The sequence below is a fragment of the Belnapia sp. genome (genome assembly GCF_059504005.1).
This window is the reverse complement of the sequence record NZ_JCACHU010000167.1, coordinates 1-53555: the sequence shown is the minus strand read 5'-3', so window position 1 is coordinate 53555 and position 53555 is coordinate 1. Positions and strand designations below refer to the sequence as shown.

The window sequence follows — 53555 nt, the reverse complement described above, 5'->3', positions numbered from 1 at the left end:
GGTGACCGACCTCGACCTGGGGCCGGGGGATGACGGCCTCGTCCTGGCGGGGAAGGCGCGGCTGAAACGGCCGGGGCTGCTGGTCGTCTACGAGACCGGCAGCCCGGAACTCTTCGGCGCCCATGCCTTCTCCGACTGGGAGCGGGTCTTCCACAAGCCCTTCGACCCGATGGCGCTGACCCGGACCGTGCTCGCGCTCGACCGCGCGGGGCGGACGGCGCGGCGGCGTCAGCGCTCCTCGGCGGCCAGGATGGTGGCGTCCAACCTGTAGCCGTTGTGGTCGGTGAGGACGAGGCGCGGCCGGGCCGGGTCCGCCTCGATCTTCTGGCGCAGGCGGTAGATATGCGTCTCCAGGGTGTGGGTGGAGACGGCGCTGCTGTAGTTCCAGACCTCCTGCAGCAGCACCGGCCGCGGCACGGTCTTGCCGCCGGCCCGGTAGAGAAGCTTCAGGATCGCGCATTCCTTGTCGGTCAGGCGAAGCCGGCGGTTGCGCGCTGGCTCCTGCAGCAGGCGCTGGCTCGGGCGGAAGACATAAGGGCCGATGAGGAAGCTCGCATCCTCGGTGTTGTCGTAGACGCGGAGTTGGGCCCGGAGGCGGGCCAGCAGCTCCGGCAGGCGGAAGGGCTTGGCGAGGTAATCGTTGGCGCCGGCATCGAGGCCACGGACAACGTCCTGCTCGTCATCGGCGCCGGTCAGCATGATGACGGGCATGTGCCGGCCGGCGCGGCGGAGCTTGGCGCAGAAGTCCCGCCCATCCGCATCGGGCAGGCCGACATCGAGCAGGATCGCGTCGTAGCGGGCATCGGCACGGGCAAGCTTGGCCTCGGCCTCGGCCACGCTCTCGGCCTCGTCGGCGCTGAACCCGCCGTCGAGCAGGATCTGCTCGGCCAGCGTGGCGCGCAGCGCGGCGTCGTCCTCGACGATAAGGATCTGGCGCAGGGCGGACATGTAGGTCTCCCGGGAGGGAAGGAGCTCGGGCACGGCAGGCTGCCCGCAGTACCCATCTAACGGTTGAGAGGCGCTTGCTCCAATCACCCAAACGCGAGTTTTGTCTTTTATTTAAGAAATCTTGAGGTTGTATACGACGGGATGAGACATCTCGTGGCCTGGCGGGGACGCCATGACGGCGCCGAATGGCCCGGGCGGTGACGGGCCGGGCGCGTCAGGGCGCCCGCAGCCTCTCCAGGGCGGCGCGCAGCGCGGGCGGGATGGCGGCGGCGCGGCGCGTCGTGCGGTCGAGTACCACCATGACCGAGAGCGCGGCCGCATGGCAGGCCTCGCCGGCGAAGAGGCCCTGTTGCAGCGCGAAGCTGCTGCCGCCGATGCGGGCGACGACGGTGCCGATCCGCACGCGGCCGGGGTAGTGCAGCTCGCGCAGGTAGTCGATCTCGACGCGGGCCAGGGCGATCGCCACCTCCCGCGCCGCGGGCGGCCCGGCGATCTCGGTCAGGAGCTCCCCCCGCCCGGCCTCGAACAGGGCGCCGAAGGCGCCGTTGTTGATGTGGCCGTTGAGGTCGGTATCGGCGATCCGCAGCTTCTCCTCCGTCCAGGCGGGGAAGCGCTCGGGGCCGGGCGGGGTGGGCCTCACTTCCCCTTCTCGGCCTCGTAGCGGGCCTTGTTCCCGGCATCGGGCGGGTAGAGGCCGGGCAGGGATTCGCCGGCCTCGACCTTGCCGATGATCCAGGCCTCGAGCCGCTCCTGCTCCTCGCCGGTCGCGGCGACCTCCTCGACGAAGGCCGCGGGGATGCAGACGGCGCCGTCATCGTCGGCGACGATCACGTCGCCCGGGAAGACGGCGACGCCGCCGCAGCCCACCGGCTCCTCCCAGTCGACGAAGGTGAGGCCGGCGACCGAGGGCGGCGCCGCGCCGCCGGAGCAGAAGACGGGCAGGCCGGTGCCGATGACGCCCGCCACGTCGCGCACCGCGCCATCCGTGACGAGGGCGGTGACGCCGCGCTTGACGAGCCGGGCGCAGAGGATGTCGCCGAAGATGCCGGCATCGGTGACGCCCCTCGCATCGGCGACGACGATGCAGCCTTCCGGCATCGCCTCGATGGCGGCGCGCGTCGACTTCGGCGAGGACCAGCTCTCCGGCGTCGCCAGGTCCTCGCGGGCGGGGATGAAGCGGAGGGTGAAGGCGGGGCCGACGAAGCGCTGGCCCTTGGCCGCCGGGGTGAAGGGCGGCGTGCCGCGGAGCCAGATGTTGCGCAGCCCCCGCTTCAGCAGGACGGTGGTGATGGTGGCGGTGGTGATCCGCTCCAGCCTGGCGCGGGTGGCGGGGTCGAGGGCCATGGGCTTGCTCCTTCTGCGGCGCATCGGCTTAGAGCAAACGCCGCCCCGGCGAAATCGCCGGCGCGCCGGGGCGCGCCGGTGCGGGGGGCCGAACCTTCGCCTGGCCGGGCCGTTGAGGCACCGGTTTCATTCCTCGATCGACAAGGGGGCGACATGTCGGAGTTCGAAACACGGCCGGCCGGGTTCGAGAGCCATTGGGACGCGGACTGGTTCAAGACCAAAGCGGAGGAATGCCGGCGCCTGGCCGAGCTGCTCGCCGAGCATCCGCAGCGGGCCTCCCTGCTGGCCCTGGCCGAGGATTTCGGCAAGCAGTCGGACCATGCCCGGCAGCTGGCGGCGATGGCGGTGGCGAATCGGCGGTGAGCGCGGCTCAACCGGGGCCGGGGCCGGGGACCAGCGGCGCCGGCGCGTAGCGGGCGACGAGCGGGGCCAGGGCCTCCGGCGTGCCGGTCTTGTCGTCGCCCGCCCAGTGGACCGAGACGACGCGCGCCTCGCCGCGGCGCAGGCAGCCCTCGGCATCGAGGCCGAGCGAGCGGTCGAGATAGAAGCCCTCCCCGGTATAGCCGGGCGCCGCCTCGTGCAGCGGCAGCAGGCGGAAGCCGACGAGGTGGCAGGCAAGGTTCATCAGCGGCTGGTCGAAGCCGTGCGGCCCGCGGACGCGGCGGTAGAGCGCGTCATGCTCGCGGATCAGCGCCATCACGGCCGCTGAGGCGAAGCCGCGGCGGAGCATGGCGTAGTTGCCGGCGGAGAAGAGCGGGGCGCCGGGGAAGCGCCCGGCCATCTCGGGCCGCGCCTCGGCGGCATAGACCCAGTCGCTGCTGGTCGCCCAGTAGACCAGGTCGGCATCCGCCGCGGCGAGGCGGGCGAGCAGCGGGGCCAGCGGGGCCGTCACCAGCTGGTCGCAGTCGAGGTAGAGATAGGGCGCGCCGGGCGCGTCCAGCGCGGCGAGCTTGCGCAGGTTGCGGCGGCGCGGCGGCAGGCCGGGGAAGCACTGGTCGGCGAAGGCGTCGATGGCGGCGTAGTCGGCCTCCACCATGCGGAAGCCGTACTCGGCGCGGAGGTCGGCGATGCGGTCGAGCCGGTCGCCATAGGGGATGCAGAGCAGGGGCACCTCCGGCGCCTGGTCGCGCAGGCTGGCCAGGAAGCTGCGCGCCCAGCCGGCATAGGCGTCGTCGGCCATGAAGGCGACCGGCATCTCAGCCATGGCGCAGGGCGGCGAGCGCGGCCTCCACGATCTGCTCCGGCGGCGGGGCGACGGAGAGGATGACGGTGCGGTCGTCCGGCGCCGGCGGCTCCAGCGTGGCGAATTGGCTGGCCATGAGGCTCGGCGGCATGAAGTGGCCCGGCCGCTCCGCCTGGCGGGCGCCAATCAGCGCCGGGTCGCCCGCCAGAAACAGGAGGCGGACGGCGGGGCGGCCCGCCAGCAGGCGGTCGCGATAGGCCTGCTTCAGCGCGGAGCAGGTGGCGACGCCGCCTAGCGGCCCGCGCTCGTCGAGCCAGGCGCCGATGGCGTCCAGCCAGGGCCAGCGGTCCTCGTCCGTCAGCGGCTCGCCGCGGCTCATCTTGGCGATGTTGGCGGGCGGGTGGAAGCTGTCGGCATCGGCGAAGGGCACGCCGAGCCGCTCCGCGAGAAGGCTGCCGACCGTGCTCTTGCCGGCGCCGGAGACGCCCATCACCAGGACGAGCGGGGTCATTTCTTCGGCTGTTCCAGATGGCCACCGAAGCCCTTGCGCTGGGCGGAGAGGACCTTGCCGCTGAAGCGCGCCTCGTCGCGGCTGGTGAAGCGGGCATAGAGCGCGGCGGAGAGGACAGGGGCGGCGACCGCCGTCTCCAAGGCGGCCTGGACGGTCCAGCGCCCTTCGCCGCTGTCGGAGACATGGCCGGAGAAGCCCTCCAGCGCCGGGTCCCCGGCGAGCGCCTGGGCCGTCAGGTCGAGCAGCCAGGAGGCGACGACGCTGCCGCGGCGCCAGGCCTCGGTGATCTCGGCGATGTTGAGGGTGAAGCGCTGGTCCTCGGGCAGGGCGTCGCTGTCGGCATGCTTCAGGATGTCGAGGCCCTCGGCGAAGGCCTGCATCATGCCGTACTCGATGCCGTTGTGGATCATCTTGGTGAAGTGGCCGGCGCCGTTCGGCCCGGCATGGACATAGCCCTGCTCTGGCCGCGGGTCGCCGGCATAGCCCGGCGTCGGCGGGGCGGAGGCCTTGCCAGGGGCAAGGGCGGCGAGGATGGGGTCGAGCCGGCGGACCACCTCGTCCTCGCCGCCGATCATCATCGAATAGCCGCGCTCCAGGCCCCAGACGCCGCCGGAGGTGCCGATGTCGAGGAAATGCATCCCCTTGGCCCGCAGCGCGGTGCCGCGGCGGACGCTGTCCTTCCACATGGAGTTGCCGCCATCGATCAGCACGTCGCCGGGCGAGAGCAGACCGGCGAGGGTCTCGACCGCCTGCTCGGTCGGGGCGCCGTTCGGCAGCATGATCCAGATGGCGCGCGGGGCATCGAGGGCGGCGACCATGGCCTCGAGGCTGTCCACGGCGCGGGCGCCCTCCTTGGCGAGGATGGCGCCGGGAGCGGGGTCGCGGTCATAGGCCACGCAGTCATGGCCGGCGCGAAGCAGGCGCCGCACGATGTTGCCGCCCATGCGGCCGAGGCCGACCATGCCGAGTTGCATCCGTCCACACTCCCCAAAACAAGATCGGGGAGAAGGTATTCTCCCCGAACCTCTCATCTATTTCTTTGAGTCCGCCAATTAGCCAAATCGAGCCAAGGTGAACTCCGGCGGGACCTCGCCGCGGCCGAGCACCGCATCGGCCGTCATCTTGCCGGCAATGGGGGCCAGGGTGTAGCCGTTGCTGGTGACGGCATGGAAGAGGCCGGGCACCCCGGGCACCTCGCCCAGCAGGGGCGCGCGGTCGACCTCCACCGCGAGGCCGGTCCAGGCGCGGATGGCTTGCATGCCAGCCAAGCCCGGCAGGACGCGGCCGGCGACCCAGAGATTGCCCTCGATGGAGCGGCGCAGGTTGCGCGGGGCGCCGCGGCCGTCGAGCAGGCCGGGCCAGCCGCCGCCGACCAGCACATGGCCGCCATCCCCCTGCTTCAGCGAGAGATGCCGCCCGGCATGGGCGACGAGATGGCGCATCACCGGCGCCACGCCCTCGGTGGCGATCACCTGCTGGACGGAGCCGATCACCGGAAGGGCGAGGCCGAGCATGGCGGCGATCCGCCCGGCATGGGCGCCGGCGCAATTCACCACCCGCCCGGCGCGGATGGCGCCGCCTGCCGCCTGCACGGCGAAGCCGCCCCCCTCGCGGGCGATGGCCTGCACCTCCACCCCCTCCCGCAGCCGGGCGCCGGCCGTAGCGGCCAGGCGGCGGAGGGCGAGGGTGCCGCGCAGGGGGTCGATCTGCCCCTCGCCCGGGGCGAAGCCGGCGCCGATGAAATGCGGGCCGAGATAGGGGGCGAGGCTCATCAGCTCATTGGCGCCGAGCAGGTGGCTCTCGATCCCCCGCGCCCGCTCGGCCCCGACCTTGGCGCGGAGCCAGCGGAACTGCTCCTCCGTCTCGGCCAGCATCAGCCCGCCCTCGGTGCGGATGCCAAGCCCCTCCCCCGCCGCCTCGGCGATCTCGCGCCAGAGGGCGATGCTTCGCGGGCCGAGCGGCAGGCGGTCGAGCGCCGGGCCGGTCTCCTGCTCGCCGTCGAAGTCATAGGTGAGGAGCTGGACATGGAGACTGCCGGCATTGGCGGTGCTGGCGGCCATGCCGGCCTCGCCGCGCTCCACCAGCAGCACGTCCGTGCCCTCGCGGGCGAGGTACATCGCCGTCGAGAGGCCGAGGGCGCCGCCGCCGATCACCAGCACGTCGCAGGCCTCGGCCAGCGGCGCGGCGGGGCGGGCGGTCCACTGATTGTAATGCGGCAGCGGGAAGCTGGGCCAGTCGCCGCCCTCGGGCAGTTCCAGCATCAGCGCGGCGGCGGGGACGGGCTTCACCGGGGCGCGCGGGGCGGCAAAGCCGGCCTCCTCGGCGACGCCGCAGAGCCGGGCGACGGAGGTGGAGCACATGCGCCCCTGGCAGCGGCCCATGCCGGCGCGCGTCGCCTTCTTCAGCCCGGCCAATGAGCGGAAGCCGGCGGCCTGCTCGGCGCGGAGGCGGCCGGCCGTTACCTCCTCGCAGCGGCAGAGGATGGTCTCGTCCGGCAGCGCGGCGATGTCGTGGGGCGGGGCGGCGAAGAGGCGCCAGAGCCCGGCCTGGAAGGCGAGCGCCCGGCGCAGCGCCGCCCGCGCCGGCGCGGCATCGGCGGCGGAGAGGCCGAGATCGGCGGCGGCGGCCAGCCCGGCAAGGCGCCCGCGGGCCAGCGCGATGCGGGCCCCGCCGATCGCCGCCCCGTCGCCGACTGCGAAGACCGGTGCGAGGGAGGTGCGCCCATCCTCCGCCGTCACCGTCTCCAGCCGCTCGCCGGTGAAGCGGTGCTCGGCGCCGAGCGCGCGGGCGAGGCCGGTTTCCGGCTGGAAGCCTAGGTTGAGGGCGCAGGCATCGGCCTCGATGCGGCGCTCGCCCTCGGGCGTCCGCAGGTGGAGAGCGGCAAAGCGCCCTTCGCCCTCGCAGGCGAGGATGGTGGAGCCCCAGAGCACGGGCACACCGGCCCGGCGCAGGCGCCGGAGGTAGCGGAGCCCGTCCCAGGCGAGGTCGGGCGAGGCGCGGAGGATGCGAGCGGCGTCGCGCCACTGGGAGAGGCCGGGACGCGGGGCGGCCTCGGCGACGGCCACGACCTCCGCCCCGCCGTCCAGCAATTCGCAGGCGAGCTGCAGGTTCAGCGGGCCGTTGCCGGCGATGACGATCCGCCGCCCGGGGGAGACGCGGTTGGCCCGCGCCAGGGTCTGCATCCCGCCGGTGGTCATCACGCCGGGCAGGGTCCAGCCGGGGACGGGCACGGGGCGCTCATGCGCGCCGGCAGCGAGGATCAGGCGCCGCGGGCGGAAGGTGACGGCGGCGCCGTCGACCAGCGCGCCGATCTCGTCCGGGGCGAAGCCGCCCCAGACGGTGGCGCCGGTCAGGATCTCGGCGCCGGCGGCCTGGGCGAGGGCGCGCAGCGTCTCGCCCTTGCGGAATTGGGCATCGGGCGCGGCATGGCTGTGCGAGACGGCGAGCGGCTTTAGGTACTGGCCGCCGGCTTCGCCGCGCTCATCCAATACCAGGACGCGGGCGCCGGCCTCGGCGGCGGCGCGGGCGGCGGAGAGGCCGGCGGGGCCGGCGCCGATGACCAGCACGTCGCACTCCCGCTCCGGGATCGCTTCGGGCGCGGCGGCAAGCGGTGCGGGTGCGGCGGGCGGCGCGCCGCCCACTGCCATGCCATCCTGCACTTTGGTCAGGCAGGCGCGTTGGCCCGGCCTGCCGTCCACCGTCACCAAGCAATCGAAGCAGGCGCCCATGCCGCAATGGAGGCCGCGCGGGGCTCCGCTCGGCGTCTCCCGGTAGGCAAGGATGCCGGCGGCGGAGAGGGTGGCGGCGATGGTCTCGCCCGGCAGCGCCTCGAGCGCCTCGCCATCGAAGGTGATGCGAATGGGCGCGGCGGCAGGCCGGATATCGGGATGGGTGAGGCGCATGCGCTTGCCGGCTCGGGCCAGTTCCTGTTCAGTCCGGCATCATCGCATGCAGGATCGAGGGGGCAAGCAGCATGGCCGGGCCGTTCCGTGGGACCTACACGGTCCTCATCACCCCGTTCACCGCCGATGGCACGGCCGTCGACCTCAAGGCGCTGGAGCGGCTGGTGGAATTCCAGATCGCCGAGGGGATCGACGGGCTGATCCCGCTCGGCTCCACCGGCGAGTTCCTGAGCGTGAGCCGCGAGGAGCGGACGGCGATCACCGAGACGGTGGTGCAGACGGCGGCTGGCCGCGTGCCGGTGCTGGTCGGCACCGGCGCCGAGGACACGCGGGAGGTGGTGGCGCTGTCGCGCGAGGCGGAGGCGCTCGGCGCGGATGGGGTGATGATCATCCCGCCCTTCTACGCGGTGCCGACGGAGGACGAGCTCTTCCACCACTACAAGACCGTCGCCGATGCGATCGGCATCCCCATCATGGTCTACAACAACCCGGCGACGGCGAATGTCGACCTGCTGCCCGCGACGCTCGCCCGGCTCTCGACCATCCCCAACTGCCGCTACGTCAAGGAGAGCACGCTGGAGGTGACGCGGGTGCGCGACATCATCGCGCTTTGCGGCGACCGGATGGAGGTTTTTGCGGGTGTGCTCGGCTATGAGAGCGCCTGGCTCGGCGCCATCGGCTGGGTCGCGGTGTGCAGCAACCTCGTTCCCCGCCTGTCGCGCGACATGTTCGCCGCCGCGGCCTTCGAGGCGGACCGGGACAAGGCGCTGCCGCTCTACCGCAAGCTGGCGCCGCTGCTGCCCCGGGTCGGCGGGCCGCGCTACGTCTCCGGCACCAAGGCGGGCTTCCGGCTGATGGGGATGGAGATGGGCGACCCGCGCCCGCCGCGCCTGCCGCTGCCGGAGCGGGACGTTCCGGTCCTGGCCTCGATCTTGCAAGCGATGGGCGCGATGCCGGCCGCCCGTGCGGCCGCGGAATAGGAGTGCCCTGATGCTTCGCCGTTCCCTGCTCGGCGCCGCCTGCGCCGCCGTCAGCCTGCCTGCCTTCGGCCAACCTGCTTCTGGGCAGAGCTGCGCGCCGAAAGTCGCCGATGGCGAGCTGGTGAAGGCGCGGACGCTCACCCTCTCCACCAACCCGACGCTGCCGCCGATGCAATTCGTCAACAGCCAGGGCCAGCTCGTCGGCATGCGGGTGGAGCTGGGGGCGGAGATCGCGAAGCGGCTCTGCCTCGGCGTCGAGCATGTGCGCGTCGAATTCGCCGCGATGATCCCGGGCCTCGCGGCGCGGCGCTGGGACATGATCAACACGGGCATGTTCTACACGGAGGAACGCGCCAAGCTCATGTACCTCGTCCGCTACGAGGAGCAGGCGATCAGCGTCAGCGTGCCGCGCGGCAACCCCCGGAAGGTCGCCCGCATCGAGGACATGGCGGGGCTGACGGTCGGCGTGGAGCAGGGCGGCTTCGAGTTCCGCCGCACCCAGGACATCGCCAAGGCGCTGGAGGAGAAGGGCCTGAAGCCGATCACCATCCGGCCCTTCGACAATTTCGCCGTCTCCTTCCAGGCGCTGCGGGTCGGGCAGCTCGACGCGGCGATCTCCATCGACAGCACCGGCAAGGAATACGAGGAGCGCGGCGACTTCACCCGCGCCATCAGCGGGCTCTACGGCACGCCGATCAATTTCGGCTTCCGCAGCAAGACGCTGGCCACCGCCGTTGCCGGCGTGCTGACGGAGATGCGGGCCGACGGGTCGCTCAAGGCGCTGTTCGACCGCTACGGCGTCAAGGAATACGAGGGCGCCTTCGAGGTGGTCGGTCCCGCGTGACGTGACGGCCTGGCGCTGGGACGGGTTCCTCGACTACCTCTTCAATGCCTATCTGCTCGAGGGCGCGGCGATCTCCGTCGCGCTCACCGCGGCCTCGCTGTTCTGCGGGCTGTTGATCGGGCTCGGCATCGCCGTCATGCGGCTGGCCTCCAGCCGGGTCCTCAGGGGCATCGCGCAGTTCTACTGCTGGATCTTCCGCGGCACGCCGCTGCTGGTGCAGCTGCTCGTCATCTATACCGGGCTGCCGCTCCTCGGCCTGCGCTTCTCGGTCTGGGAGGCGGCGCTGCTCGGCCTCTCGCTCAACGAGGCGGCCTATCTCGCCGAGATCCTCCGCGCCGGCATCCTCTCCGTGCCGAAGGGGCAGCGGGAGGCGGCGCTGGCGCTCGGGCTGCACCGGCGGCAGGTGTTCCGGCTGGTGACCTGGCCGCAGGCGCTGCGCCTCGTCATCCCGCCGCTCGGCAACAGCGTGAACGGGCTGCTGAAGACCACCTCCGTCGCCAGCGTCATCTCGGTCGACGAGCTGCTTCGGCGGACGCAGATCCTGATCCAGGAGCGCTTCCTCGTGCTCGAGCTCTTCGCGGTCGCGGCGCTCTACTACCTCGTCCTCACCACGCTCTGGGAGGTGGTGCAGCGCCGGCTGGAGCGGCGCTACGGCCGCGGCTACGGGCAGGAGGCGGCGGACCGGCGCTGACGAACTTCCTACCGACCGTGATCGGCGCCGGGCTTGCAACCGCGGGTGGCAGGGCGGCACTGTCCCGCCGAACCGATGCCGGAGTCCCGATGCGGCCCCTCCTCCTCGCGGCCCTGCTGGCCCTCGCCGGGCCGGCCCTCGCCCAGCCAACGCCCCCCGCGCAGCGCGAGGCCGTGGTCGCCAACGACACGGACCGCATGATGATGGAGCTCTACCTCTTCCGCCCCGGCGGCGAGGATGGGGCGGACCGCCTCGGCAGCGGCGTGCTGCCGCCGCGGGCGACGCTGCGCGTGCCGCTCGGCCGCATGCGGGAGTGCAGCATCGAGGCGCGCGCCGTCTTCGAAGGCGGCGACGAGATGCGCCGGCGCGCCGACATCTGCCGCAACCCGCGCATCGCCTTCGCCGATACCGGGCCGGCGCGCGACGTGACCGTGGCCAACCAGTCCGACCGGGCCCTGCGCGAACTCTACCTGGCGCCCACCGGCAACCGCCCCGGCCGGGCGCGGGACTGGGGCGCCGACCGGCTCGGCAGCGGCACCGTCGCGGCCGGCGAGGAGTTCCGCCTCCGCCTGCGCAACACCACGGCCTGCAGCTTCGACGTACGCGCCGTCTATGACAATGACGAGGAGGAGGTGCGCGAGCGGCAGGACATCTGCCGCACTCCGCGCCTCGCCTTCGGCGATGCCAGCATCCCGATGCGGGAGGTGACGGTGGCCAATCGCGGCCGCCGGGTGCTGCGTGAGCTCTACGCCCGCGCCGATGGGCGCGAGGGCTGGGGCGCCGACCGGCTGGGCGCCGAGACTGTGGAGCCGCGCGGCGAATTCCGCCTCCGCCTGCGGGGGCGGGAATGCCGCTTCGACCTGCGCGCCGTCTTCGAGGACAACCGGGAGGAGGTGCAGCGCGGCCTCGACCTCTGCACGCAGCGGACGGCCGGCTTCGGCATGCCGGTGATCGCCGAGGGCGGTGCACGGCGGTTGACGCTGGTGAACGGCTTCAGCCGCACGGTGCGCGAGGCCTATCTCTCGCCCGCCGACGAGGACGACTGGGGCGAGGATGCCCTCGGCGACCAGGTCATCGCCCCGGGCGGGCGCCAGACGGTGACGCTGGAGGGCGGCTGCCAGGCCGACCTCCGCATCGTCTTCGACAATGACGCGGCGGAGGAGCGGCGCGACATCGATGTCTGCGCGCTCGGCACCATCGCGCTCCGCCCGGGCTGGACGGTGGATGAGCTGACCGCGCCCGCGCCGGCGGCGAAGGATCCGCAGCCGGGCAGCATCCGCCTGCGCAATGCCGGCGGCCTGCCGGTGGTGGAGCTTTATGCCGACCCGCCGGGCAGCAAGCGCGGCGAGGACCGGCTCGGCCATACCGTGCTCGGCGCCGGGGAGGCGATGGACTTCGCCCCGCCCGGCGGGCCGGACGACTGCCAAGCGGACCTGGTGGCGGTGTTCCGCGACGGGCGGGAGCTCGCCCTGCCCGGCACCGATCTCTGCGCCGGGCGCGAGGTGGTGCTGCAATGAGGCGCCTGCTTCTCCTCGCCCTCCTGCTGGCGCCCGGCCTCGCCGCCGCGCAGCCTGTGCCGGAGGCGCTGCAGGGCGCCTGGTTCCAGGGCGACTGCGCCCGGCCGGATGCGCTGCTCCACCTCACCCATCGCGCCGCGGCGCGGGTGCCGCGCGACGGGGCCGGGAGGCTGCTCCGCTTCCAGGCGATGCGGCAGCAGGAGGGCTGGCTGATCGGCACCGGGCGCGGGGCCCAGGCGCCGCGGCTGATGCTGCGCGCCGCCGGCGATGCGCTGGAGACGGCCGAGCCGGATGCCAAGGCGCGCGAGGACCGGCTGCCGGGCGATGCCCCCCTCGCCCGCTGGCACCGCTGCGGCACGGTGCCGCCGGAGGTGGCGCTGCTGCATGGCGAGGGCGTCGCGGTGATGGCGGCGCTCGAGCATGTCGAGGCGGCCTGCGGCGGGGCGGATGGCGCGGCCTGCTTCGCCGCCGTGGTGAAGCAGGCCGATGTCTCGGGCGATAGCCGGCTGGCGCGGGCGGAGCTGGCGCGGCTCGCCCGCGGCGCCGCCTGGCTGGTCGCGGTGCAGGAGGGGGTGACGGGCGACAAGCTCGCCGGCGCCGTCGCGGCCGGGGCGCTGGCCGGGCAGCTCGCGGCGCAGCTCACGGTCGAGAGCCTCGACTATGACGGCGACGGGCGGCTCTCCGCCGAGGAGCTGGCGCAGGACCGCGGCCGCTTCGGCATGGCGCGGGGCAATGCCGAGGGACGGCCGCTGCACAGCGAGGCGGCGGGGCCGGGGCTCGAGGCGCTGCGCGGGCTGCTCAGCGGCCTCAGCCTGTTGAAGTAGCTCAGCGGGCTGGCGAGAATTCCATCGCCCGCGTCTGCTCGGAGAGCTGCGGCGTGTAGCTGATGCCCTTGCGCATCGCCCAGATATTGACCTGGTGGTGGATCGGGATCACCGCCAGTTCCTGCTGGAAGCCGATGCGGATGGCCTCGAAATAGAGCTTCTCGCGGGCTTCCTGGTCGATGGTCGTCAGCGCGCGGTCGACCAGGCGGTCGAGCGAGGGGTTGCTGTAGTGGCTCGGGCGGAGGCGGGTGCCGCGGCCGCGCTCCGGCTCCGGCGTCGCCAGCATCAGCGAGAGATGCGTGTCCGGCTCGCCGGTCGAGGTGCTCCAGCCGGTCAGCGCGATGCTGTGCTCGTCGCGCACGCCGCCGGCGGTGAAGAAGACGCTGGCCGGGGCAGTCGCCACCTGGGTGCGGACGCCGATGCGGGCCCACATCTGGGCGATAGCCTGGGCAATGGCGTCGTCATTCACGTAGCGGTCGTTCGGGCCGCTCAGGGTGATGTTGAAGCCGTCCGCATAGCCGGCCTCGGCCAGCAGGCGCTTCGCCCTGTCCGGCTCGTAGGCAGGGACGGGGATTCCAGGGTCGTAGCCCATGCCGCCCTCCGGCATCGCCTGGCCGGTGGGCTTCGAATAGCCCTCCATGATCTGGCGCTGGATGCCCTCCCGGTTGATGGCGACGGAGAGCGCCTGGCGCACCCGCACGTCGCGCATCGGGTTGGGGATCGGCTTGCCGTCGCGGTCGGTCACCAGCGGCGAGACGGGCCGGTTGGCATCGACATAGAGGTAGATCAGACGCAGGCCGGGGCGGGAGGCGACGGTGAGGCGGTTGTCGCGCGAGATGCGGGCGACGTCCCGCGTGGGGACGGTGTCGATGGCGTCCACATCGCCCGATTGCAGCGCGGCGACGCGGGCGCTGTCATTGGTGATCATCCGGTAGGTGACGCGGTCCCAGGGCTGGGCCCGGCCCCAGTAGTCCGGGTTGCGGGCGAAGACGGCGCGGTCGCCGAGCGCGAGCGAGACGAGGCGGTAGGGGCCGGTGCCAATCGCAGCCTTGCCGCTGTTGTAGTCGGCGGTGCTCATCCCCTCGCCCTGCTTCCGGCCGATGATCGAGAAGGACATCATCATCTGCGGGATGAGCGGGATGGGCTCGGCCGTATGCATGCGGATGGTGAAGGGGTCGACCACCTCGAGCCGTGTCACCGGGCGGATGTATTGGCCCATGGAGGTCGGGCTGTTCGGCACGTTCGGCGCGCGCGCGAAGGTGTAGACCACGTCGTCCGCGGTGAAGGGCGTGCCGTCCTGCCAGCGGACGCCCTCGCGCAGCTTGAACTCCCAGGTGCGCTCGTCGACCACGCGCCAGGAGGTGGCGAGGCCGGGCACCGGGCGCTGGTCGGCATCCGGGTGCACCAGCCGGTCGAAGACATGCCAGGTGAGCGCATGATTCGGCGAAAGGTCGAAGAAATGCGGGTCCATCGAGGTGAAGGCACCGCCCACCGCGATGGTGATGTCGGCGGCCCTTGCCGGCATGGTCAAGGCCATGGCCGCGATGGCCCAACGCGCGCTCCGTCGCATCACTTGTCTCCCTTGTGCCGTCCCTGGTCCGCAGCGTGGCGGATCAATGGGCCGGCATGCAAGGGGCGTGCTAACCCCGGTAGTACAGCATCACGGTATGGGTCGCCTCGGCGAACATCAGCCAGCGCTCGATCAGCAGCCCGCCGATGGCGAGGATGGCGCCGAGGGTCAGCGCCAGCGTGGCCGGCGTACCGCCGAGCAGGACCGCCAGGAGGGCCAGCAGCACCGGCAGGGCGAAGCCCGCGCCCTGCGTGATGAGGCGAAGCTTCGCCGCGTGCTTGCGGGCGATGCGGAAGCCCATCTCGCGCAGCAGGTAGTTCTGCTCGGTATGCGGCGGGTCGAGCTGGCGGACCTTGCCGATGAAGCCGAGCGTCGTCGCGCTCTCGATGGTGGCGATGGGCGGGGCGCTGTCGATCGCCTGCCAATAGGCGCGCTTCAGCACGAGCGCGCCGGCGCCCGTCAGCACGGCGAGCAGCGCCGGGACCCAGCCACTGCCGGCGAAGGCGGCCAACATCGCCAGCAGCACCGCGCCGCTGAAGGCGGAAAGCGCCAGATAGCCGGGCACCACGAGCGGGTGGTGCCACTGGCGGATCGGCTTCAGCGAGGCGTAGATCATCCCCGTGCAATAGACCGTCGCTGCGGCCCCGGCCGCGGCCAGCAAGCCGGCGACGAGGGCAAGCGCCGGGGCATCGATCCAGAAGGCGAGGCCGAGCAGCAGCGCCGGGATGTAGGTGAGGATCGCCGCCACGCCCTCGCGCGACAGCCAGGAGGAGCGCCACTGCGAGACGGCGCGCCAGACACGCTGCGGGTTGCCGAGATGCAGCGTCGAGGAGAGCAGGCCGGCGGTGATCAGCAGGAGCGCGAGCGCCAGGGCGACCAGCCCCTGGCCGGAGACGAGGCCGAGCGGGCGCAGCAGGCCAAGCCAGAAGAGCAGCCCGTAGCCGGCGCCGGAGGCGGTGGTGAAGAAGACAATGGACGGCGCCGGGTTCATGCCTGACTTCCCGATTCAGCCCTGCGCGCCTGCGGTGCTCCGGCCATCGGGTCGCGGGTGAGGACCTTGTCCATCCAGCGCAGCAGCGGGTTCTTGATGTCCATCGGCGTCGGCGCGGCCTCCTCCGGCGCCGCGGCGGCACTGCTGCGGTTGCGCGGTGGCAGGTAGCTGTTGACCGGGTTGTAGCCGAGCTCCGGCATCAGCGGCTGGCCGCCGCGCTCGGCGACGAGCTTGCTGACCTCGCTCTCCGGGTCGCCCAGGTCGCCGAAATGCCGGGCGCTGGTCGGGCAGGTCAGCACGCAGGCGGGCTGGCGCTGCGCCTCGGGGATGTTGGTGTTGTAGATTCGGTCGATGCAGAGGGTGCACTTCTTCATCACCCCCTCATCCTCGTCCATCTCGCGCGCGCCATAGGGGCAGGCCCAGGCGCAAAGGCCGCAGCCAATGCAGAGGTCGTGGTCGACGAGGACGATGCCGTCCTCGATGCGCTTGTAGGAGGCACCGGTCGGGCAGACGGTGACGCAGTCCGGCGTCTCGCAATGGAGGCAACTGCGGGGGAAGTTGACGGTGCGCCCCCGCTCCCCCTCGCCCGCCTCGTAGCTGTGGACGCGGTTGAACCAGACGCCCTCGGCGCCGGCCGAGTAGGGCTTCGAATCCGGCAGCGGGCCGCTATGGCCGGAGGCGTTCCACTCCTTGCAGTTGGTGGCGCAGGCCTGGCAGCCGACGCAGGTGTCGAGGTCGATGACGAGGCCAAGCTTCTTCTGGCCTGGGGTGATCTCGGGCAGGCAGGTCACGGCGTTGCCTTCGTCGAATAGCGGAGGATGTCGGGACGGGCCGGCATGTGCGGCGGCAAGGCGGGTGCGGCCGGGTGCGGGCTGGTGATCTCCTCCTCGCCCGGCGCGCATTTCGCCACCGAGACGCGGAGGTCGTACCAGGCGGCCTGGCCCGTCACCGGGTCGGCATTCGCCTGGCGGAAGCCGCCCTGGGCCGGCAGCCACTCGCTGATGACATGGTTGAGCAGGAAGCCGCGTGTCGATTCCGGGCTGCCCTCGTCGAGGTTCCAGGCGCCGGCGCGCTTGCCGATGGCATTCCAGGTCCAGACCGTGTCGAGGTTCACGCCCTCCATCAGCGAGACCTGGCATTTCAGCCGCCCGGCGCGGCTCTCCACCCAGACCCAGTCATCCTGGACGAGGCCGAGAGCGGCGGCCCGGCTGCGAGCCATGTAGAGCTTGTTGGCGCCGATGATCTGCCGCAGCCAAGCATTCATCGAGCCCCAGGAATGGTACATCGCCATCGGCCGCTGGGTGATGGCGGAGAGGTCGAAGCGGCCGAGATCCTGGCCCTCATGCTCGAGCGCCGGGTACCAGAAGGGCAGCGGGTCGCAATAGGTGCGGATGCGCTCGCGGAGGCGGTCCGGCGGCTGCTTGGCGCCATGGCCCTCGGCGGCGAGGCGGAATTTCTGCAGGGGCTCGGACCAGAGTTGGAGCACGATCTGCTCCGACTTGCCCATCAGCCCCATCGCCTTCGACTGCTCGAGATAGGCCTTGTTGGCGTGCTTGTAGAAGCCCTGCTCCGGCGGCAGGTGGTCGCGCCAGAAGCAGCCATTCTCGATGTAGCGCTGGAGCTGGTTCGGGTTCGGCTCGCCGACGCCCTTCTTGCCGCCGTCGAGCCCGCGGAAGCCGGCGAGCGGGCCGACGCCCGGCATCCGCTCATGGTTGGTGATGTAGTCGGGGTAGTCCTTGAATTTTGGCGAGCCGTCCGGCCTGGTAAAGGCCGGCAGGCCGAGCCGCGCGCCGAGCTCGATCAGCACGTCCTGGAAGGGGCGCACGTCGCGGTCCGGCTTGATGACGGGCTGGCGGATGGCATCGCCCGCGCCATGCGCGCTGCCGATCGGCCGGTCGAGGATGGAGATGCAGTCCCAGCGCTCGAGATAGGTCGTGTCGGGCAGGATCAGGTCGGCATAGGGCACCGTCTCGGAGAAATAGGCGTCCGAGTAGATGACATGCGGGATGGTGTAGCTGCCATCCGGCTGCGTCTCGGTGAGGATGCGGATGACCTCGCCCGGGTTCATCGCGCTGTTCCAGGCCATGTTGGCCATGAACATGAAGAGCGTGTCGATCTTGTACGGGTCGCCCGCGCCGGCATTGCCGATGACGGTGTGCATCATCCCGTGCAGCGAGAGCGGCGCGTCCCAGGAGAAGGCCTTGTCGATGCGGATCGGGTTGCCGTCGTCATCGACGAGCAGGTCGTCCGGCCCGTGCGGGAAGGAGAGGATGTTGCCGGCGAGCGGCGTATTCGGCTTGGCACCCTTGCCGGCCGGGCCGGGGCCCGGCGGGATCGGCCGCGGGAAGGGCGACTTGTAGCGCCAGGAGCCCGGCGTATCGACGGCGCCGAGCAGCATCTGCAGCAGGTGCAGCGCACGGCAGGTATGGAAGCCGTTGCTATGCGCGCTGATGCCGCGCATCGCATGGAAGGCGACGGGGCGACCGATCATCGTCTCGTGCCGGCGGCCCCAGACATCGGTCCAGGGCTGGTCCAGCGTGATCGCCTGGTTGAAGGCGACATCGGCGATGTCGGCAGCGATGCGGCGGATGCGCGAGGCGTCGATGCCGCAGCGCTCGGCCACCGCCTCCGGCGCGTAGTCCGGCGCCAGGTAGCGCTCGGCCATCAGGTGGAAGACGGGCTGGGCGCGGCGCCCGTCGGGCAGGGTGAACTCGCCCACCATCACGGCGGAGAGGTCGGCCACCGAGGCGTCGATGGCGCCGCGCTCGCGGTCCCAGGCCAGCGGCTTGCCGTTCTCGTCGCGGGCGAAGAGCCCGTCATCCTCGCCGCCCGGGTTGCGGACCACGAGCCAGGAGGCGTTGGTGTAGCGGGCGAGGAAGTCGAGATCGATGCTGTCCGTGCGTAGCAGCTCATGCGCCAGCGCCAGGATGAAGAGCCCGTCGGTGCCCGGCCGCAGCCCGACCCACTCATCGGCGATGGCAGAATAGCCGGTGCGGACCGGGTTGACGGAGATGAACTTCGCCCCCCTGCCCTTCAGCCGGGCGAGGCCGATCTTGATCGGGTTGCTGTCATGGTCCTCGGCCACGCCGAACATCAGGAAGTACTTCGCCCGGTCCCAGTCCGGCTCGCCGAATTCCCAGAAGCTACCGCCGACGGAGTAAAGCCCGGCCGCCGCCATGTTCACCGAGCAGAAGCCGCCATGCGCGGCAAAGTTCGGCGTGCCGAACTGCGCGGCCCAGAAGCCCGTGAGGCTCTGCGACTGGTCGCGGCCGGTGAAGAAGGCGAGGCGGCGCGGGTCGGTCTCGCGCACATGGCGCAGCCAGCCGGTCGCGGTCTCGAGCGCTTCCTCCCAGGAGATCTCGGCGAACTCGCCCGAGCCGCGCGGGCCGATGCGCTTCAGCGGCGCCCGCAGCCTAGCCGGGGAGTACTGCGTCATGATGCCGGCGCTGCCCTTGCCGCAGAGCACGCCCTTGTTGACCGGATGGTCCGGATTGCCCTCGATGTAGCGGATGCGGCCGTCCTTCAGGTGGACGCGGATGCCGCAGCGGCAGGCGCACATGTAGCAGGTGGTGGTCTTCATCTCGTCGCCGACCGGGGGCGAGTAACCCACCGGCCTGTCGGGCCTCTCCTGGGCCAGCGGCAACGGTGCTTCAGGCATGGACGCGGTTTCCCCCAAGGGCTGAAATGTCAGTTAGCCACGACGCCCTCATCTGGGCAAACCGGGGGGAGAAGTCCATGCCGCAGAGCCTGAAAAGCCTGGTCCGCTCGGGCCGTCTCGCCACGGGAACCTTCCTGGTGGAGTTCGTCACGCCGGGGATCGGCCATATCCTGGCCGGGGCCGGTTGCGACTTCGCCTTCCTCGACATGGAGCATAGCGGCTTCTCGACCGAGACGGTGAAGTCGGCGCTGCGCTATCTGGAGGCAGGCGGCATCCCGACCCTGGTGCGGGTGCCCTCGCGGGAGGCCCACGACATCGCCCGCATCGCCGATGTCGGGGCGGAGGGGGTGATGCTGCCCCTGGTCGGCAGCCTGGAGGTGGCGCGGGCCGCCGTCGCCGCGCTGAAATACCCGCCGCAAGGGCGCCGCGGCGTCGCCTTGCAGATCGCGCACGACAACTACCGCGGCGGGCCTGCGGCGGCGAAGCTGGCGGCGGCCAATGAGCGCACCGTGCTGGTGCTGATGATCGAGACGGCGGAGGGGGTGGAGCAGGCGGAGGCAATCGCCGCGCTCGATGGCGTCGATGCGCTCTGGGTCGGGCATTTCGACCTCTCGGCTTCGCTCGGCATCCCGGGCGAGTTCGACCACCCGGCCTTCCGCGAGGCGACACGGCGCATCTGCGCCGCGGCCCGGACGCACAAAAAGGGGCTCGGCCGGCTGGTGACCGGCGCGGCGGAGGCGGAGCGCGCCTGGCAGGACGGCTTCCGCCTGCTCGCCTGGGGCGGGGATGCCTGGCTGCTGCAGGCGGCGGTGGCGGAGGGCGTCGGACGGCTCAGGGAGATTGCGGCGGGGTAGTCCGGCGGTGGAGGGCGCGGGCGCGGACCACGATCCAGCCCAGGCCAAGCACCAGCAGGACCGGGGCGCCGATGGCCGCCGCGCGGGCGCCGGCGGCGAGGCCCCGCCCGTCGGTGCCGGGGTCCAGCATCGCCATGCTCGACACCGCGGCGCCGAACAAGGTGGCGCCGAGGATGGCGGCCGCCAGGGTCTTCGCCAGCAGCCACCAGATACCCGGTATGTCGAAGAGCTTCATGGCGAAGGGGCGGCCTTTCCCTACTCCGGCTTGAGGCTGCCGACGCGGCCCGCAGTCTGGCCTGAGTCGATCACCAGCTCGGAGCCGTTGACATAGCTCGACTGGTCGGAGGCCAGGAAGAGCACGCCGTTGGCGATGTCTTGCGGCGTGCCGAGCTTGCCCGTCGGCACGCTGGCGGCGGCGATGGCGCGCGGATCGAGCGGCGCGTTCCGCCCACCGGGACCGATCGGCATCTTGTCCCAGATCTCGGTGTCTATGATACCGGGATGGACGCTGTTGCAGCGGATGTTGTCCCGCGCATATTCGAGCGCGACCGACTTGGCGAAGAGCCTCACGGCGCCCTTCGTCGCCGAATAGCCCGCAAGCCCCGCCGAGCCGCGGATGCCGGCGACCGAGGAGAGCAGGATGATGGACCCGCCGCCGGCGCGCCGCATCGCCGGGACGGCGTGCTTCACCGAGAGGAACACGCCGTCGACATTGACCGCCATCTGCCGCCGCCACTCCTCGAGCGACATGTCGAGGATCGGCTTCAGGATGGCAATGCCGGCATTGGCCACCAGCACGTCAAGCCGGCCGAAGCGCGTCTCCGCCTCCTTCACCACCTCGGGCCAGCGGGCCTCGTCGGCGACGTCCTGGTGGAGGTAGTGCGCCTCGCCGCCCGCCTCGCGGATGCGGCCCGCCATGGCCTCGCCGCGGGCATCGTCGAGATCGGTGAGGAGCACCTTCGCCCCCTTCCGCGCCAGGGTCGCCGCGCAGGCGGCGCCAATGCCGACCGCCGCGCCAGTGACGAGCGCGACCTTGCCCTCGAGCTGGGCCATGTTCTTCCTCCCGTTCCTGAACCGGGGGAAGCCTAGCCAGCTAACCGCGCCGCGTCATGGCCCCGGTCAACAATTCCGCGCCCAGCAGCAGGCCGAGGCCGCCGAGGGCGAGGGTGCCGAGATTGGGGCCGCGGGCATGGGGGACGGGCTTGCCGCTGCGCGGGCTGGTGCCGGCCGCGATCGGCCGGGCGACGGCGCCCTCGCTGCGCGGCACGCGGCCGGCGCTGCGGAGCGCGGTGCGGATCGCCGCCCCCGCCACCGTCTCGGTCAGGCCGGGCGCCAGCCCATAGGCGACCCGCGCCGCCGAGGCCTGCCAGCCGACCGAGACCTCGGCCCGCGGCCGGCGGACCAGGGCCAGCACCACCTCCGCCACCGCCTCCGGCGTCAGATAGAGCGCCTTCGGCTCCAGCCGCCGGCCGGAGACATTGGCGGCGCGGTCGAGGCCGGGCGTATCCACCAGCGCGGGGAAGACGGCGCAGACATGGATGCGCGGATGCCCGGTCAGCTCCTGCCGGAGGCTCGCGCTGAAGCCGCGGATGCCGAATTTGCTGGCGGCGTAGGAGGCGGCGAAGGGCGTCGGCGACCAGCCGCCCATGGAGCACATGTTGACCAGCACGCCGCCGCCCTGGCGGAGGAAATGTGGAAGCGCGGCGGAGCTGCCCTGCATGGTGCCGATCAGGTTGATCTCGACGACCTTGCGCTGCAGCTCGGCCGAGGCCTCCCAATAGGGGCCGAAGACGCCGGTGCCGACATTGTTGAACCAGACATCGATGCGGCCGAAGGCATCGATCGCGGCGCGGGCCAGCGCCTCCACCTGCGCGCCGTCCGAGACATCGGTCGGCACGGCGATGACCTCGGCGCCGAGGCTGCGGCATTCGCGCGCCGCCTCCTCCAACGCCTCCGGGCGGCGGGCGGCCAGCACCAGCCGCGCCCCCTCGCGGGCGAAGGCGAGGGCCGTTGCCTTGCCGATGCCGGAGGAGGCGCCGGTGATGACGGTGACGGCGTTCGGGATGCGGGGCATGGCGGCTTCTCCGGCGCTTTGGTGAAGCCGGGAGAAGGCGCGAGGCGTCAGGCGGTTCCGGCGGCGAAAGGCGGTTGCAGCCAGAGCGGCTCCTTCAGCTTCTTCAGGAACTCCGCATGCGCCGCCAGCTCCGCCTCGCTGGGGGCGACGAGGCGCGGGGTGCGGGGGCGGCTCAGCCCCTCCAGCGCCCGCGTGCCGCCGCCGATGTTCAGCGCCAGGACGAAGCCCGGCTGGCGGCCGCCCATCAGCTCCAGATAAACCTGGGCCAGCAGCTTCACGTCGAGCAGGGCGTTGTGGCTGGTGCGCATCGAATTATCGATGCCGAGGCGGCGGCAGAGCGCATCCAGGTTGTTGGGCATGCCCGGATAGCGCTCCTTGGCGAGCGCCAGGCTGTCGACCATGCGCCCCCGGTCGAGCGGCGGGTGCCCGGCGCGCTTCAGCTCCGCATCGAGGAAGCCGAAGTCGAAGGGCGCGTTGTGGGCGATAATCGGGGAGCTGCCGATGAAGCCGAGCATCCCCTCCGCCACCTCGGCGAATTTCGGCTGCCCCTTCAGCATCTCGGCGGTGAAGCCATGGACCTTGGTGCTCTCCGGCGGCACGTCCCGCTCGGGGTCGATTAGGGTGTGGTAGGTGGCGCCGGTCGGCATCAGGTTGACCAGCTCGATCGCCGCCACCTCTATGACGCGGTCGCCGGTGGCCGGGTCCAGGCCGGTGGTCTCGGTATCCAGCACCACCGCGCGCTGCCGCGCATCCCGTCCCGCCTCGCTCATCCGCGCCTCCGCCCTCGACTCGGGCCTATCGTAGCACGGGGTGGGGGCGAGGCTCGGTCCGCAGCGCCGCCTCGGCCCGGCGAAGGCGGAGCATCTCCTCCGCCGTGGCCGGCGGCGTCGCCTGTTGCCGGCGGTGCAGCACCGCCAGGCTCTCCCGGGTCGGCTTGCCTTCGGCTTGGCGCCTGACCACGCGGTGCATGTCGTTGCCGTTCATGCGCGATCCTCCTTCGGTGCCATGACCCCGCAACAACGCGGGAGGGCGGCGGTGGATGCGGGGATGGGCGCCCCACGCCGCCGGATTGAGCCGCTGCCGGCCCCGCTCGCGCCGGGCGGCAAGGACCCTACACGAGGCGGCGAGCCGGCCGGCCGAGGCGCCCAGGCGGCACAACCGGCGCGAATCCCCGGCGTAAGCGCCGCTGCAACAGCGATGGAGACGATGCCATGCGGACCGGCCTGTTCCGCGCCCTTCCCTGCCTGATCCTGGCCGGCCTCGCCGCCTGCACCACGGCGCCGCCGGCCCCCGAGCCCCAGGCGGCCGCGCCGGAGCCGGCGCCCGCGCAGGTCGGCCAAGCCTCCTATTACGGGCCGGAGTTCAACGGCCGCAAGACCGCGAGCGGCACCCGCTTCGACCCGAACTCCGACACGGCGGCGCATCGCACCCTGCCGCTCGGCACGGTGGCGGAGGTGAAGAACCTCGAGACCGGGCGCACCGCCCGCGTCACCATCCGCGACCGCGGGCCCTATGTGGGCGGCCGGGTGGTCGACCTCAGCCCGCGCACGGCGGAGCATCTCGGCATGAAGCGCCAGGGCGTCGCCCCGGTGGAGGTCCGGCCGGTTGCCGTGCCGCCGGGCAAGGAGGGCCAGGTAGCGGAGGCGCGCTAGCCCCCGCGCACCTCCCGCACCAGCGCGCGGATGGCGCGCTGGGCGTAGTGGCGGGAAAGGCCGGTCTCGACCACCCGGTCGGCGCGGCGGCGCTTCACGCGGTCCGGCATCTGCCGGGCGCGGATGGCGGCGAGGCGCTCCTCCGTCATCCCCGGCCGGCGGAGGACGCGGATGCGCTGCACGGCGGCGGTGGCGGAGACCACCACCACCAGGTCGCAGCGCCCCTCGCCCCGCGTCTCGAAGAGCAGCGGGATGTCGAGCACGACCAGCGGCTCCGCCCGGCGCCGGGCGGCGGCGAGGAAGCGGCGCTCGGCATCGCGCACCAGCGGATGGACGATGCGCTCCAGCCGCGTCAGCGCGGGGCCGTTGCCGAGCACGGCGCGGCGCAGCGCCTCGCGGTCGACCATCATTCCCCCCTTGGCCTCGCGGACCGTGCCGGGGAAGGCGGCGCCGATCGGCCCGACCGCGCGGCCGCCGCGCGACTGCAGCGCATGCACCGCCGCATCGGCATCGAAGACGGGGACGCGCAGGCGGCGGAAGGTGTTCGCCGCCGTCGACTTGCCCATGCCGATGCTGCCGGTCAGGCCGACGATCTTCATGGCTCCCGCCGGGGATTCACGCCTCCCTCCCCGGCGGCGATGCCGCCTGCGCTGCGCCGCCATCCGTGGCGGGGATGTCCCCGCCGACGAAGTCCCGCAGCTCAGCATCCACCACCGGCTCCGCGCCGAACCAGGCGGCGAAGCCCGGCCGCGCCTGGTGCAGCAGCATCCCGAGCCCGTCGACCGCCGCGAGGCCGCGCGCCCGCGCCGCGGCCAGCAGCCCCGTCTCGCGCGGGACATAGACGATATCGGCGACCACCGCCCCCGCGGGCAGCGGGGCGAGGTCGATCTCGAGCGGCGGCTGGCCCTGCATGCCGAGGGATGTGGTGTTGACCAGCAGCGCCGCATCCCCGAGCGGGGCACGATCCGCCACCGCGATGGGCCCGCCCAGCGCCCGGGCCAGCGCCTCGGCCCGCGCCGGGCTGCGGTTGACAAGGGTGACGCGCGAGCAGCCGGCATCGAGCAGCGCTGCGGCGACGGCCCGCGCCGAGCCGCCGGCGCCGAGGATCACCGCCGGACCCGCCGCGGCCTGCCAGCGCGGCGCGCCTTCGCGCAGATTGGCGAGGAAGCCGTAGCCGTCGGTGTTCGAGCCACAGATCCGCCCGTCGCGGAAGACCAGCGTGTTCACCGCCCCTGCGCGATGCGCCGATGCATCGACCGCATCGCAGACGGCGAAGGCGGCCTCCTTGTGTGGGATGGTGACGTTGGCGCCGCGGAAGCCGAGATCGGCGAGGGAGCGGACCGCCTCGGCGAAGCGCTCCGGCCGCACCGGCAGGGGCAGGTAGGCGCCGTCGATACCGTGGCGGCGCAGCCAGAGCCCGTGCAGCCGGGGCGAGCGGGAATGGGCGACGGGCCAGCCCAGGATCCCGGCAAGGCGCGCCTTGCCGGTCAGGATGGGCCCCGTAAGGATGGTCATGCCGGAAGGGTCGCCGCGCCGCGCGCGGCGGTCAACCTATTCGGCGGCGGCGAGCCCGGCCTGCTGCTGCGGCCGCGCCCAGAGCTCCGGCCGAAGCTCCTCCTCCCGGTCGGGAAAGAGCAGGGCGCAGAGGAAGGTGACGGCGCCGAAGCCCGCCAGCACCAGCATCGGCGCGGCCAGCCCGCCCGTCGCCTCATGCAGGAAGCCGATCAGCGGCGAGGCCGCGGCGGCGCCGAGGAAGCCGATGGTGAAGCGCACGGAGTAGAGCTTCACCCGCAGCGCCGGCGCCACGTAGCGCGCCGTCATGGTCTCGTTCACCGTCACCTGGCCGAAGATGGAGGCGGCCATCAGCGCGGCGAGCGGCAGCACCCACCACCCCTGCGCAAAGGAGAGGGCGAGCAGGCAGGGCAGCTGCAGCAGGGCCAGCGGCAGGAAGACGCGCTTCAGCGTGTGCCGGTCGATCATCCGCCCGACGGTGAACTGCGTCAGCCCGCCGCAGAGCGTGGCGGCGAAGGCGAGCATGCCGACCACCGGCAGCAGGTCCGGCGAATTGGCCAGCCGCTCCTCCATCAGCTTCGGGATCAGCAGGGTGAAGGCGTTGAAGACGAGGCCGGAGACGGCAGCGATGGTCAGCAGCACGGCGACGGCACGGCGGACGACGGCGCGGGGAATCTCGGGGAAGGGCTTGGCGCCGGCGGCCGCCTTGGCGGCATCGAAGGCCGGCTCGCGCAGCCAGGCGAGGCCGACGAGCGCGCAGAGCGCCCCGGGCAGCACGAAGGCCCAGTGCCAGCCGAGCCTGGCCGCGACCAGCGCCGTCACCACCGGCGCGCAGGCCACCCCGATATTGCCGAAGACGCCGTTGATGCCGACCGCGCGCCCGACTAGGCCACCCGGCGAGGCGGCGGCGGCCTCGACCAGCATGGCCGTGCCGATCGGGTGGTAGATGGCGGCGAAGGCGCCCATCAGGGCCAGCGCCAGGCCGAGGGTCAGCGGCCGGTCGGCGAGGCCGGCCAGCATCATCGCGCCCCCGGTGCCGAGGAAGAAGCCCGCCATCATGGCCTTCCGCCCGAAGCGCGCGGCGAGCCAGCCCATTGGCAGGGAGCCGAGGCCGTAGAGCACGAACATCCCCGTCCCGAGCGCCAGGATCGGCCCGTATTCCCGCCCGAAGGCCTCCGGCGCCTGCGTCACCATGCCGAGCACGGCGGTCGCCAGGATCAGCAGGGAGTAATGGGTGAAGATATGGGCGATGTTGACGAAGGCGATCTGCCGCTTGGCCGGGTCGTGCATGGCGGTTTCCGTTTGGCTGCACCGTGTGGCAAGACTAGCCTGGCCGGATGACGATGGCTGGCCAAACCCTGTCGCCATCCGGCCAATTGCCGGAGGCGCCGCTGCGCAACTTGGCGGAGGATGCGGTGGACCGGCCGCTGGCCGGCTTCACCCGCGACTACCGCGACGGGGAGAGCGTGGAGCGTCACGCCCATACCCGCGCGCAACTGCTCTATGCGACGCGCGGGGTGATGCGCATCGCGACCGACACGGCCGCCTTCGTCCTGCCGCCGGGCCGGGCGCTCTGGATGCCAGCGCGCGTCGCGCATGTGACCGCGATGCAGGGGCCGGTCGCCATGCGGGCGCTCTTCCTCCGCGCCGATGCCGCTGCGGCGGGGCCGGGGGCGGTGACGGTGCTCGCCGTCTCGCCCCTGCTGCGGGAGCTGGTGCTCGCCGCCTGCGCCGAGCCGCTGGAATGGGACGAGGCCGGGCGCGGCGGGCATCTCACGGCGCTGATCCTCGACGAGATCGCCCGCGCCCCGCGCCTGCCGCTCGGCCTGCCGGCGCTGCGCGATGCGCGGCTGCGGCGGCTGGCGGCGGCGCTGCAGGCGGACCCGGCGCAGCCCCTCGGCCTCGAGGACTGGGCGCGGCAGTGCGGGGCCAGCCCCCGGACCCTCACCCGGCTCTTCCGCGAGGAGACGGGGATGAGCTTCGGCCGCTGGCGCCAGGCGCTGCGCCTCGCCGAGGCGGCGGCGCTGCTGGCCGAGGGAGTGCCGCCGGCGCGGGCGGCGGCGCGGGTCGGCTACGCCAGCGCGCCGGCCTTCGGGGCCGCCTTCCGCGCTGCCTTCGGGGTCACGCCGGGCGGCGGCCGGTCCGCAGGCGGAATTGGGGCTTTGTAATACCCAGAAACACTTGCTTCAACTCCGCGTGTAGTATACGAATGTGAGAAGCGGCATGTCCCCCCCCTTGCTGCCGGACACACGCCAGGAGTGACCCCCCGATGCTTGGCACAGCCGTTCTGGGCGCCGTTATTGTGACGACTGTGGTCTGGCTCGGGCTGGCGCCGGCGGCTTGGTTGTGGCTGGCGCTGCAATACCTGGTCATCTGGGGTGTCTTCTCGACCCTGGTGGTGGCTGCCATCGGCGGCTGGGTCGCCCTCGGGCGCGCCCGGCAGGAACCGCGGCGGCACGCATTGCGGCAGGGTTCGGTGGCCCGCTAGAGCAAAGGAGAGTTGGGAGCGGCTGCTGCGAGCGGGGCGAACGGAAGCCGCTCCGGAGCAGTCCCGGTTCAACCGTATTCACCGGACATGCTCCAGGCTGCCGTTGACGGGGCAGATCCACGCCTCGGCACGAAGCCGTCCCGAGCGACGGGCCTAACCCCTGACCGCCTCGGCCAAGCGGGGCGCTGGCGGGGATGCCCTGAGCGGCAGCAGGCAGAGCATGGCAGCCAGGCCCACCAGGCCGGCAAGGCCGAGCACCGCCATCGCCGGGAGATGCTCCAGCAGCGGCGCCGTCACCATGGGCGCCGCGGCCTGGGCCATGAGCACCGGAAGCGCCAGCTTGCCCATCAGCACCGGATAGCCGCGCGGCCCGAACAGCGCGAGCGGCACCGAGCCACGGCAGATGGTGATGATGCCGTTGCTCGCGCCATGCATCAGCACGAAGGGCACCGCCGCCACCGGCCCGGCCAGCACCAGCAGCAGCGTGCCGACCGGCAGCAGCCCGGCACCGAGCCAGGCGACGCGCAGCGGATGCACCGTCTTGCCGAGGGTGAATTCCATCAGCCGCCCGCCGACCTGCGCCGGCCCCATCAGCGAGGCGGCAGCGACCGCCGCCGCGACCGAAAGGCCGAGCCCCGCCAGCATCGTCGGCAGCTGCACCGACATGGTGGTGCTGATCAGCGCCCGCAGCGTGAAGAAGGCGGCCAGGAATAGGAAGCTGCGCCGCACCCAGGCCGTCGGCAGTGGGATCTCGGCGGGGTCGGCCACGGCATTGGCCACCGCCTCGCCGCCCGCCCCGACGCGCGGCAGCAGGGCATAGACCGGCAGCACCAGCAGCAGGTTGACGGCGGCGAAGACCAGGCAGGTGCCGCGCCAGCCGAGCGCCGGCATCAGCGCCGCCGTCAGCGGCCAGCCGATGGTGCTGGCGAAGCCCCCGAGCAGGGTGACGATGGTGATCCCCCGCCGCGCCGCCCGCCCGTAGAGCGCGCCGAGCGTGGCGAAGGCCGCCTCGTAGAGGCCGAGCCCCATCCCCACCCCGAGCACGACCCAGGCGAGGAACCAGCCCGCCAGCCCCGGCAGCACCCCCAGCAGCGCCAGCCCCGCCGCCAGGGTGAGCGCGGAGGCCATCATCACCGGCCGGCCGCCCAGGTTCTGGATCGCCCGGCCGATCCGCGGTGCGGCAAGGCCCGAAATCAGCAGGGCGAGGGAGAAGGCGCCGTAGACCGCAGCCCGGTCCGCCTGCAGATCCTCCACCACCACCGGGGCCAGCAGCGCGGGCAGGTAGTAGCTCGTGGCCCAGGCCAGCGTCTGGCCGATGCCAAGCAGCAGGGCGACGAAGCGGGAGTCGGAGCGGAGATCGGCCATGCCGACCTTCTCGGCCAGGTTGAGAAAGGCGCCAAGATCTTCGCGCCCAATTCTTAACTCTCCGTTCATATCCGGAGAGGAAAACCGCCCCCTGTGGCGGGATCAGCTCACCAGGCGCCGTAGCCGCTCGCCCTGCCGCTGGGTCCAGCCGATCAGCCGGGCTTCCATGGCCTCGACCCGCGCCATCTGACTGGGGAAGCGTGCCTCCAGCTTGCCCATCCAGCGCCGCGCCCAGGGGTATTGGTCGCGCAGCACGAAGACGCCGAGCGCCAGGAAGAGCAGCCCCTGCAGGAAGGGCAGGATAAGCCCCGCGACGCCCAGCGCCAGCAGGCTGAAGCCGAGAAGCTTCCGCGCCCAGGGGCTCATCAGGCGGCCCTCGGCGGCAGGGCAAGGGCACGCTCGCCCGAGACGAAAAGGTACTCGGTATTGGTCAGCCGCCCCACGGTGCCGACCTTCTCGCCCTTCGGGTTGTGGATGCCGATCTTGGCGCCGACATAGCGGCCATAGGGGATCTCGATCACCCGCAGCGGCCCGCGCGGCGCCAGCATCGCCTCGAGCGCGGCGCGGCCCAGATAGCCCTCGTCGTTGAAGGAGACGACGACGGTCGGGCAGCGCAGCGCGGCGATGGTCCGCGCCAGCGCCGGGCCTATCCCGGGGCGGCTGTTGAAGGCGGAGCGCCGCGTGCGGCAATCGGTGCGCTTGTTGGCGATGCCATAGACCTCCGGCTGATCCCAGCGCACCAGCGTCTCCCAGACATGGTAGTTCCGCAGGTAGGAGTGCTGGTTGTAGGGCGGGTCCAGGTAGGCGAGGTCGCAGTCGAGGCTGGCCGCCACCGCCTCCGCCTCGCCGCAGAGGGCGGCGCAGAGGCCGGCGGCGGGGCGCGGCCTGAGGGCGGGCAGGCGGAGCGCCAGCGGGTTCAGCGCGCGGGCGGCCCAGCGCTTCATGTAGGCCATCTGCAGCCCGGCGGTGCTGTCGACGCGGTCGGCCGCCTCCAGCAGGGAGGTCAGCAGCACCGCCTCCAGCTCCGGCTCGGCGCCGAGGGCGGCGATGCCCTCGCGGATCGCCTCGATCCGGGCGCCGTTCTCGGGGTGGAAGTAGCGGGCGGCGACGCAATAGGTCTCGGTGAACCAGCCATGCCGCGGCGGCAGGCGCCCGAGCTCCGCCAGGATGCGCGCCGCCTTCTCCGCCCAGGCTTCGGCATCGGCCTGGACGTAGCAGGTGGCCAGCACATGGGCGAAGGCGTTGTGGTCGTTGGCGATGACCCGGTAGCCGACGCCCTTCAGCGCATGGCCGACGCGGGCGGTGCCGGAGAAGAGGTCGGCGACGGTGGCCCCGGCCGGCGCGGCGGCGCCCACGGCCGAGAGGATCTGCGTCAGCAGCAGGCGCTTGGAGCCGATATACTTGATCACCCGCCAAGCCTCGGCCAGCGAGGCGAGTCGAGGCAAGCCCCGCCGCCGACGCTTGCCAGCCGGCCGGTGCCGGAATAGAGAAGGACCGCCGGGCACCGCCCTTGCCGTCAGCGTCTCACGCAACGCATCCGGCCCGGCGCTGTGGCGGATGCGGGATGCCGCCGCGCCGGACCGACCTGACGAGACCATCCGGCCATGCCCAGCCTCCGCTTCCGCAAGCTGCCCTCCCGCTATGGCGCGGTGGTGCTGCCCCTGATCCTCTCGGCCATCATGACCTGCGCCATCTCCGGTATCTCGACGCTGATGGCGCTCGGCCCGACGGCGGAGGCGCTGCACCAATGGCCCGCCTCCTGGGCCCTGTCCTGGGTGGTCGCTTTCCCGATCCTGCTCGTCGTGCTGCCGCTGGTGCGGCGGCTGGTCGGGCTGCTGGTCAGCGCACCGGAGACGCGCTGACCGGCCACCGCCTCAGATGTGCAGCGCCCGCCCGTCGGCAGCAAGCGCCGCTTCCTTCACCGCCTCGTTCAGCGTCGGATGGGCATGGCAGGTGCGGGCGACATCCTCGGCGCTGGCGCCGAACTCCATGGCGAGCGCCATCTCGGCGATCAGCGTCCCCGCATCCGGACCGATGATATGGGCGCCGAGCACCCGGTCGGTCTTGGCATCCGCCAGGATCTTCACGAAGCCGTCCGTGTCGTTCATCGCCCGCGCGCGGCCATTGGCGGTGAAGGGGAATTTGCCGACCTTGTAGGCAACGCCCTGCGCCTTGAGCTCATCCTCCGTCGCGCCGACCGCGGCAATCTCCGGCCAGGTGTAGACCACGCCCGGAATGGCGGCGTAGTTCACGTGGCCCGCCTGGCCGGCGAGGATCTCGGCGACGGCGACGCCCTCGTCCTCCGCCTTGTGGGCCAGCATGGCGCCGGCAATGCAGTCGCCGATGGCGTAGATCCCCGGCACGTTGGTGGCGAAATGCGCGTCGGTGACGATGCGGCCGCGCTCGTCGCGCTTGACGCCGACCTCGTCGAGGCCGAGGCCCTCGACATAGGGGCGGCGGCCGATGGCGAGCAGCACCACATCGGCGCGGATCTCCTCCGCATCGCCACCGGCGGCGGGCTCCACCTTGAGGGTCACGCCTTCCGCATCTTGCTCGGCCGCGATCACCTTCGACTTCAGCTTGAACTTCATCCCCTGCTTGCCGAAGAGCCGCTCCGCCTGCTTGGCGAGCTCCGCATCCATGTCGGGGATCAGCCGGTCGAGATACTCGATCACCGTCACCTGGGCGCCGAGCCGCTTCCAGACCGAGCCGAGCTCGAGGCCGATCACCCCGCCGCCGATGACGACGAGATGGCCGGGCACCTTGTCCAGCTCCAGCGCGCCGGTCGAGGTGACGACGCGCTTCTCGTCCACCTCGATGCCGCGGAGCAGGGTGCTGTCGCTGCCCGTGGCGATGACGATCGCCTTGGCCTGGTAGGTCTCGCCATTGACCTCGACCTGGCCGGGGGCGGCGATCCGGCCGGCGCCCTTCAGCCAGGTGACCTTGTTCTTGCGGAAGAGGAATTCGACGCCCTTGACGTTGGCGCTCACCACCTCGGCCTTGCGCGCCTGCATCTTGGCGAGGTCGAGCTTCACCCCCTCGATCATCACCCCATGGTCGGCGAGCTTATGGGCCGCCTCCTCGAAGCTCTCGCTGCTCTGGAGCAGGGCCTTGGAGGGGATGCAGCCGATATTGAGGCAGGTGCCGCCGAGCGTCGCGCGCTTCTCCACGCAGGCCGTCTTCAGCCCGAGCTGGGCGGCGCGGATGGCGCAGACATAGCCGCCGGGGCCGGAGCCGATGACGATGAGGTCGAAGCTGTCGGGCATTGGGGGTCCTTGGGCGAGGAATTCGGGGCGGAAACTGGCCCTTGACCGGGCTCAAGGCAAGACTAGGCGACGGCGGCCCGCTCCTCCCGGGTCAGGTGGCTCTCCACCCGGGTCTCCGGCATGAACCAGGCGGTGACCAGGGCGAGGGCGAAGAATCCGGTCACGTACCAGAAGAAGCCGCTCTCCGCCCCGGCCGACTTGAACCAGAGGCCGACATACTCCGCCGTGCCGCCGAACAGCGCATTGGCCACCGCATAGGGCAGGCCGACGCCGAGCGCCCGGACCTCGGCCGGGAAGAGCTCCGCCTTCACCAGCCCGCTGATCGAGGTGTAGCAGGAGATCACCAGGAGCCCCGCCAGCACCATCAGCCCCGCCGAGAGCGGCGAGGTCGCCCGGCCGAGCGCCGAGAGCAGCGGCACCGTCATCAGCACCCCGAGCCCGCCGAAGGCGAGCAGCATGGCCCTTCGTCCGACGCGATCGGCCATGGCGCCGAAGAGCGGCTGGGCCAGCATGAAGGCGAGCAGCACCCAGGCCATGGTGGCGCTGACGGTCCGCGCCTCGAAATGCGCGGTGTTCACCAGGTATTTCTGCATGAAGGTGGTGAAGACGTAGAAGCTGAGGCTGCCGCCCGCCGTCAGCCCGAGCACCAGCAGCAGCGGCCGCGGATGGGCGAGCAGGGCGCGGACCGAGCCCGCCTCCGGCCGTCGTGCCGCATCCGCGCTCTGGGTCTCGTGCAGGGCACGGCGGAGGAAGAGGGCGACCACCGCCGCCGCAGCGCCGATCAGGAAGGGGATGCGCCAGCCGAAGGCGCGCATCTGCTCGTTGGTCAGCAGGGTTTCCAGGATAACGATGACGAGGACGGCCAGCAGCTGCCCGCCGATCAGCGTCACGTACTGGAAGCTGGCATAGAAGCCGCGATGCCCGGGCTCCGCCACCTCGCTCATATAGGTGGCGCTCGTCCCGTACTCGCCGCCGACCGAGAGACCCTGGGCGAGCCGTGCCACGGTCAGCAGCACAGGCGCCCAGAGGCCGACGCTTGCATGGGTCGGCAGCAGGGCGATCATCAGCGAGCCGCCGCACATCAGGAGGACGGAGGCCATCATGGAGAAGCGCCGCCCCCGCCGGTCGGCCAATCTCCCGAAGATCCAGCCGCCGACGGGGCGGACGAGGAAGCCGGCGGCGAAGACCCCGGCGGCGGCCAGCAGCTGCGAGGTGCGGTCGCCCGAGGGGAAGAAGGCGCTGGCGAAATAGAGCGAGCAGAAGGAGTAGACGTAGAAGTCGTACCACTCGACCAGGTTGCCGGAGGAGCCGCCGATGATGGCGAGGATCCGGCGGCGGCGGTCGGCGGCCGCATCGAAGGGGGCGGTGGTGTCCATGGCGGGCTCTCCTCGGCCCCGCCAACGCGCCGGAGGGCCCTCGGTGCCGCAGCGCAACCACGGGAGGGGACTTTCCCCGCCCGCCCGGCCCCGCCAAGATGGCGCGCGCAACAAGAAGACCGGGAGATACGTCGAAATGCCCAACCTCACCCGCCGGGGCGCGCTCACCCTGGCCGCGACCTCCCTTGCCGCGCCCGCATTGCCCACGCCTGCCCTGGCGCAGCCCCGCTTCCCCGATCGGCCGATCCGGCTCGTCATCCCCTGGCCGGCCGGCGGCTCGGCCGATTCGCAGCTCCGCTCGCTCTGCGAGATTGCCGGGCGGGCGCTCGGTCAGCCGGTGGTCGCCGAGAACAAGCCGGGCGCCGGCGGCACACTCGGGCCGATGACCGTCGCCCAGCAGTCTAAGCCGGACGGCTATTCGCTGACGCAGATGCACCTCTCGGTGCTGCGCCGGCCCTGGATGATGAAAACCCCGCTCTGGGACCCGGTCGGCGACTTCACCCACATCATCGGCCTGACCGGCTGGCTCTTCGGCACGGCGGTGAAGGCGGATGCGCGCTTCAAGACCTGGCAGGAGATGATCGCCTATGCCCGGGCCAATCCCGGCAAGCTGACCTACTCCACCAGCGGCATCGGCACCTCCAACCACATCGCCTTCGAGACCATCCTCGAGCAGGAGCGCATCGATATCACCCATGTGCCCTATCGCGGCTCGAACGAGGGGGTGACGGCGGCGCTGGCCGGGCAGGTCGACATGGTCTGCGACAGCAGCGCCTGGGGCCCCTTCGTCGAGGCGGGGACGATGCGCGCCCTCTCGGTCTGGACGAGTGAGCGGGCGTCGCGCTTCCCCGACGTGCCGACGCTGAAGGAGCTCGGCTACGACATGGAGGTGACGTCGCCCTACGGCATCAGCGGCCCGAAGGGCATGGACGAGGGCGTGGTGCGGGTGCTGCACGATGCCGCCAAGGCGGCGCTCTTCGATGCGGAGAATGTGCGCATCCGCGGGCAGTTCGACATGCCGCTCGTCTACCGGAACACGGCGGAGTACCGCGACTTCATCGCCCAGCGCGTCGAGTACGAGAAGCGGATGGTGAAGCGGCTGAACCTCACCCTCGACGGCTGAGGGTTCAGCGGGAAAGGTCGCTCGCGGCGAGGATGGCCCGCGACGCCTCGGCTGAGACGGCGCCGAAGGCCGGCAGCGCCTCCGGCGGCGAGGCCGGCAGCAGGGCGAGGAGGCGGTCGAGCGCGGCCGTCATCTCCCCCGCCGGCGCGCCGGTGACAGCATCGGCGAGGCGGCGGGCACGGCGGGCCAGCGCCCGCGCCTCGGCATAGGCGGCGCGGTCCGTGAGGCGGCCGCACTCCTGCGCGGCGCCGAAGGCCTCGAGGGCCAGGCCGGCGAGGCCTGCGGCGCGCTCCGGCGTGGCCGGGCCGAGCGCCGCCTCCAGCAACCGCAGCCCCGCCGCGGCGGCGGCCGGGTCGTCCGGCCTGGCGGCGAGCGGCGCGAGGCCGCGTTCCAGCCTGCCCGCCTCCTCCGCGTCGCCCCGGCGGGCGAGGCGAGTCGGGCCCTCATCCGCGGCGGCGGCGACGAGGATATCGGCACTCTCGGCGTCGCCCGCGGCGCGAACCTCGCCGGCGCCCTCGATGCGCGCCGCCATCTGGTCGAGCAGGAGGCTGCGCTGCGCCGGCGTCGCCGGGCCGCTCTCGCCCTCCCCGGCCTCCCCGAGCGGCGCCTGGGCGGCCGGGACGCAGGCCGGGTCGGCGGCGAGGCCCGGCCCTGCGGCCAGCACCGAGAGGCCGAGGCCGAACCGGAGGCGGGGGCGGAAGCGGGTCATCCGGTTATACTAGGGCCGCGGGGGAGGGATGGCGATGCTGCTGCCGATCGCGGGGGTGCTGGAGGCGGCGGCGCTGGCGCGGCTGCGCGCCCTCCTCGCCCGCGCCGCCTGGCGGGACGGGCGGGAGACGGCCGGGGCGCGGGCGGCGGCGGTGAAGGCCAACCTCCAGGCCGACCCGGCCGATGCCGCGGCGCGGGCCGCGGCGGCGGAGGTCGAGGCGGCGCTGCTCGCCCATCCCGTCTTCACGGCGGCCGCCCTGCCGCTGCGCCTCACCCGCCCGGCCTTCAGCCGTACCCTGCCCGGCGGCGGCTATGGCCGGCATGTCGACAATGCGCTGATGGGGGAGGTCAGGACAGACCTCGCTTGGACGCTCTTCCTCGCCGAGGGGGTGACGGGCGGCGCGCTCATCCTCGAGGAGGCGGGCGGCGAACGGGAGGTCGCGCCGGAGGCCGGGCTGCTTGTCCTCTACCCGGCGACCAGCCTCCACCGCGTCGCCCCGGTTGAGGCGGGGGAGCGGCTGGCGGCCTTCGGCTGGGTGCAGAGCCGGGTGCGGGATGCGGCGCGGCGGGCGCTGCTCTTCGACCTGCACCTGGCGCAGATGGGGGCGGAGGATGCGGCGCTGCGGGTCCAGCTCGCCCGCGCCAACCTGCTGCGGATGTGGGCGGAGGGCTGACGCATGATCCGCGATCATGCTTCGGCCTGCTGCTTCGTCGCATGACTCGTGACTCCGGCCGTTCCGGCCCTCGGCGATCATGGTCTAGGCTGCGACCCGCGTCCGCGCCGCCACCAGCCGTGACACCGGGCCGACCGCGCCGACCGCGGCAAAGGCCGCTGGCGAGGCCCGCAGCACCCAGGCGGCGAGCCCGGCCCAGCGCATCGGCCCGCCGCTGCGGCAGCGCCAGGCGGCATGGAAGCCGGCCGCATCCTGCCCCGCGAGGATCGCCTCCGCCGCGGCCAGGCCGGAATGCAGGGCGAGCGCCACGCCCTCCCCGGTGAAGCTCGGGATCACCGCCGCCTGGTCGCCGACGCGGTAGAGGCCGGGCGGCCCGGAGGCGGGCTGGCGGAAGCCGTAGGGCACGCCGGCCACGGCCAGCGGCCGGTCCCAGAGCGGCCGCGCATCCCGCAGCAGGCGCCCCGCCAGGGCGGAGCCGGAGCGCACCCTCGCCAGCAGATCGGCCGGCGGCCCATGCAGCGCAGCGCAGAGATTGGCCCCGCCCCCTGGCAGCGGCTGCAGCCCGGCATAGCCGCCGGCGAAGGGCAGCAGGGCGACGGCATCCCCCATCTCCACCCCGGCGAGGTGCAGCTTGAGGCCGAGGGCGGGCGGCGGCGCCCCCTCGCGCGGATGCCCGCGCAGCGCATGCTTGCCGGTGGCGAGCACGACCCGCCGGGCGCGGATGGCGCCCAGGCTGGTGCGCAGCCGCCACCCCTCTGCCTCCGGCTCGGCGTTGAGCACGGTAACGCCGCGCCGCAGTGCCGCCCCCGCCGCCGCCTGCAAGGCCCCGTCCAGGACGCGCCGCGGCAGGGCCCAGGCGGGGAAGGGCAGCGCCACATCCGCCTCGCGCCCGCCATGGCCGATTTGCACCCGCCGCAGCGGCGCGCCGCCGAGCGCCGCCGGGTCGAGGCCGAGGCAGCGCAGCGCTGCCGCCGCGTCCCGGCCGAGGAATTCGCCGCAGACGCTCTCCCGCGGCTCGGCGCTGCGCTCCAGCAGCACCACCTCCCACCCCGCCCGGGCGAGGGCGATCGCCGCCGCGCAGCCGGCCGGCCCGGCGCCGATCACCGCCACCTCAACCACGGCTGCTGACGATCCACTTGAAGGGGAAGGCCCATTCGATCCGCGCCGGGACGCCCGCCTCCGCCACCAGCTGCTCCCAATCGGCGCGGGTGAAGCCGCGGGCGATGGAGACGGTGCTGTCATGCACCACCATCGGGTCCATCCGGAGCGCCCGCACCGCGCCCCAGACGAAGCCCCAGGGCAGCCAGTGCCGGTGCAGGTCGGAGATCAGCCAGCCCCGCCGCGCCCGCCCCGGCAGCCAGCGGAGAAAGCGCACCAGCTCCGCATCGCGCAGGTGATGGGTGAAGAGGCTGCACAGCACCACGTCGAAGCGCTCCGCCTCCGGCAGCTCGAAGAGGTCGGCGGTGATGAAGCGTGCCCGCACCCCGGCGGCCTCGGCATAGCGCGCGGCCCAGGGGCTGCGGTCGATCCCCGCCAGCTCCACCGCGACGCCCCGCCGCTCGCCCCAGCGCGCGATGGCGGCCAGCATGTCCCCGCCGCCGAAGCCTATGTCGAGCACGGAGAGCCGCCGCGCCCCCGTCTCCGCCACCAGCCGGTCGAGCCAGCGCAGCGTCGGGCGATAGGCGAGGCTCATCCGGTTGATGCGGGCAAGGTCGCGCAGCGCGGAGGCGAATTCGGCTTCCGTCGCGGCCGCATCGTCCATCCATTCCTCGGCGGCGCTGCGCTCGCGCATCAGGCGAGGCGGAAGCGCATGGTCTCGGCCGAGAGGCCGGGGCCGAAGGCGAGCGCGCAGCCCCGCAGGCCGCGGCCCGCCGCCATCATCCGCTGCAGCACGAACATGACGGTGGCGGAGGACATGTTGCCATGCTCGCGTAGCACCGCGCGGCTCACATCGAGCGCACGCCCCGGCAGGTTGAGGCCGTGCGTCACCGCATCCAGCACGCTGCGCCCGCCGGGATGCACCGCCCAGAGATCGAAGGCATCCGCCGCCTCGCCGTCGAGGATGGCGGCGGCCTCGTCCGGCAGGGCGCGGGCGAGGGTCAGCGGCACGAAGCCGGAGAGCGTCATGTCGAAGCCGCCATCGCCGATGCGCCAGGTGATCTGGTCCGCGGCCTCCGGGATCAGCGCGGCGTGGAAGCCCTCGATGCCGATGCCCCGCGGCTCCGCCGTCACCAGCGCCGCGCTCGCCCCGTCGGCGAAGAGGAGGAAGCAGAGCAGTTGCTCGATCTCGGGCGAAGGTTGGAGGTGCAGCGTGCAGAGCTCGAGGTTGAGCACCAGCACCCGCGCGCGCTCGTCGCTGCGGACGATGTGATGGGCGAGCTTCAGCGCGTTGATCGCCGCCTGGCAGCCCATGAAGCCGACGACGCTGCGCTCCACGCTGCCGGGGAGGCCGAAGCGGCGGATCAGCCAATGGTCGAGGCCGGGGGCGGCGAAGCCGGTGCAGGTGGCATAGACGAGATGGGTGATGCCCGGCCCTTCGCCCTCCAGCCCCATCGCCAGGCAGGCGGCCTCGGCGAGGGCCGGCGCCTCCCGCTCGTAGCGGGCCATGCGGGTGCCGGTGCTCGGGAAGGCCTCCAGCCGGTAGAAGCTGTCCACCGTGCCGCTGGCATCCGCCTCCGGCTCCAGCACCGAATGCCGTGTCTCGATCTGCGACCGCTCCGCCAGCCGGGCGAAGGCGGTGCGGATGCGCGGATCGGTGATCTGCCGGCCGGCGAAGCGGCGGAAGGTGTCATGCACCTCATGGCGGGGGACGGCGGTGCCGATGCGGTTGATATAGGCCTGGGTCACATCTGTCCTGCCCGCAGGGGTCGCGGCCCCCGGCCGCGAAGGCTGCGGATGAGCAGGCCACGGAAGCCAAGGACCGTGACCCGGGGCCGCAGGCGGCAGGCCTGCGGCCCCGGGTCTGGGACTGAGGTGGGGTGGAAGATTATTGCCGCACCGCCCCCGTCCGGGCGTCGACGGTCACTTCAATGGGGGTGCCCTCGCGCAGCCCGCGGAGGCGGATGGCATCGCCCTCGCGGCCGATCTCCGTCACCTCGCTGTAGCCGCGGGCGCGCAGCAGCTCCCGCGCCTGGCCCTCGGTGAGGGGGGGCTGCTCGCGCGGCAGGCCGGTGGCGGCGTCGATGCGAAGGTTCTCGACCGTCTCGCCGTAGCGCATGGCGCGGGCGATGCGGAAGGTGTCGCCCTCGCGCTCCACCCCCTCGATGTCGCTGAAGCCCCGCGCCCGCAGCACGGTGGCCAGCTGGTCCGGCGTCAGCACGGCGGCCTGCTGCGCCGCGGCCGGGCCGGCGAGGAGCAGGAGAAGCAGGGCGGGGCGAAGGAGCTGCATCATCGGCCGCCATAACCACGCGGGACCGGAAAGGTTCACTTTACGCCACCCCTTGGGCCTTGCTTTCCGCAACAAAAGAACATATAAGGAACTGGAGGGCGGTTCATGGAGTTGCGGCAGAAGCTCGAGATCCTCGCCGATGCGGCGAAATACGATGCCTCCTGCGCGTCATCCGGGACCGAGAAGCGGGACAGCCAGGGGGGCGGCCTCGGCAGCACGGAGGGCATGGGCATCTGCCATGCCTATGCGCCGGATGGGCGCTGCATCTCGCTGCTCAAGGTGCTGCTGACCAATGCCTGCATCTATGACTGCGCCTATTGCATCAACCGCGCCACCAGCAACGTCCCCCGCGCCCGCTTCACGGTGCGGGAGCTAGTCGACCTGACGCTCGACTTCTACCGGCGCAACTACATCGAGGGGTTGTTCCTCTCCTCCGGCATCATCCGCTCGCCCGACTACACGATGGAGCGGCTGGTCGACGTCGCGCGCATCCTGCGCGAGGAGCACGGCTTCCGCGGCTACATCCACCTGAAGACCATCCCCGACGCATCGCCCGAGCTGCTGGCCGAGGCGGGGCGGCATGCCGACCGGCTTTCCATCAATGTCGAGCTGCCGCAGGAGGGGGCGCTGAAGGCCCTCGCCCCGGAGAAGGATCTGGGCGAGATCCGCCGGGCGATGGGGCGGATGCGGCTGCGCATCGAGGAGGCGAAGGAGGCGCGCAGGGCGGAGCGGCGGGCGCCGGCGCCGCGCTTCGCCCCGGCCGGGCAGAGCACGCAGATGATCATCGGCGCCGACGCCTCGGACGACCGGGCGGTGCTCGGCACCACGGCCAACCTCTATGGCAGCTACGGACTCAAGCGGGTTTATTTCTCCGCCTATTCGCCCATCCCCGATGCCTCGCGCCTGCTGCCGCCGCAACCGCCGCCGTTGGTGCGCGAGCACCGGCTTTACCAGGCGGACTGGCTGCTGCGCTTCTACGGCTTCTCGCTCGACGAGATCATGGCGGGCGGCGAGGGCGGCATGCTCGACCTCGGCATCGACCCGAAGCTAGCCTGGGCGCTGCGGCACAGGGGCGATTTCCCCGTCGACGTGAACCGGGCACCGCGGGAGCGGCTGCTGCGCGTGCCGGGCCTCGGGGCGAAGACGGTGGACCGGCTGCTGGCGGCGCGGCGGCACCACGCCATCCGCAGCGACGACCTGGCGCGGCTGCGGCTGCCGCTGGCGAAGCTCCTGCCCTTCCTCGTCACCGCAGATCACCGGCCGAGGGTGACGGACCGGCTCGACCTTCGCGCCCTGGTCGCGCCGCGCACCGGCTTCGGCAGGCCAAGGGGACAGCCAATGCAGCTGGCCCTGCTGTGATTGGCATCGCCCTTCCCGGCCCGGCCGACTTCCAGGCCTGGCGGGATGCGGCGCGGCGGCTGTTGGCGGCCGAGGCGGCGCCGGAGCGCATCGCCTGGCACCTCGCCGGCGAGGCCGCTGGGCTGTTCGCGCATGAGCCGGTGCCGGAGCCGCGGCAGGCCGGCCTTACCGTGCCGCGGGCCTTTCCGGAGCTGGCGGAGGTCGTCATCCGCCACCGTGACCCGGAGCGCTTCGCCCTGCTCTACCGGCTGCTCTGGCGCATCACCCATGGCGAGCACGGGCTGCTGGAGGTGGCGACCGACCCGGAGGTGATCCGCGCCCAAGGCATGGCCAAGGCGGTGCGGCGGGATGCGCACAAGATGCATGCTTTCGTGCGCTTCCGCGAGGCGCCCGGGCCCCGCTATGTCGCCTGGTTCGAGCCGGACCACCATATCCTGGAGGCGGAGACGGGCTTCTTCATCCGCCGCTTCGCGGGCATGCGCTGGTCCATCCTGACGCCCGAGGCGAGCGCGCATTGGGATGGCGAGGCGCTGCGGATGGGCCCGGGCGGCCGGCGTGCCGACGCCCCGGCCGAGGATGCGACGGAGGATCTTTGGCGGGCCTATTTCGCCAGCATCTTCAACCCGGCCCGGCTGAAGCCCGCCGCTATGCGCGCTGAGATGCCGGTGAAGTACTGGCGCAACCTGCCCGAGGCGCAGGACATCCCCCGCCTCATGGCTGAGGCCCCACGGCGTGTCGCCGCCATGGTCGAGCGCGGCGCGACCCCGCCCGCGCCGCGGCGGCAACGGGTGCTGGCCGCGGACGTTGAGGCGCCCATGTCAGCCGATCTCTTCGCCACCCAGGACCCCACCACCGCGCTCGCCGCCCTCCGCGCCGAGGTGCTGGCCGATCGCGGCCCGCTCGCCGAGCACGCCACCCAGGCCGTCTTCGGCGAGGGGCCGATCGGCGCCGCGCTGCTCTTCGTCGGCGAGCAGCCGGGCGACGAGGAGGACATCGCCGGCCGCCCCTTCGTCGGCCCGGCCGGGCGGATGTTCAACCGCGCGCTGGAGGAGGCGGGCATCCCCCGCGCCGAGGCCTATGTCACCAACGCGGTGAAGCATTTCAAATTCAAGCCGACCGGGCGCCGCCGCCTGCACCAGTCGCCGGATGCAGGCGACATCGCGCATTACCGGCCCTTCCTGCGGCGGGAAATCGAGATCGTGGCGCCGCGGCTGGTGGTCTCGCTCGGCGCTACGGCGCTGCGGGCGCTGACCGGCAAGCCGCTCGCCATCACCAAGGTGCGCGGCGAGGTGGTGAAGAGCGAGGACGGGCTGCCGGTCTTCCCGACCGTCCATCCCTCCTACCTGCTCCGCCTGCCGGACCCGGAGAGCAAGGAGCGGGAATATGCCCGCTTCCTCGGGGACCTGAAGAGCGCCTGGCGCGAAGTCCAGTAACCCATGCGAACCCGGCGGGGTCCTCGCCTGTTCCATCCGTTCGGCATGCATCGAAGGAGAGAACATGGCGCAGGACCAGGACAGGCTGATGCCGGACGAGCCGGTGAAGCCGGCGGACGACAAGGCGAAGGCCCGGGTGCCGAGCTTCGCCGAAGGCGGGCCGACCGACTACGACCCCAACGCCACCAATGACGGCGCCATGGGCGGCGGCGGGGCTGGGGGCGCGGGCGGCGTGACCGGCGGCGCCAGCGGCCGCAGCAACGAGAAGCCCTAACCGCGCCTCAGCCGAGGGCGAGGATGGTCCGCGCGAGCTCCGGCAGAGTCTCGGCCCGGAGGTCGGGCGGCGTCATGACCGGTGGGTAGGGCGGGCATGGCGGCTTTCGGCCTCTCTCGGGCAACGCCGCAAGAGAGGCCGGAGCCGTTCAGCCGGGCAGGCCGAGCACGTTCTTCGCCAGGATGTTCCGCTGAATCTCGTTCGAGCCGCCGTAGATCGTCGACGGCCGGGCCTGGATGAAGAGGCCGCCGATATTGAGGTCGCGATTGCCCTCCATCGGCTCCAGCAGCCCGGCATTCTCTCCGGCGATCTCCAGCATGGTGTCGGTGATGCGCTGGAAGAGCTCGGTCTGGATGATCTTCAGCATGGAGACATCAGGGCCGAGGCTCTCGCCGCGCTTCAGCTTCTCCACGAAGGTGCCGTACAGCGCCTTCAGGTCCTCGAATTCGAGGCGGAGGCGGGCGTAGCGGTCCTGGAACTCCGCATCCTTCAAAGCGCCCATGCGCTCGGCGAGGATCTTGAGGCGCGACAGCGCATAGCCCGACTGGCGCGGCGAGCCGAGGAAGATGCGCTCGAAGCCGAGCAGCGCTTTCGCCATGTCCCAGCCCTTGTTGAGCTGGCCGACCAGGTTCTCCTTCGGCACCCGGACATTGTCAAAGAAGACCTCGCAGAACTCGTCATGCATCTCGAGGTTGATGATCGGCCGCACGGTGATGCCGGGCGTCTTCATGTCGACGAGGAGGAAGGAGATGCCCTCCTGCTTCTTCGCCTGCTTGTCGGTGCGGACGAGGAGGAAGATCCAGTTGGCATCCGTCGCCAGGGTGGTCCAGATCTTCTGGCCGTTGACGACATACTCGTCGCCGTCGAGCACCGCTTCGGTGCGCAGCGCGGCGAGGTCGGAGCCGGCATTGGGCTCGGAATAGCCCTGGCACCAGATATGCTCGCCGGTCAGGATCTTCGGCAGGAAGCGCTGCTTCTGCTCCTCGGTCCCGTATTTGATGACGAGCGGGCCGAGCATGACGATGCCGTGGTCGTTGGTCCGCGCCACGCCGTAGCGCTCATACTCCTCGGTGAGGATGATCTGCTTGGCGGGCGAGAGGCCGAGGCCCCCATGCTCTTTCGGCCAGCCCGGGCAGAGCCAGCCGCGCTCGGCGAGCTTCATGTACCAGGGGCGGTTCTCGTTCCAGTGCAGGCGCTTCGGCGGGTTGCGCAGGTCGTCGGGATAGTTCTCGTGCAGGAAGGCGCGGACCACCTGGCGGAAATGCTCGTCCTCGAGCGCGTCGAGCTCGGCCGGGGCGGGGATGCGGATGGCTTCCATCGGCTCAGTCTCCCTGGAAAGCGGGCTTGCGCTTGCCGAGGAAAGCGGCGCGGCCCTCGGCGAAGTCCTTGGTCAGGAAGAGCGTCGACTGGAAGTGGCGCTCCTGCTCCAGCGCGCGGTCGAGGCCCTCGCCCAGCATCTGCTTGGTGAGCGCCATCGGCGCCGGGGCCTGCTCGGCCAGGAAGCGGGCCTTTTCCATCGCGGTCGCCAGCGCCTGGCCCTTGGGCACGACATGGTCGACGAGGCCGATGCGCTCCGCCTCCGCCGCCGTCATCTGCTCGTGGTAGAGGAAGATCTGCCGCGCCTTCCCCTGCCCAACGCGCAGCGGCAGGGTGTGCGGCAGGCCGAGATCGGCCATCAGCCCGATCTTGCCGAAGCCGGCGCCGAGGCGGGCATCTTCCGCCGCGACCACGGTGTCGGAGGCGCAGGCGAGCGACAGGCCGGCGCCGACGCAATAACCCTCGATCGCGGCGACGACCGGCTTGCTGCCCAGCACCATCAGCCGGATCAGCTCATGCGAGAGGCGCATGCGCTCGCGGCCGTCCATCGCCGAGGTGACATCCATCCCGGAGATGTCGCCGCCCGAGCAGAAATGGCCGCCGGCGCCGGTGACGACGATGGCGCGCACCGCCTTGTCGCCCTGGGCGGCCCGCAGCGCCTCGATCATCTGCACGCGGAGCGGCATGGCGAGCGCGTTGCGCCGCGCCGGCCGGTCGAGCGTGAGCACGAGGACGGCGCCCTCGCGCTCGGCGATGACACGCGCGACGGCTTCGCTCATTCCTCGATCTCCGGGCTGACCGCCATGAAGCGGCGGCGATGCAGGGCGGCGCTGCCATACTGGTTGGCGAGCACCATGGCCTTCCGCAAATAGAGGCCGACATCGTACTGGTCGGTATAGCCGATGCCGCCATGCAGCTGGATGCACTCGCGCGTCACCCGCATGGACGACTCCGCCGCGCGGGCTTTGGCGCGGGAGATGGCGGCGCGGCGGGCATCGCCGGTGGCGCCGGCATCGAGCGTCGCGGCCGCGGCCTCGATGCTGGCGCGGGTCAGCGCGATCTGCATCCGCACATCGGCGGCCTTGTGCTGCAAAGCCTGGAAGGTGCCGATGATCCTGCCAAATTGCTGGCGCGTCTTCAGGTAGTCGAGCGTCATGGCGAAGGCGCGGTCCATGCCGCCCAGCAGGTAGGCCGAGGTCAGCAGCGCGGCCTCGTCGAGGGCGAGCGACAGGGCCTCGCCGATGTCGTCGGCGACGCGCTCCGCCTCGGCGAGGCGCGGCTCCAGCGTGCCGAGATGGCCGCCATCCTGGGTCTGCTCGGTCCTGAGCCCGGCCCCGGCCTGCTGCTCGTGGAGGGCGATGCGGCCGCCCTCGCGGACCGGCACCAGGAAGGAGGCGGCGCCGGCCGCCATGGGGAGGAAGCGACGGGGCGCATCGGGACTGCTGGGAAATTCCAGCGTGTCGGGCCGCTCCTGCCAAGCGGTCAGCACCAGCGCCTCGCCGGCCACCACCCGCTCCAGCGGCCCGGCGCCGACGGCCGCCAGCAGGGAGGCGGAGAGCATGGCCGGGATCAGCGGCTCCGGCACCAGCGCGCCGCCCAGCTCCTCCGCCAGCGCGCAGGCCTCGCCGAGACCGAGGCCGGCGCCGCCCGCCTCCTCCGGCAGGCGAAGGCCGATCCAGCCCATCTCGCCCATCTGCCGCAGCACGGCCGCGTCGAAGCCCGGGGTCTGGAAGCGCAGCTCGCGCACCCGCTTCATGTCGCCGCCCGGGGGCGCCACCGCGGCGGCGCTGTCCCGGATCATGCGGATGGATTCCGCGCGGTCCTCCCCGCTGAGAGCGGCGCTCATTGGGTGTGAAGCGTGGCGCCGGTCTTGGCCTGCACCTCCTCCAGCGTCACGCCGGGCGCCAAGTCGCGGACGACGAAGCCCTTCCCTTCGACGACGTCGAGCACGGCGAGGTTGGTGTAGACGCGGTTGACGCAGGCGAGGCCGGTCAGCGGGTAGCCGCAACGCTCGACGATCTTCGGGCGGCCGTCCTTCGTCGTGTGCTCCATGATGACCCATAGGCGCTTGGCCCCGGCCGCGAGGTCCATGGCGCCGCCGACAGCGGGCGCCGTGTCGTTCTCGCTGGTCGCCCAATTGGCGAGGTCACCATTCTCCGCTACCTCGAAGCCGCCGAGCACGCAGAGGTCGATATGCCCGCCGCGGATCATGGCGAAGCTGTCGGCATGGCCGACGAAGCTCGCACCCTTCGCCAGGGTGATGAGCTGCTTGCCGGCATTGATCAGCCAGGGATCCTCCTCGCCCTCCTTCGGCGCCGGGCCCATGCCGATGACGCCGTTCTCGCTCTGGAAGATCACCTCCCGCGTCGGGGGCACGTAATTGGCCACCATGGTCGGCATGCCGATGCCGAGGTTGACGCACCAGCCTTCCGGCACATCATCGGCGAGGCGGGCGGCCATCTGGTCGCGGTTGAAGGGCATGTCGCGTGCTCCTCTCAGACCTGCTCGGGCTTCAGCCAGTCGCCGCCGCGGTCCACCTGGACCACGCGGTTCACGTAGACGCCGGGCGTCATGATCATGTGCGGGTGCAGCTCGCCAAGCTCGCGGATGTGCTGCACCTGGGCGATGGTCAGCTCGGCGGCCATCGCCATGATCGGGTTGAAGTTGGCGCCCGAGCCCCGGTAGACGAGGTTGCCCCAGCGATCCGCCTCCCAGGCCTCGACCAGGGCGACATCCGCCTTGAGGGCGCGCTCCATCACATAGGTCTTGCCCTCGAACTCCCGGCTCTCCTTGCCGCGGGCGAGCAGCGTGCCAGCGGCCGTCGCGGTGTAGAAGGCGGGGATGCCGGCGCCGGCGGCGCGGATGCGCTCGGCGAGCGTGCCCTGGGGCACCAGCTCCAGCTCGATCCTGCCCTCGCGGTAGAGGGTCTCGAAGACCACCGGGTCCTTGCTGCGGGGGAAGGAGCAGACGATCTTCCGGACCTGGCCCTGGTCCATCAGTTTCGCCACGCCGATGCGGCCGGAGCCGGCATTGTTGAGGACGATGGTGAGGTCGCGCGCACCCTGCTCGATCAGCCCCTCGATCAGCACATCGGGCTGGCCGACGCTGCCGAAGCCGCCAATCAGGACGGTGGAGCCGTCCTTCACGCCGGCCAGCGCCTCGGCGACCGACTGCACGATCTTGTTGATCATCCTCATCCCTCCCGGGGGCTTGCGAATCAGGTAACGCCCCCGCGCCCCCCGGTCTAGCCCCGCCCCCGCATGTGCCCGTTCACCGCGGCATGCCCCGGCACGGATGCCAGGCGGGGCAGGTCGCCCGCCAGCAGCGCCCCGCCGAGCTCGAGCGCCTGGGCATAGGCGGCGCGGGCGATGGCGCCGCCGACGCTGATCCGCCGCACCCCCGCCTCGGCCAGCACCGCGAGCGGCACCAGCCCGGTGCGCGGGCCGAGCAGCACGTTGACCGGCCGGGGCGCGACCGCCTGCACCACCCGGCGGATGGCATCGAGATCCGGCAGGCCGGGGGCGTAGAGGCAGTCCGCCCCGGCCTCGGCGAAGGCGGCCAGGCGGCGGATGGTGTCATCGAGGTCGGGGCGGCCGTGCAGGAAATTCTCGGCCCGCGCCGTCAGCACGAAGGGGCGGCCCGTCTCCCGCACGGCCGCCACGGCGGCGCGGATGCGCGCGACGGCGGCGTCGAAATCATGGATGGGCGCGGCGGGGTCGCCCGTCGTGTCCTCGATGGTGCAGCCGGCAAGGCCCGCCTCGATCGCGGCCCGCACCGTCGCGGCGCAGTCCTCGGGCGCGGGTCCGTAGCCGTCCTCCAGGTCGGCCGAGACGGGCAGGCTCGTCTCGGCCAGGATGGCGCGGGCATTGGCCAGCGCATCGGCCCGGCCGATGGCGCCGTCGCGCCGGCCGAGCGTCCAGGCGGCGCCGGCCGAGGTGGTGGCCAGCGCCTGCGGCCCGAGCGAGCCGAGCAACCGGGCGCTGCCGGCATCCCAGGCATTGGGCAGGACGAAGCAGCCCTTCTGGTGCAGCGCGGCGAAGGCTTCGGCGCGCGCGGCGGCGTCGGTCATGCGGCGATCTCCTCTCCCGGTCCGTTGGTGATGCCGTGCAGCCGCATCGGCACCGGCGGCAGGCCGTGCAGCCGCCGCAGCAGCTGCACGGCGAGCCAGGCATCCTCCAGCGCGCCGTGCAGCGCCGTCTCCCGCTCGAAGCCGCAGGTGGCGGCGGCACGGGCGAGGCCCACCCGCTCGCCGGGATGGGCGCGGCGCCAGGCCTGCATGGTGCAGAACCCGCTGCTCCAGGGCGGCTCCAGCCCGAGGCGGGCGAACTCCTCGCCGAGCATGCGCCGGTCGAAGGCGAAGTTGTGCGCCGCCGCCGCATGGCCGCCGAAGAACTCCGCTACCTCCGCCGCATGGGCCTCGAAGGGCGGATGGAGGGCGAGGAAGGCATCCGACATGCCATGCACGCGGATGGCGCCCCAATGGCAGGGCATGCCGGGCGAGAAGGCCAGGTGCAGCGTCGCCTCCGGCTCGAGCGCCGCATCCAGCCGCACCGCGCCGAGGGAGACGACGCGGTCGCCCGCGCCGGCCCCCGTGGTCTCAGTGTCGAAGACGGTGATCGGTCCCCCTGTCCAGCCCATGTCAGCCCGCGAAGCGGAACCGCCCGTTGCTGATCACCCCCTTGTCGCGCTCGACCACGCGGGCGCGGAAGGCGGCGCCGCCCTCCTCCTGCCAGATCTCCGTGCGGATGGTCTCGCCGGGGAAGACGGGGGAGGAGAAGCGGAGGTCGATGGCGCCGAAGCGGGCGGTGTCGTAGCCGCAGACGGCGCGCAGCAGGGCGTGGCAGACGGTGCCGAAGGTGCAGAGCCCGTGCAGGATTGGGCGGGGGAAGCCGGCCTGCTTCGCCACCGCCGGGTCGATATGCAGCGGGTTGAGATCGCTGTTGAGCCGGTAGACCAGCGCCTGCTCCGGCCGCGTCGCCAGGTCGAGGGTGATGTTGGGCGCCCTTTCGGGCTCGGGGTGCGGCTGCTTCACCGGGCCCGAGGGGCCGCCGAAGCCGCCATTGCCGCGCATGACGCTGGTGGAAGTGGTGGTCGCCAGCAGCTCGCCCGTCTTCGCGTCCAGGATCTCGCGCTCGGAATACATCAGTGCGCCCTTCCCTTCGCCGCGATCGACTAGGCCGGTGATGCGGGAGCGGCCGACCAGCTCGCCCTCGACCGGCAGCGGCCGGTGCAGGACGAGGCCCTGCTCGCCATGGAGGATCTGCTGCCAGACGATGCCGGTATCCGGGTTGCGCGCCCAGAAGCCGGGCGAGGCCAGCACCACGGGCATCGAGGGCATGACCTTCAGCCGCGGCTCGTAGAGGAAGTCGAGCTGCTGCTCGTCCATCGGGTCCTGCCCGAGACCGACGGAGAAGTTGTAGAGCGCCACATCCTGCCAGCGGAGCGTCTGGCGGACCTCCGGCACGGGGTAGTTCAGCAGGTGGTCGTAGTTGATCGGCATGTCAGTGGCCTCCCCCTTGAAGCTCGATCACCGCGTCGGCCGCGAAGCAGCCCTGGCCCGCCGGCAGGACCAGCATCGGGTTCACGTCGATGCCGGCCAGCCGGGGGCCGGCGGCGACGGCAAAGGCCGAGAGGGCGGAGAGGGCCCGCGCCAGCGCCGCGACGTCCGCCTTGGGCCGGCCGCGGGCGCCGTCCAGCAGCGGGAAGCCGCGCAGCGAGCGGATCAGCCGCTCCGCCTCCGTCGCGTCGAAGGGGCAGCGGCGGAAGGCGACGTCCTTCAGCACCTCGATGAAGATGCCGCCCAGGCCCACCATCGCCACCGGGCCGAAGACCGGGTCGCGCAGGATGCCAAGCGCCATCTCGACCGCGCTCTTGATCTGCTTCGCCACAAGCACGCCCTCGATCCGCGCCGCCGGAGCGTGGTGGCGGGCGCGGTCGAGCAGGGTGGCGACGCCATGCCGCACCTGGTTGGCATCGGCGATGTCGAGCAGCACCCCACCCATCTCGCTCTTGTGGAGGATGTCGGGCGAGAGGATCTTCAGCACCACCGGATAGCCGTTGGACTCGGCCGCGGCGACCGCGGCCTCGCTGTCCGATGCAGCGTGTTCCGGCACCGCCGGGATGCCGGCGGCCTCCAGCAGCGACTTGGCGACGGCCTCGCTCGGGGTGGTGGCGGGCAGGGCCACCTCGGGCAGCGGGATCTCGGGCTGTGGCGCCTCGGCCCGGGCGAAGGCGGCGCCGAAGCGGCCCATCGCCTCGATCGCCACCACGGCGCGCGAGGGATCCTCGAAGCAGAGCCAGCCATCCGCCTCGTAGTCGCGCACCTTTCCGGGCGCCAGCATGGACATGACCCAGAGCCGGTCGGGATGCGCCGCGCGCACCGCCCGCATCTGTTCGTGCAGCTTCGGCCCGACGCTGCGCCCGGCCGCAGTTTGCGACCAGAAGGAGAGAATGGACCCGTAGCCGCCATCGACGGCCACGCTCTCCGCAAAGGTCGAGATGAGCTTGAGGTCGTTCGTCACCTGCGCCGTGCAGTCGACCGGGTTGCGGGGGGCGCAGAAGGGGATGAGCGCCCGGAGCCTGGCCTGCGCCTCCTCCGGCATCGGCGGCATCGGCAGGCCGGCGGCCTCCGCGGCATCCGAGATGAGGACGCCGGCGCCGCCCGAGACGGTCAGCACGCCGAGCGTGTTTCGCGCCGGGTAGATGCGGCGCGTCGCGGCATAGGCGATGTCGAGCATCTCCTCCGTCGTCCGCGCCCTGACCACGCCGAACTCGTCGAGCACGGCCTGCGTCACCGCGTCGTCGCCGGCGATGGAGGCGGTGTGGGACTGGGCCGCCGCGCCGCCCAATTGGCTGCGGCCGACCTTCATCATCACGAGCGGCTTGCGGTTGCGCCGCGCCAGGTCGAGCGCGGCGAGGAAGCTCGCGCTCTCGCGGATGCCCTCGGCATAGGCGCAGATCACGTCAACCTCTGGCGCCTGCGCCATCCAGCCGAGCACGTCGCCGAGCGCCACCTCCGCCTCGTTGCCCGTGGTGATGCAGACCTGGGTGCCGATGCCGCGGTCGAGCGCCGCCGAGAAGATATGCGTGCCATAGGCGCCGGATTGCGAGGCGATGCCGATGCGCCCGGGGATGGGCCAGCCCTTCTCGAAGCTCGCGGTGAAGGTGCCGTAGAAGCGGATCGCGTCGTTGAAGACGCCGAGGCAGTTGGGGCCGAGCAGGCGGATGCCGTGGCGGCGGGCGACCTCGGTCATCCGCTGCTGCTCGGCCGCCCCCTTCTCGTCCATCTCGGCAAAGCCGGCGGTGAAGCAGATGACGGCGCGGCAACCCTTGGCACCGAGCTCGTCGAGCGCCGCGATCGCCAAGGCCGAGGGCACGGCGATGATGGCGACGTCGGGCGCCGCGGGCAGGTCGGCGATGGAGGCGAAGGCCGGCAGGCCCTGGACGGTCTGGCGCTTCGGGTTGACCGGCCAGACCGGGCCGGCGAATCCCCGCTCCTTCATGTAGGCGATGGGCCGGCCGCCGATGCGCGCCGGCTCGTCGGAGGCGCCGATCACCGCGACGGAACGGGGCCGCACCAGGGGGTCGAGAGACGCGAAGCCCGAAAGCCCCGATGGCACGGCAGCGGCAGACATTCCCTGGCTCTTCCCCTTGGTCCCTCAGCGGGCCGCAGCCTGGGGGAGGCAGGCGATCAGGGCAAGAGGGGGCGGTCAGACCTCCTCGTCGTCCTCCTCCTCGTCGTCGTCCTCATCGTCCTCGTCGTCGAAGTCCTCGTCCTCCTCCTCGTCATCGAGGTCCTCGTCATCCTCGTCGAACTCGTCCTCATCCTCCTCGTCCGGGTCGCCCCCTGGGGACAGGCCAAGGGCGAGGCGGCGCAGGCTGTCTGGATCGAGGCTCGACATGGCGGCTCCTGCAACGGCGGTGGTTGCGGACAACCACCGCGGGCCAAGCGGGTTCCCCCGGCCGCTCAGCTCTGGGCGTCGGGGGAGAGGACCATGCAGGCGCCGTTGCGCCGCAGCCGCTCGCAGACGGACTGGGCGGAGCCTTGCGACAGGCCGGTGACGCGGGCGCGGTAGAGCCTGCCGCGGCCGGCGGCGACCGGCTGCACCTGGGCCTGGCCGCCGCCGGCCTCGCGGGCGGCATTGGCGGCGCTGCGGGCCAGGTTCTCGCTGGCGAAGGCGCCGACCTGGACGGCCCAGGCGCCCCCTGCCGGCGCTGCCGCACGCCCGGCGCGGAGCGAGGCGGGCAGGCTGCTGGCATGGGCGCTCGCCACCAGCCCGCCGAAGCCCTGGAGCAGGCCGGGCTGCTGCGCCGGCTGGAAGGGCATGGTGCGGGCGGGCGCCGTCGCCGCCGGACGCGGCGCGGCCGCCGCATTGGCCGAGGCGAGGACCGAGGACCGCGGCGCGGGGGCGGCCAGGGCCGGCGCGCGCGGCGCCGGGAGCACCGGGGCGGGCGGCTCGGCGGCGGCGCGGGCCTCCGACTCCGTTAGCCGCTGCGCGCCCTCGGCCGTCGAGCCGTCGGGAATCGGGTCCATGCGCACGACCGAGCCGTTGTCGAGCGAGGCGAGCTGCACCGGCGCGGCCATGGGCGCCGGCTGCGCGGCATAGGTGCTGCCGTCCGGGATCGGCTCCATCCGCACCACCGGGCCGGTCGGCAGCTGCGCCAGCTGCACGCCGGGGTCGAGCGCCTGGCGCTGCTCGCGCAGCGCGATCATCGTCGCCTGGTCCATGCGGCGCGGTCCGGCCGGGATGTTCAGCGGGATCTCGGCCGCGGCGTAGATCTCCGGCGCCGCGCGGCGGGTCGGGTGATGGGCGACGATGTTCGGGCCGATGCGGGCGACGTAGTTGCGCGTCTCGGCCGGCAGGCCCCGGCTGTTCCAGAGATAGTCCTCGAGCCGCCGCGGCCCCGCATTGTAGGCGGCGAGGAAGGCGGGCGAGCCGTAGAGGTCGTACATCTCCCGGATGTAGGCGGCGCCCGCCATGATGCTGTCATAGGGGTGGTAGGGGTCGTCGCCGAGGCCGTAGCGCCCCTGCAGCTCGCGGTAGGTGCCGGGCATGACCTGCATCAGCCCCATCGCGCCGACCGGGCTGGTGGCGGAGCTGCGGCCGCCGCTCTCCTGGCGCATCACCTCGCGGAGCCAGCGCTCCGGCACGTCGAAGCGGCGGGCGGCCTCGCGGATGTAGGGCCCCCATGGGTCGCCCGGCGGGCCCGGCGGATTGTAGCTGGCCGGGCGGTTGTAGCTGCCATGGGTGACGGCGACATGATGGCCCGTGCTCGGCCGGCTCGCCTGTTGCTGGCTGCAGGCCGCCAGCATGGCCAACACCGAGAGCGCCACTGCCGGCCGCGCAAGGCGCATCGCGCGCCCCGCCCCGCTGGCCATGACGGCACGCGATGTCCTGTTCCCCTCGGGCATCCCCATTCGCTCCACCGGGTCTGGGACCACCGGGTTCCGAAGCCTGCCCCCCACGGATCCTCTGCCGTCCCCACGGCGCGGGATCCCAGGCTTGCCCCGAAGACCTGGCGGACGTTTTACGTCCTCATGCGATAGCCCTACACGGTCGGCCGGTCCGCCGGCAAGACTGCTTTGCCATCGCAATACTGTGCACAGGCATACACTTGCCTGTTACGAATTACGACTCAAAGTTGTGCCGCGCTGGCTTCGGCGGCCAGATCCGGTCTATAGCCCCCGGATGTTGGACCGACCGGCCGTTGCCGAAGCTACTTATATCT

At 72.3% G+C, this 53555-nt stretch carries 57 protein-coding genes (1 of these 57 running past the window's edge); 17 read left to right on the top strand and 40 right to left on the bottom strand.

Going from position 1 to position 53555, the window contains the following annotated elements; all coding sequences use genetic code 11:
• Window positions 1–271 carry the 3' portion of a response regulator gene (locus AC5JJ1_RS26925; RefSeq protein WP_495788207.1) on the top strand. 149 nt of this gene lie to the left of the window's left edge, so the window shows 271 of its 420 coding nt (coding positions 150–420); its start codon lies off the left edge, out of view; the stop codon is at window positions 269–271.
• Here the strand turns inward: AC5JJ1_RS26925 and AC5JJ1_RS26920 are convergent.
• The 3 genes from AC5JJ1_RS26920 to AC5JJ1_RS26910 form a co-directional block, all read right to left on the bottom strand.
• Complete coding sequence (locus tag AC5JJ1_RS26920; RefSeq protein ID WP_495788206.1) at window positions 229–948, bottom strand: response regulator transcription factor; 720 nt, start codon at window positions 946–948, stop codon at window positions 229–231. The genes AC5JJ1_RS26925 and AC5JJ1_RS26920 overlap by 43 nt on opposite strands.
• A 214-nt stretch (window positions 949–1162) precedes the next feature.
• Window positions 1163–1588, bottom strand: coding sequence for an acyl-CoA thioesterase (locus AC5JJ1_RS26915; protein WP_495788205.1), 426 nt, complete (start codon window positions 1586–1588; stop codon window positions 1163–1165).
• Window positions 1585–2292, bottom strand: coding sequence for a ribonuclease activity regulator RraA (locus AC5JJ1_RS26910; protein WP_495788204.1), 708 nt, complete (start codon window positions 2290–2292; stop codon window positions 1585–1587). Before AC5JJ1_RS26910 ends, AC5JJ1_RS26915 begins: the two co-directional genes overlap by 4 nt.
• A 153-nt stretch (window positions 2293–2445) precedes the next feature.
• Between AC5JJ1_RS26910 and AC5JJ1_RS26905 the strand changes: the two genes are divergently transcribed.
• Window positions 2446–2655 (top strand): hypothetical protein, encoded by a 210-nt coding sequence (locus tag AC5JJ1_RS26905; protein ID WP_495788203.1) that lies wholly within the window; start codon window positions 2446–2448, stop codon window positions 2653–2655.
• A 7-nt stretch (window positions 2656–2662) separates the two neighbouring features.
• Here AC5JJ1_RS26905 and AC5JJ1_RS26900 read toward each other — a convergent pair whose 3' ends face one another.
• From AC5JJ1_RS26900 to AC5JJ1_RS26885, 4 genes are all read right to left on the bottom strand, one after another.
• Window positions 2663–3496, bottom strand: a complete 834-nt coding sequence (locus tag AC5JJ1_RS26900; protein ID WP_495788202.1) for a hypothetical protein — start codon at window positions 3494–3496, stop codon at window positions 2663–2665.
• Window positions 3489–3986: a gluconokinase gene (locus AC5JJ1_RS26895; RefSeq protein WP_495788201.1), complete on the bottom strand. Its 498-nt coding sequence runs from the start codon at window positions 3984–3986 to the stop codon at window positions 3489–3491. Before AC5JJ1_RS26895 ends, AC5JJ1_RS26900 begins: the two co-directional genes overlap by 8 nt.
• The gene (gene gnd, locus AC5JJ1_RS26890) at window positions 3983–4960 is read right to left on the bottom strand and encodes a phosphogluconate dehydrogenase (NAD(+)-dependent, decarboxylating) (RefSeq protein WP_495788200.1); all 978 of its coding nucleotides are present in this window, start codon (window positions 4958–4960) and stop codon (window positions 3983–3985) included. Before gnd ends, AC5JJ1_RS26895 begins: the two co-directional genes overlap by 4 nt.
• Window positions 4961–5038: 78 nt before the next feature.
• A complete protein-coding gene (locus AC5JJ1_RS26885; protein ID WP_495788199.1) occupies window positions 5039–7888 on the bottom strand; it encodes an FAD-dependent oxidoreductase in 2850 nt (949 codons plus the stop codon).
• Between the two features lie 71 nt (window positions 7889–7959).
• Here AC5JJ1_RS26885 and AC5JJ1_RS26880 point away from each other — a divergent pair, with 71 nt between their 5' ends.
• The 5 genes from AC5JJ1_RS26880 to AC5JJ1_RS26860 all read left to right on the top strand — a co-directional run bounded on the left by AC5JJ1_RS26880 (window position 7960) and on the right by AC5JJ1_RS26860 (window position 12744).
• Window positions 7960–8868 carry a dihydrodipicolinate synthase family protein gene (locus tag AC5JJ1_RS26880; protein WP_495788198.1) on the top strand — a complete coding sequence of 303 codons (909 nt, stop codon included), beginning with the start codon at window positions 7960–7962 and terminating at the stop codon, window positions 8866–8868.
• A gap of 10 nt (window positions 8869–8878) precedes the next feature.
• Window positions 8879–9712, top strand: coding sequence for an ABC transporter substrate-binding protein (locus AC5JJ1_RS26875; protein ID WP_495788197.1), 834 nt, complete (start codon window positions 8879–8881; stop codon window positions 9710–9712).
• Between the two features lies 1 nt (window position 9713).
• Window positions 9714–10403, top strand: a complete 690-nt coding sequence (locus AC5JJ1_RS26870) for an amino acid ABC transporter permease (protein WP_495788196.1) — start codon at window positions 9714–9716, stop codon at window positions 10401–10403.
• Between the two features lie 89 nt (window positions 10404–10492).
• A complete protein-coding gene (locus AC5JJ1_RS26865) occupies window positions 10493–11920 on the top strand; it encodes a hypothetical protein (protein WP_495788195.1) in 1428 nt (475 codons plus the stop codon).
• Window positions 11917–12744, top strand: a complete 828-nt coding sequence (locus tag AC5JJ1_RS26860) for a hypothetical protein (protein ID WP_495788194.1) — start codon at window positions 11917–11919, stop codon at window positions 12742–12744. The genes AC5JJ1_RS26865 and AC5JJ1_RS26860 overlap by 4 nt, the downstream gene beginning before the upstream one ends.
• 1 nt (window position 12745) lies before the next feature.
• Here AC5JJ1_RS26860 and AC5JJ1_RS26855 read toward each other — a convergent pair whose 3' ends face one another.
• From AC5JJ1_RS26855 to AC5JJ1_RS26840, 4 genes are all read right to left on the bottom strand, one after another.
• Window positions 12746–14314 carry an ABC transporter substrate-binding protein gene (locus tag AC5JJ1_RS26855; RefSeq protein WP_495788193.1) on the bottom strand — a complete coding sequence of 523 codons (1569 nt, stop codon included), beginning with the start codon at window positions 14312–14314 and terminating at the stop codon, window positions 12746–12748.
• A 70-nt stretch (window positions 14315–14384) separates the two neighbouring features.
• Entirely contained in the window at window positions 14385–15305 is a 921-nt protein-coding gene (locus AC5JJ1_RS26850) for a dimethyl sulfoxide reductase anchor subunit family protein (protein WP_495788192.1), read from the bottom strand.
• On the bottom strand, window positions 15302–16096 hold the full coding sequence (locus AC5JJ1_RS26845; RefSeq protein WP_495788191.1) for a 4Fe-4S dicluster domain-containing protein: 795 nt from the start codon (window positions 16094–16096) through the stop codon (window positions 15302–15304). The genes AC5JJ1_RS26850 and AC5JJ1_RS26845 overlap by 4 nt, the downstream gene beginning before the upstream one ends.
• On the bottom strand, window positions 16093–18963 hold the full coding sequence (locus tag AC5JJ1_RS26840) for a molybdopterin oxidoreductase family protein (protein WP_495788190.1): 2871 nt from the start codon (window positions 18961–18963) through the stop codon (window positions 16093–16095). Before AC5JJ1_RS26840 ends, AC5JJ1_RS26845 begins: the two co-directional genes overlap by 4 nt.
• 77 nt (window positions 18964–19040) lie before the next feature.
• Here AC5JJ1_RS26840 and AC5JJ1_RS26835 point away from each other — a divergent pair, with 77 nt between their 5' ends.
• Entirely contained in the window at window positions 19041–19817 is a 777-nt protein-coding gene (locus AC5JJ1_RS26835) for an HpcH/HpaI aldolase family protein (protein WP_495788189.1), read from the top strand.
• Here the strand turns inward: AC5JJ1_RS26835 and AC5JJ1_RS26830 are convergent.
• Genes AC5JJ1_RS26830 through AC5JJ1_RS26810 form a run of 5 tightly spaced genes read right to left on the bottom strand, consistent with a single transcriptional unit; the run spans window position 19795 to window position 22875 of the window.
• Window positions 19795–20052: a hypothetical protein gene (locus AC5JJ1_RS26830; protein ID WP_495788188.1), complete on the bottom strand. Its 258-nt coding sequence runs from the start codon at window positions 20050–20052 to the stop codon at window positions 19795–19797. The two genes, AC5JJ1_RS26835 and AC5JJ1_RS26830, sit on opposite strands and share 23 nt — an antisense overlap.
• A 20-nt stretch (window positions 20053–20072) precedes the next feature.
• Window positions 20073–20870, bottom strand: coding sequence for an SDR family NAD(P)-dependent oxidoreductase (locus AC5JJ1_RS26825; RefSeq protein ID WP_495788187.1), 798 nt, complete (start codon window positions 20868–20870; stop codon window positions 20073–20075).
• 40 nt (window positions 20871–20910) lie between these two features.
• On the bottom strand, window positions 20911–21891 hold the full coding sequence (locus AC5JJ1_RS26820) for an SDR family oxidoreductase (RefSeq protein ID WP_495788186.1): 981 nt from the start codon (window positions 21889–21891) through the stop codon (window positions 20911–20913).
• A gap of 47 nt (window positions 21892–21938) precedes the next feature.
• The gene (gene dnaQ, locus AC5JJ1_RS26815; RefSeq protein WP_495788185.1) at window positions 21939–22661 is read right to left on the bottom strand and encodes a DNA polymerase III subunit epsilon; all 723 of its coding nucleotides are present in this window, start codon (window positions 22659–22661) and stop codon (window positions 21939–21941) included.
• Between the two features lie 25 nt (window positions 22662–22686).
• Window positions 22687–22875 carry a hypothetical protein gene (locus AC5JJ1_RS26810; protein WP_495788184.1) on the bottom strand — a complete coding sequence of 63 codons (189 nt, stop codon included), beginning with the start codon at window positions 22873–22875 and terminating at the stop codon, window positions 22687–22689.
• Window positions 22876–23102: 227 nt separating this feature from the next.
• On the opposite strand from AC5JJ1_RS26810, the gene AC5JJ1_RS26805 reads away from it, so the two are divergent.
• The gene (locus tag AC5JJ1_RS26805; RefSeq protein WP_495788183.1) at window positions 23103–23543 is read left to right on the top strand and encodes a septal ring lytic transglycosylase RlpA family protein; all 441 of its coding nucleotides are present in this window, start codon (window positions 23103–23105) and stop codon (window positions 23541–23543) included.
• On the opposite strand, the gene coaE is transcribed toward AC5JJ1_RS26805, so the two are convergent.
• From coaE to AC5JJ1_RS26790, 3 genes are read right to left on the bottom strand one after another with little or no spacing between them, the layout of a single operon-like run.
• Window positions 23540–24142 (bottom strand): dephospho-CoA kinase, encoded by a 603-nt coding sequence (gene coaE / locus AC5JJ1_RS26800; RefSeq protein WP_495788182.1) that lies wholly within the window; start codon window positions 24140–24142, stop codon window positions 23540–23542. The genes AC5JJ1_RS26805 and coaE overlap by 4 nt on opposite strands.
• Before the next feature lie 16 nt (window positions 24143–24158).
• The gene (locus AC5JJ1_RS26795) at window positions 24159–25058 is read right to left on the bottom strand and encodes a shikimate dehydrogenase (protein WP_495788181.1); all 900 of its coding nucleotides are present in this window, start codon (window positions 25056–25058) and stop codon (window positions 24159–24161) included.
• A gap of 36 nt (window positions 25059–25094) precedes the next feature.
• Entirely contained in the window at window positions 25095–26345 is a 1251-nt protein-coding gene (locus AC5JJ1_RS26790) for an MFS transporter (RefSeq protein WP_495788180.1), read from the bottom strand.
• Window positions 26346–26398: 53 nt separating this feature from the next.
• On the opposite strand from AC5JJ1_RS26790, the gene AC5JJ1_RS26785 reads away from it, so the two are divergent.
• Together AC5JJ1_RS26785 and AC5JJ1_RS26780 are read left to right on the top strand one after the other, a co-directional pair.
• Complete coding sequence (locus AC5JJ1_RS26785) at window positions 26399–27223, top strand: helix-turn-helix domain-containing protein (protein ID WP_495788179.1); 825 nt, start codon at window positions 26399–26401, stop codon at window positions 27221–27223.
• A gap of 101 nt (window positions 27224–27324) precedes the next feature.
• The gene (locus AC5JJ1_RS26780; RefSeq protein WP_495788178.1) at window positions 27325–27543 is read left to right on the top strand and encodes a hypothetical protein; all 219 of its coding nucleotides are present in this window, start codon (window positions 27325–27327) and stop codon (window positions 27541–27543) included.
• A 153-nt stretch (window positions 27544–27696) separates the two neighbouring features.
• On the opposite strand, the gene AC5JJ1_RS26775 is transcribed toward AC5JJ1_RS26780, so the two are convergent.
• From AC5JJ1_RS26775 to AC5JJ1_RS26765, 3 genes are all read right to left on the bottom strand, one after another.
• On the bottom strand, window positions 27697–28908 hold the full coding sequence (locus tag AC5JJ1_RS26775; RefSeq protein ID WP_495788177.1) for an MFS transporter: 1212 nt from the start codon (window positions 28906–28908) through the stop codon (window positions 27697–27699).
• A gap of 102 nt (window positions 28909–29010) precedes the next feature.
• On the bottom strand, window positions 29011–29274 hold the full coding sequence (locus AC5JJ1_RS26770; protein WP_495788176.1) for a PGPGW domain-containing protein: 264 nt from the start codon (window positions 29272–29274) through the stop codon (window positions 29011–29013).
• A complete protein-coding gene (locus AC5JJ1_RS26765; protein WP_495788175.1) occupies window positions 29274–30353 on the bottom strand; it encodes a DNA adenine methylase in 1080 nt (359 codons plus the stop codon). The genes AC5JJ1_RS26770 and AC5JJ1_RS26765 overlap by 1 nt, the downstream gene beginning before the upstream one ends.
• Before the next feature lie 159 nt (window positions 30354–30512).
• Between AC5JJ1_RS26765 and AC5JJ1_RS26760 the strand changes: the two genes are divergently transcribed.
• Entirely contained in the window at window positions 30513–30770 is a 258-nt protein-coding gene (locus AC5JJ1_RS26760) for a DUF2798 domain-containing protein (protein ID WP_495788174.1), read from the top strand.
• A 12-nt stretch (window positions 30771–30782) separates the two neighbouring features.
• Here AC5JJ1_RS26760 and lpdA read toward each other — a convergent pair whose 3' ends face one another.
• Window positions 30783–32174: a dihydrolipoyl dehydrogenase gene (gene lpdA, locus AC5JJ1_RS26755; protein ID WP_495788173.1), complete on the bottom strand. Its 1392-nt coding sequence runs from the start codon at window positions 32172–32174 to the stop codon at window positions 30783–30785.
• Between the two features lie 62 nt (window positions 32175–32236).
• On the bottom strand, window positions 32237–33550 hold the full coding sequence (locus AC5JJ1_RS26750) for an MFS family transporter (protein WP_495788172.1): 1314 nt from the start codon (window positions 33548–33550) through the stop codon (window positions 32237–32239).
• A gap of 136 nt (window positions 33551–33686) precedes the next feature.
• Between AC5JJ1_RS26750 and AC5JJ1_RS26745 the strand changes: the two genes are divergently transcribed.
• Entirely contained in the window at window positions 33687–34673 is a 987-nt protein-coding gene (locus AC5JJ1_RS26745; protein WP_495788171.1) for a tripartite tricarboxylate transporter substrate binding protein, read from the top strand.
• Window positions 34674–34677: 4 nt separating this feature from the next.
• On the opposite strand, the gene AC5JJ1_RS26740 is transcribed toward AC5JJ1_RS26745, so the two are convergent.
• Window positions 34678–35382 (bottom strand): hypothetical protein, encoded by a 705-nt coding sequence (locus tag AC5JJ1_RS26740; protein ID WP_495788170.1) that lies wholly within the window; start codon window positions 35380–35382, stop codon window positions 34678–34680.
• A 34-nt stretch (window positions 35383–35416) separates the two neighbouring features.
• On the opposite strand from AC5JJ1_RS26740, the gene AC5JJ1_RS26735 reads away from it, so the two are divergent.
• On the top strand, window positions 35417–36055 hold the full coding sequence (locus AC5JJ1_RS26735) for a Fe2+-dependent dioxygenase (protein ID WP_495788169.1): 639 nt from the start codon (window positions 35417–35419) through the stop codon (window positions 36053–36055).
• 84 nt (window positions 36056–36139) lie between these two features.
• Here the strand turns inward: AC5JJ1_RS26735 and AC5JJ1_RS26730 are convergent, their stop codons facing one another.
• From AC5JJ1_RS26730 to AC5JJ1_RS26715, 4 genes are all read right to left on the bottom strand, one after another.
• On the bottom strand, window positions 36140–37174 hold the full coding sequence (locus AC5JJ1_RS26730) for an NAD(P)/FAD-dependent oxidoreductase (protein ID WP_495788168.1): 1035 nt from the start codon (window positions 37172–37174) through the stop codon (window positions 36140–36142).
• Window positions 37167–37847 carry a methyltransferase domain-containing protein gene (locus AC5JJ1_RS26725; RefSeq protein ID WP_495788167.1) on the bottom strand — a complete coding sequence of 227 codons (681 nt, stop codon included), beginning with the start codon at window positions 37845–37847 and terminating at the stop codon, window positions 37167–37169. Before AC5JJ1_RS26725 ends, AC5JJ1_RS26730 begins: the two co-directional genes overlap by 8 nt.
• Entirely contained in the window at window positions 37847–38902 is a 1056-nt protein-coding gene (locus tag AC5JJ1_RS26720) for a type III polyketide synthase (protein ID WP_495788166.1), read from the bottom strand. Before AC5JJ1_RS26720 ends, AC5JJ1_RS26725 begins: the two co-directional genes overlap by 1 nt.
• 139 nt (window positions 38903–39041) lie before the next feature.
• Window positions 39042–39446 carry a hypothetical protein gene (locus tag AC5JJ1_RS26715; protein WP_495788165.1) on the bottom strand — a complete coding sequence of 135 codons (405 nt, stop codon included), beginning with the start codon at window positions 39444–39446 and terminating at the stop codon, window positions 39042–39044.
• Window positions 39447–39548: 102 nt separating this feature from the next.
• Here AC5JJ1_RS26715 and AC5JJ1_RS26710 point away from each other — a divergent pair, with 102 nt between their 5' ends.
• The 3 genes from AC5JJ1_RS26710 (at window position 39549) to AC5JJ1_RS26700 (ending at window position 42509) form a co-directional block, all read left to right on the top strand.
• Entirely contained in the window at window positions 39549–40802 is a 1254-nt protein-coding gene (locus AC5JJ1_RS26710; protein WP_495788164.1) for a putative DNA modification/repair radical SAM protein, read from the top strand.
• Complete coding sequence (locus AC5JJ1_RS26705) at window positions 40799–42235, top strand: UdgX family uracil-DNA binding protein (RefSeq protein WP_495788163.1); 1437 nt, start codon at window positions 40799–40801, stop codon at window positions 42233–42235. Before AC5JJ1_RS26710 ends, AC5JJ1_RS26705 begins: the two co-directional genes overlap by 4 nt.
• Before the next feature lie 64 nt (window positions 42236–42299).
• Entirely contained in the window at window positions 42300–42509 is a 210-nt protein-coding gene (locus AC5JJ1_RS26700) for a hypothetical protein (protein ID WP_495788162.1), read from the top strand.
• A gap of 148 nt (window positions 42510–42657) precedes the next feature.
• On the opposite strand, the gene AC5JJ1_RS26695 is transcribed toward AC5JJ1_RS26700, so the two are convergent.
• The 11 genes from AC5JJ1_RS26695 to AC5JJ1_RS26645 form a co-directional block, all read right to left on the bottom strand.
• Window positions 42658–43827: an acyl-CoA dehydrogenase family protein gene (locus AC5JJ1_RS26695; RefSeq protein WP_495788161.1), complete on the bottom strand. Its 1170-nt coding sequence runs from the start codon at window positions 43825–43827 to the stop codon at window positions 42658–42660.
• Between the two features lie 4 nt (window positions 43828–43831).
• Entirely contained in the window at window positions 43832–44605 is a 774-nt protein-coding gene (locus tag AC5JJ1_RS26690; protein ID WP_495788160.1) for an enoyl-CoA hydratase/isomerase family protein, read from the bottom strand.
• Window positions 44602–45627, bottom strand: coding sequence for an acyl-CoA dehydrogenase family protein (locus AC5JJ1_RS26685; RefSeq protein ID WP_495788159.1), 1026 nt, complete (start codon window positions 45625–45627; stop codon window positions 44602–44604). The genes AC5JJ1_RS26690 and AC5JJ1_RS26685 overlap by 4 nt, the downstream gene beginning before the upstream one ends.
• 41 nt (window positions 45628–45668) lie before the next feature.
• Window positions 45669–46307 carry a 3-oxoacid CoA-transferase subunit B gene (locus tag AC5JJ1_RS26680; protein ID WP_495750840.1) on the bottom strand — a complete coding sequence of 213 codons (639 nt, stop codon included), beginning with the start codon at window positions 46305–46307 and terminating at the stop codon, window positions 45669–45671.
• A gap of 14 nt (window positions 46308–46321) precedes the next feature.
• Window positions 46322–47017 carry a 3-oxoacid CoA-transferase subunit A gene (locus AC5JJ1_RS26675; protein ID WP_495788158.1) on the bottom strand — a complete coding sequence of 232 codons (696 nt, stop codon included), beginning with the start codon at window positions 47015–47017 and terminating at the stop codon, window positions 46322–46324.
• A gap of 53 nt (window positions 47018–47070) precedes the next feature.
• Window positions 47071–47895 carry an isocitrate lyase/PEP mutase family protein gene (locus AC5JJ1_RS26670; protein WP_495788157.1) on the bottom strand — a complete coding sequence of 275 codons (825 nt, stop codon included), beginning with the start codon at window positions 47893–47895 and terminating at the stop codon, window positions 47071–47073.
• Window positions 47892–48464 carry a 3'-5' exonuclease gene (locus AC5JJ1_RS26665; RefSeq protein ID WP_495788156.1) on the bottom strand — a complete coding sequence of 191 codons (573 nt, stop codon included), beginning with the start codon at window positions 48462–48464 and terminating at the stop codon, window positions 47892–47894. Before AC5JJ1_RS26665 ends, AC5JJ1_RS26670 begins: the two co-directional genes overlap by 4 nt.
• A 1-nt stretch (window position 48465) precedes the next feature.
• Window positions 48466–49326, bottom strand: coding sequence for a MaoC family dehydratase (locus AC5JJ1_RS26660; protein WP_495788155.1), 861 nt, complete (start codon window positions 49324–49326; stop codon window positions 48466–48468).
• Between the two features lies 1 nt (window position 49327).
• Window positions 49328–51403, bottom strand: coding sequence for an acetate--CoA ligase family protein (locus AC5JJ1_RS26655; RefSeq protein ID WP_495788154.1), 2076 nt, complete (start codon window positions 51401–51403; stop codon window positions 49328–49330).
• A 132-nt stretch (window positions 51404–51535) separates the two neighbouring features.
• Complete coding sequence (locus tag AC5JJ1_RS26650; protein WP_495788153.1) at window positions 51536–51727, bottom strand: hypothetical protein; 192 nt, start codon at window positions 51725–51727, stop codon at window positions 51536–51538.
• Window positions 51728–51792: 65 nt separating this feature from the next.
• Window positions 51793–53238: a transglycosylase SLT domain-containing protein gene (locus tag AC5JJ1_RS26645; protein ID WP_495788152.1), complete on the bottom strand. Its 1446-nt coding sequence runs from the start codon at window positions 53236–53238 to the stop codon at window positions 51793–51795.
• Between the last annotated feature and the right edge of the window lie 317 nt (window positions 53239–53555).

Coding starts and splice junctions, on each gene's coding strand:
- AC5JJ1_RS26920 (WP_495788206.1), bottom strand. CDS start 948: ATGTCCGCCCTGCGCCAGATCCTTATCGTCGAGGACGACGCCGCGCTG.
- AC5JJ1_RS26910 (WP_495788204.1), bottom strand. CDS start 2,292: ATGGCCCTCGACCCCGCCACCCGCGCCAGGCTGGAGCGGATCACCACC.
- AC5JJ1_RS26905 (WP_495788203.1), top strand. CDS start 2,446: ATGTCGGAGTTCGAAACACGGCCGGCCGGGTTCGAGAGCCATTGGGAC.
- AC5JJ1_RS26900 (WP_495788202.1), bottom strand. CDS start 3,496: ATGGCTGAGATGCCGGTCGCCTTCATGGCCGACGACGCCTATGCCGGC.
- AC5JJ1_RS26895 (WP_495788201.1), bottom strand. CDS start 3,986: ATGACCCCGCTCGTCCTGGTGATGGGCGTCTCCGGCGCCGGCAAGAGC.
- gnd (WP_495788200.1), bottom strand. CDS start 4,960: ATGCAACTCGGCATGGTCGGCCTCGGCCGCATGGGCGGCAACATCGTG.
- AC5JJ1_RS26885 (WP_495788199.1), bottom strand. CDS start 7,888: ATGCGCCTCACCCATCCCGATATCCGGCCTGCCGCCGCGCCCATTCGC.
- AC5JJ1_RS26880 (WP_495788198.1), top strand. CDS start 7,960: ATGGCCGGGCCGTTCCGTGGGACCTACACGGTCCTCATCACCCCGTTC.
- AC5JJ1_RS26875 (WP_495788197.1), top strand. CDS start 8,879: ATGCTTCGCCGTTCCCTGCTCGGCGCCGCCTGCGCCGCCGTCAGCCTG.
- AC5JJ1_RS26865 (WP_495788195.1), top strand. CDS start 10,493: ATGCGGCCCCTCCTCCTCGCGGCCCTGCTGGCCCTCGCCGGGCCGGCC.
- AC5JJ1_RS26860 (WP_495788194.1), top strand. CDS start 11,917: ATGAGGCGCCTGCTTCTCCTCGCCCTCCTGCTGGCGCCCGGCCTCGCC.
- AC5JJ1_RS26855 (WP_495788193.1), bottom strand. CDS start 14,314: ATGCGACGGAGCGCGCGTTGGGCCATCGCGGCCATGGCCTTGACCATG.
- AC5JJ1_RS26850 (WP_495788192.1), bottom strand. CDS start 15,305: ATGAACCCGGCGCCGTCCATTGTCTTCTTCACCACCGCCTCCGGCGCC.
- AC5JJ1_RS26840 (WP_495788190.1), bottom strand. CDS start 18,963: ATGCCTGAAGCACCGTTGCCGCTGGCCCAGGAGAGGCCCGACAGGCCG.
- AC5JJ1_RS26835 (WP_495788189.1), top strand. CDS start 19,041: ATGCCGCAGAGCCTGAAAAGCCTGGTCCGCTCGGGCCGTCTCGCCACG.
- AC5JJ1_RS26830 (WP_495788188.1), bottom strand. CDS start 20,052: ATGAAGCTCTTCGACATACCGGGTATCTGGTGGCTGCTGGCGAAGACC.
- AC5JJ1_RS26825 (WP_495788187.1), bottom strand. CDS start 20,870: ATGGCCCAGCTCGAGGGCAAGGTCGCGCTCGTCACTGGCGCGGCGGTC.
- AC5JJ1_RS26820 (WP_495788186.1), bottom strand. CDS start 21,891: ATGCCCCGCATCCCGAACGCCGTCACCGTCATCACCGGCGCCTCCTCC.
- dnaQ (WP_495788185.1), bottom strand. CDS start 22,661: ATGAGCGAGGCGGGACGGGATGCGCGGCAGCGCGCGGTGGTGCTGGAT.
- AC5JJ1_RS26810 (WP_495788184.1), bottom strand. CDS start 22,875: ATGAACGGCAACGACATGCACCGCGTGGTCAGGCGCCAAGCCGAAGGC.
- AC5JJ1_RS26805 (WP_495788183.1), top strand. CDS start 23,103: ATGCGGACCGGCCTGTTCCGCGCCCTTCCCTGCCTGATCCTGGCCGGC.
- coaE (WP_495788182.1), bottom strand. CDS start 24,142: ATGAAGATCGTCGGCCTGACCGGCAGCATCGGCATGGGCAAGTCGACG.
- AC5JJ1_RS26795 (WP_495788181.1), bottom strand. CDS start 25,058: ATGACCATCCTTACGGGGCCCATCCTGACCGGCAAGGCGCGCCTTGCC.
- AC5JJ1_RS26790 (WP_495788180.1), bottom strand. CDS start 26,345: ATGCACGACCCGGCCAAGCGGCAGATCGCCTTCGTCAACATCGCCCAT.
- AC5JJ1_RS26785 (WP_495788179.1), top strand. CDS start 26,399: ATGGCTGGCCAAACCCTGTCGCCATCCGGCCAATTGCCGGAGGCGCCG.
- AC5JJ1_RS26780 (WP_495788178.1), top strand. CDS start 27,325: ATGCTTGGCACAGCCGTTCTGGGCGCCGTTATTGTGACGACTGTGGTC.
- AC5JJ1_RS26775 (WP_495788177.1), bottom strand. CDS start 28,908: ATGGCCGATCTCCGCTCCGACTCCCGCTTCGTCGCCCTGCTGCTTGGC.
- AC5JJ1_RS26770 (WP_495788176.1), bottom strand. CDS start 29,274: ATGAGCCCCTGGGCGCGGAAGCTTCTCGGCTTCAGCCTGCTGGCGCTG.
- AC5JJ1_RS26760 (WP_495788174.1), top strand. CDS start 30,513: ATGCCCAGCCTCCGCTTCCGCAAGCTGCCCTCCCGCTATGGCGCGGTG.
- lpdA (WP_495788173.1), bottom strand. CDS start 32,174: ATGCCCGACAGCTTCGACCTCATCGTCATCGGCTCCGGCCCCGGCGGC.
- AC5JJ1_RS26750 (WP_495788172.1), bottom strand. CDS start 33,550: ATGGACACCACCGCCCCCTTCGATGCGGCCGCCGACCGCCGCCGCCGG.
- AC5JJ1_RS26745 (WP_495788171.1), top strand. CDS start 33,687: ATGCCCAACCTCACCCGCCGGGGCGCGCTCACCCTGGCCGCGACCTCC.
- AC5JJ1_RS26740 (WP_495788170.1), bottom strand. CDS start 35,382: ATGACCCGCTTCCGCCCCCGCCTCCGGTTCGGCCTCGGCCTCTCGGTG.
- AC5JJ1_RS26735 (WP_495788169.1), top strand. CDS start 35,417: ATGCTGCTGCCGATCGCGGGGGTGCTGGAGGCGGCGGCGCTGGCGCGG.
- AC5JJ1_RS26725 (WP_495788167.1), bottom strand. CDS start 37,847: ATGCGCGAGCGCAGCGCCGCCGAGGAATGGATGGACGATGCGGCCGCG.
- AC5JJ1_RS26715 (WP_495788165.1), bottom strand. CDS start 39,446: ATGATGCAGCTCCTTCGCCCCGCCCTGCTTCTCCTGCTCCTCGCCGGC.
- AC5JJ1_RS26710 (WP_495788164.1), top strand. CDS start 39,549: ATGGAGTTGCGGCAGAAGCTCGAGATCCTCGCCGATGCGGCGAAATAC.
- AC5JJ1_RS26700 (WP_495788162.1), top strand. CDS start 42,300: ATGGCGCAGGACCAGGACAGGCTGATGCCGGACGAGCCGGTGAAGCCG.
- AC5JJ1_RS26695 (WP_495788161.1), bottom strand. CDS start 43,827: ATGGAAGCCATCCGCATCCCCGCCCCGGCCGAGCTCGACGCGCTCGAG.
- AC5JJ1_RS26690 (WP_495788160.1), bottom strand. CDS start 44,605: ATGAGCGAAGCCGTCGCGCGTGTCATCGCCGAGCGCGAGGGCGCCGTC.
- AC5JJ1_RS26685 (WP_495788159.1), bottom strand. CDS start 45,627: ATGATCCGGGACAGCGCCGCCGCGGTGGCGCCCCCGGGCGGCGACATG.
- AC5JJ1_RS26680 (WP_495750840.1), bottom strand. CDS start 46,307: ATGCCCTTCAACCGCGACCAGATGGCCGCCCGCCTCGCCGATGATGTG.
- AC5JJ1_RS26675 (WP_495788158.1), bottom strand. CDS start 47,017: ATGATCAACAAGATCGTGCAGTCGGTCGCCGAGGCGCTGGCCGGCGTG.
- AC5JJ1_RS26670 (WP_495788157.1), bottom strand. CDS start 47,895: ATGACCGACGCCGCCGCGCGCGCCGAAGCCTTCGCCGCGCTGCACCAG.
- AC5JJ1_RS26665 (WP_495788156.1), bottom strand. CDS start 48,464: ATGGGCTGGACAGGGGGACCGATCACCGTCTTCGACACTGAGACCACG.
- AC5JJ1_RS26660 (WP_495788155.1), bottom strand. CDS start 49,326: ATGCCGATCAACTACGACCACCTGCTGAACTACCCCGTGCCGGAGGTC.
- AC5JJ1_RS26650 (WP_495788153.1), bottom strand. CDS start 51,727: ATGTCGAGCCTCGATCCAGACAGCCTGCGCCGCCTCGCCCTTGGCCTG.
- AC5JJ1_RS26645 (WP_495788152.1), bottom strand. CDS start 53,238: ATGCCCGAGGGGAACAGGACATCGCGTGCCGTCATGGCCAGCGGGGCG.